The organism is Idiomarina xiamenensis 10-D-4 (assembly GCF_000299895.1).
GTDB lineage: Bacteria > Pseudomonadota > Gammaproteobacteria > Enterobacterales > Alteromonadaceae > Idiomarina > Idiomarina xiamenensis.
Map to the genome: position 1 here is coordinate 1 of NZ_AMRG01000017.1, position 57,671 is coordinate 57,671.

At 50.6% G+C, this 57,671-nt stretch carries 55 protein-coding genes (1 of these 55 running past the window's edge); 34 read left to right on the forward strand and 21 right to left on the reverse strand.

What is annotated here, in order from left to right; translation table 11 throughout:
- Window positions 1–272: 272 nt before the first annotated feature.
- Both A10D4_RS11485 and A10D4_RS11490 read left to right on the forward strand, forming a co-directional pair.
- Window positions 273–812: a cytochrome b gene (locus A10D4_RS11485; RefSeq protein ID WP_008489691.1), complete on the forward strand. Its 540-nt coding sequence runs from the start codon at window positions 273–275 to the stop codon at window positions 810–812.
- A gap of 10 nt (window positions 813–822) precedes the next feature.
- Window positions 823–1,398, forward strand: a complete 576-nt coding sequence (locus A10D4_RS11490) for a YceI family protein (protein WP_008489692.1) — start codon at window positions 823–825, stop codon at window positions 1,396–1,398.
- An 85-nt stretch (window positions 1,399–1,483) separates the two neighbouring features.
- Here the strand turns inward: A10D4_RS11490 and A10D4_RS11495 are convergent, their stop codons facing one another.
- The 5 genes from A10D4_RS11495 to cyaY are packed head-to-tail and all read right to left on the reverse strand — an operon-like array spanning window position 1,484 to window position 5,937.
- Window positions 1,484–2,695, reverse strand: a complete 1,212-nt coding sequence (locus A10D4_RS11495; protein WP_008489693.1) for a heme biosynthesis HemY N-terminal domain-containing protein — start codon at window positions 2,693–2,695, stop codon at window positions 1,484–1,486.
- Window positions 2,692–3,882 carry a uroporphyrinogen-III C-methyltransferase gene (locus A10D4_RS11500; protein WP_008489694.1) on the reverse strand — a complete coding sequence of 397 codons (1,191 nt, stop codon included), beginning with the start codon at window positions 3,880–3,882 and terminating at the stop codon, window positions 2,692–2,694. Before A10D4_RS11500 ends, A10D4_RS11495 begins: the two co-directional genes overlap by 4 nt.
- A gap of 2 nt (window positions 3,883–3,884) precedes the next feature.
- Window positions 3,885–4,622, reverse strand: coding sequence for a uroporphyrinogen-III synthase (locus tag A10D4_RS11505; RefSeq protein ID WP_008489696.1), 738 nt, complete (start codon window positions 4,620–4,622; stop codon window positions 3,885–3,887).
- Window positions 4,623–4,636: 14 nt separating this feature from the next.
- Window positions 4,637–5,608, reverse strand: coding sequence for a hydroxymethylbilane synthase (hemC, locus tag A10D4_RS11510; protein ID WP_008489698.1), 972 nt, complete (start codon window positions 5,606–5,608; stop codon window positions 4,637–4,639).
- Window positions 5,608–5,937, reverse strand: coding sequence for an iron donor protein CyaY (gene cyaY / locus A10D4_RS11515; protein ID WP_008489701.1), 330 nt, complete (start codon window positions 5,935–5,937; stop codon window positions 5,608–5,610). Before cyaY ends, hemC begins: the two co-directional genes overlap by 1 nt.
- A gap of 78 nt (window positions 5,938–6,015) precedes the next feature.
- Here cyaY and lptM point away from each other — a divergent pair, with 78 nt between their 5' ends.
- From lptM to A10D4_RS11550, 8 genes are all read left to right on the forward strand, one after another.
- Window positions 6,016–6,159 carry an LPS translocon maturation chaperone LptM gene (lptM, locus tag A10D4_RS14565; RefSeq protein WP_420196199.1) on the forward strand — a complete coding sequence of 48 codons (144 nt, stop codon included), beginning with the start codon at window positions 6,016–6,018 and terminating at the stop codon, window positions 6,157–6,159.
- Window positions 6,156–7,421 (forward strand): diaminopimelate decarboxylase, encoded by a 1,266-nt coding sequence (gene lysA, locus A10D4_RS11520; protein WP_008489702.1) that lies wholly within the window; start codon window positions 6,156–6,158, stop codon window positions 7,419–7,421. The genes lptM and lysA overlap by 4 nt, the downstream gene beginning before the upstream one ends.
- 36 nt (window positions 7,422–7,457) lie before the next feature.
- Entirely contained in the window at window positions 7,458–8,285 is an 828-nt protein-coding gene (dapF, locus tag A10D4_RS11525) for a diaminopimelate epimerase (RefSeq protein WP_008489703.1), read from the forward strand.
- Window positions 8,282–8,974, forward strand: coding sequence for a DUF484 family protein (locus tag A10D4_RS11530; RefSeq protein WP_008489704.1), 693 nt, complete (start codon window positions 8,282–8,284; stop codon window positions 8,972–8,974). The genes dapF and A10D4_RS11530 overlap by 4 nt, the downstream gene beginning before the upstream one ends.
- 2 nt (window positions 8,975–8,976) lie before the next feature.
- On the forward strand, window positions 8,977–9,885 hold the full coding sequence (gene xerC / locus A10D4_RS11535) for a tyrosine recombinase XerC (RefSeq protein ID WP_008489705.1): 909 nt from the start codon (window positions 8,977–8,979) through the stop codon (window positions 9,883–9,885).
- Window positions 9,886–9,890: 5 nt separating this feature from the next.
- Window positions 9,891–10,613 (forward strand): HAD-IA family hydrolase, encoded by a 723-nt coding sequence (locus tag A10D4_RS11540; protein WP_040502920.1) that lies wholly within the window; start codon window positions 9,891–9,893, stop codon window positions 10,611–10,613.
- Between the two features lie 90 nt (window positions 10,614–10,703).
- Window positions 10,704–12,854: a DNA helicase II gene (gene uvrD / locus A10D4_RS11545; RefSeq protein WP_008489707.1), complete on the forward strand. Its 2,151-nt coding sequence runs from the start codon at window positions 10,704–10,706 to the stop codon at window positions 12,852–12,854.
- A gap of 89 nt (window positions 12,855–12,943) precedes the next feature.
- A complete protein-coding gene (locus tag A10D4_RS11550) occupies window positions 12,944–13,366 on the forward strand; it encodes an OsmC family protein (protein WP_008489709.1) in 423 nt (140 codons plus the stop codon).
- Window positions 13,367–13,449: 83 nt separating this feature from the next.
- Here the strand turns inward: A10D4_RS11550 and A10D4_RS11555 are convergent, their stop codons facing one another.
- Window positions 13,450–14,226: a DNA/RNA non-specific endonuclease gene (locus tag A10D4_RS11555; protein WP_008489710.1), complete on the reverse strand. Its 777-nt coding sequence runs from the start codon at window positions 14,224–14,226 to the stop codon at window positions 13,450–13,452.
- Between the two features lie 199 nt (window positions 14,227–14,425).
- Here A10D4_RS11555 and A10D4_RS14195 point away from each other — a divergent pair, with 199 nt between their 5' ends.
- Together A10D4_RS14195 and A10D4_RS11565 are read left to right on the forward strand one after the other, a co-directional pair.
- Window positions 14,426–14,884: a hypothetical protein gene (locus A10D4_RS14195; RefSeq protein ID WP_008489711.1), complete on the forward strand. Its 459-nt coding sequence runs from the start codon at window positions 14,426–14,428 to the stop codon at window positions 14,882–14,884.
- 2 nt (window positions 14,885–14,886) lie between these two features.
- Complete coding sequence (locus A10D4_RS11565; RefSeq protein WP_008489712.1) at window positions 14,887–16,017, forward strand: PQQ-dependent sugar dehydrogenase; 1,131 nt, start codon at window positions 14,887–14,889, stop codon at window positions 16,015–16,017.
- A gap of 17 nt (window positions 16,018–16,034) precedes the next feature.
- Here the strand turns inward: A10D4_RS11565 and gloA are convergent, their stop codons facing one another.
- Window positions 16,035–16,595 carry a lactoylglutathione lyase gene (gene gloA, locus A10D4_RS11570; RefSeq protein WP_008489713.1) on the reverse strand — a complete coding sequence of 187 codons (561 nt, stop codon included), beginning with the start codon at window positions 16,593–16,595 and terminating at the stop codon, window positions 16,035–16,037.
- A 177-nt stretch (window positions 16,596–16,772) separates the two neighbouring features.
- On the opposite strand from gloA, the gene A10D4_RS11575 reads away from it, so the two are divergent.
- Window positions 16,773–17,573: a S1/P1 nuclease gene (locus tag A10D4_RS11575; protein WP_008489714.1), complete on the forward strand. Its 801-nt coding sequence runs from the start codon at window positions 16,773–16,775 to the stop codon at window positions 17,571–17,573.
- On the opposite strand, the gene rarD is transcribed toward A10D4_RS11575, so the two are convergent.
- Window positions 17,570–18,493, reverse strand: coding sequence for an EamA family transporter RarD (gene rarD / locus A10D4_RS11580; RefSeq protein ID WP_008489715.1), 924 nt, complete (start codon window positions 18,491–18,493; stop codon window positions 17,570–17,572). The genes A10D4_RS11575 and rarD overlap by 4 nt on opposite strands.
- Window positions 18,494–18,523: 30 nt before the next feature.
- Complete coding sequence (locus A10D4_RS11585) at window positions 18,524–18,979, reverse strand: thioesterase family protein (RefSeq protein ID WP_008489716.1); 456 nt, start codon at window positions 18,977–18,979, stop codon at window positions 18,524–18,526.
- A 75-nt stretch (window positions 18,980–19,054) separates the two neighbouring features.
- Here A10D4_RS11585 and recQ point away from each other — a divergent pair, with 75 nt between their 5' ends.
- From recQ to A10D4_RS11600, 3 genes are all read left to right on the forward strand, one after another.
- On the forward strand, window positions 19,055–20,929 hold the full coding sequence (gene recQ, locus A10D4_RS11590; protein WP_008489718.1) for a DNA helicase RecQ: 1,875 nt from the start codon (window positions 19,055–19,057) through the stop codon (window positions 20,927–20,929).
- A 91-nt stretch (window positions 20,930–21,020) separates the two neighbouring features.
- A complete protein-coding gene (locus A10D4_RS11595) occupies window positions 21,021–22,490 on the forward strand; it encodes a sensor domain-containing diguanylate cyclase (RefSeq protein WP_008489719.1) in 1,470 nt (489 codons plus the stop codon).
- Window positions 22,491–22,525: 35 nt separating this feature from the next.
- Window positions 22,526–22,813, forward strand: coding sequence for a DUF3630 family protein (locus A10D4_RS11600; protein WP_008489720.1), 288 nt, complete (start codon window positions 22,526–22,528; stop codon window positions 22,811–22,813).
- On the opposite strand, the gene A10D4_RS11605 is transcribed toward A10D4_RS11600, so the two are convergent.
- On the reverse strand, window positions 22,810–23,430 hold the full coding sequence (locus A10D4_RS11605; RefSeq protein ID WP_008489721.1) for a LysE family translocator: 621 nt from the start codon (window positions 23,428–23,430) through the stop codon (window positions 22,810–22,812). The two genes, A10D4_RS11600 and A10D4_RS11605, sit on opposite strands and share 4 nt — an antisense overlap.
- 68 nt (window positions 23,431–23,498) lie before the next feature.
- On the opposite strand from A10D4_RS11605, the gene A10D4_RS11610 reads away from it, so the two are divergent.
- The 3 genes from A10D4_RS11610 (at window position 23,499) to A10D4_RS11620 (ending at window position 27,096) form a co-directional block, all read left to right on the forward strand.
- A complete protein-coding gene (locus A10D4_RS11610) occupies window positions 23,499–24,653 on the forward strand; it encodes a GNAT family N-acetyltransferase (RefSeq protein ID WP_008489722.1) in 1,155 nt (384 codons plus the stop codon).
- A 99-nt stretch (window positions 24,654–24,752) separates the two neighbouring features.
- Window positions 24,753–25,346, forward strand: a complete 594-nt coding sequence (locus tag A10D4_RS11615; protein ID WP_008489723.1) for a Reeler domain-containing protein — start codon at window positions 24,753–24,755, stop codon at window positions 25,344–25,346.
- A gap of 118 nt (window positions 25,347–25,464) precedes the next feature.
- Complete coding sequence (locus A10D4_RS11620; protein ID WP_008489724.1) at window positions 25,465–27,096, forward strand: methyl-accepting chemotaxis protein; 1,632 nt, start codon at window positions 25,465–25,467, stop codon at window positions 27,094–27,096.
- 28 nt (window positions 27,097–27,124) lie between these two features.
- On the opposite strand, the gene A10D4_RS11625 is transcribed toward A10D4_RS11620, so the two are convergent.
- The 5 genes from A10D4_RS11625 to A10D4_RS11645 all read right to left on the reverse strand — a co-directional run bounded on the left by A10D4_RS11625 (window position 27,125) and on the right by A10D4_RS11645 (window position 34,080).
- Window positions 27,125–28,993: an ABC transporter ATP-binding protein gene (locus A10D4_RS11625; RefSeq protein ID WP_008489725.1), complete on the reverse strand. Its 1,869-nt coding sequence runs from the start codon at window positions 28,991–28,993 to the stop codon at window positions 27,125–27,127.
- 25 nt (window positions 28,994–29,018) lie between these two features.
- Entirely contained in the window at window positions 29,019–30,107 is a 1,089-nt protein-coding gene (locus A10D4_RS11630) for a transporter substrate-binding domain-containing protein (RefSeq protein WP_008489726.1), read from the reverse strand.
- A 134-nt stretch (window positions 30,108–30,241) separates the two neighbouring features.
- Window positions 30,242–31,732 carry a class I adenylate-forming enzyme family protein gene (locus tag A10D4_RS11635; RefSeq protein ID WP_008489727.1) on the reverse strand — a complete coding sequence of 497 codons (1,491 nt, stop codon included), beginning with the start codon at window positions 31,730–31,732 and terminating at the stop codon, window positions 30,242–30,244.
- A 16-nt stretch (window positions 31,733–31,748) separates the two neighbouring features.
- Window positions 31,749–33,437 carry an acyl-CoA dehydrogenase family protein gene (locus tag A10D4_RS11640; protein ID WP_008489729.1) on the reverse strand — a complete coding sequence of 563 codons (1,689 nt, stop codon included), beginning with the start codon at window positions 33,435–33,437 and terminating at the stop codon, window positions 31,749–31,751.
- Entirely contained in the window at window positions 33,430–34,080 is a 651-nt protein-coding gene (locus A10D4_RS11645) for a TetR/AcrR family transcriptional regulator (protein WP_008489731.1), read from the reverse strand. The genes A10D4_RS11640 and A10D4_RS11645 overlap by 8 nt, the downstream gene beginning before the upstream one ends.
- A gap of 238 nt (window positions 34,081–34,318) precedes the next feature.
- On the opposite strand from A10D4_RS11645, the gene A10D4_RS11650 reads away from it, so the two are divergent.
- Window positions 34,319–35,464: an acetyltransferase domain-containing protein gene (locus A10D4_RS11650; RefSeq protein ID WP_008489733.1), complete on the forward strand. Its 1,146-nt coding sequence runs from the start codon at window positions 34,319–34,321 to the stop codon at window positions 35,462–35,464.
- Window positions 35,465–35,469: 5 nt separating this feature from the next.
- On the opposite strand, the gene A10D4_RS11655 is transcribed toward A10D4_RS11650, so the two are convergent.
- Complete coding sequence (locus A10D4_RS11655; RefSeq protein ID WP_008489734.1) at window positions 35,470–36,390, reverse strand: DMT family transporter; 921 nt, start codon at window positions 36,388–36,390, stop codon at window positions 35,470–35,472.
- Between the two features lie 88 nt (window positions 36,391–36,478).
- On the opposite strand from A10D4_RS11655, the gene A10D4_RS11660 reads away from it, so the two are divergent.
- From A10D4_RS11660 to A10D4_RS11695, 9 genes are all read left to right on the forward strand, one after another.
- Window positions 36,479–37,381, forward strand: a complete 903-nt coding sequence (locus tag A10D4_RS11660) for a LysR family transcriptional regulator (RefSeq protein ID WP_008489736.1) — start codon at window positions 36,479–36,481, stop codon at window positions 37,379–37,381.
- A 251-nt stretch (window positions 37,382–37,632) separates the two neighbouring features.
- Window positions 37,633–38,295, forward strand: coding sequence for a hypothetical protein (locus tag A10D4_RS11665; protein ID WP_008489737.1), 663 nt, complete (start codon window positions 37,633–37,635; stop codon window positions 38,293–38,295).
- A gap of 148 nt (window positions 38,296–38,443) precedes the next feature.
- Complete coding sequence (locus A10D4_RS11670) at window positions 38,444–39,592, forward strand: hypothetical protein (protein WP_237738547.1); 1,149 nt, start codon at window positions 38,444–38,446, stop codon at window positions 39,590–39,592.
- Window positions 39,593–39,603: 11 nt separating this feature from the next.
- Entirely contained in the window at window positions 39,604–41,103 is a 1,500-nt protein-coding gene (locus A10D4_RS11675; RefSeq protein ID WP_008489739.1) for a hypothetical protein, read from the forward strand.
- A gap of 2 nt (window positions 41,104–41,105) precedes the next feature.
- Window positions 41,106–43,103, forward strand: coding sequence for an SUMF1/EgtB/PvdO family nonheme iron enzyme (locus tag A10D4_RS11680; RefSeq protein WP_008489740.1), 1,998 nt, complete (start codon window positions 41,106–41,108; stop codon window positions 43,101–43,103).
- Between the two features lie 15 nt (window positions 43,104–43,118).
- Window positions 43,119–43,247: a hypothetical protein gene (locus tag A10D4_RS14480; protein ID WP_272942933.1), complete on the forward strand. Its 129-nt coding sequence runs from the start codon at window positions 43,119–43,121 to the stop codon at window positions 43,245–43,247.
- 9 nt (window positions 43,248–43,256) lie between these two features.
- On the forward strand, window positions 43,257–44,033 hold the full coding sequence (locus A10D4_RS11685; protein WP_008489741.1) for a MotA/TolQ/ExbB proton channel family protein: 777 nt from the start codon (window positions 43,257–43,259) through the stop codon (window positions 44,031–44,033).
- 2 nt (window positions 44,034–44,035) lie between these two features.
- Window positions 44,036–45,106, forward strand: coding sequence for a vWA domain-containing protein (locus A10D4_RS11690; RefSeq protein WP_008489742.1), 1,071 nt, complete (start codon window positions 44,036–44,038; stop codon window positions 45,104–45,106).
- Complete coding sequence (locus A10D4_RS11695) at window positions 45,103–46,056, forward strand: VWA domain-containing protein (RefSeq protein WP_008489743.1); 954 nt, start codon at window positions 45,103–45,105, stop codon at window positions 46,054–46,056. The genes A10D4_RS11690 and A10D4_RS11695 overlap by 4 nt, the downstream gene beginning before the upstream one ends.
- 38 nt (window positions 46,057–46,094) lie before the next feature.
- On the opposite strand, the gene A10D4_RS11700 is transcribed toward A10D4_RS11695, so the two are convergent.
- Entirely contained in the window at window positions 46,095–46,940 is an 846-nt protein-coding gene (locus A10D4_RS11700; RefSeq protein WP_008489745.1) for an endo alpha-1,4 polygalactosaminidase, read from the reverse strand.
- Window positions 46,941–47,127: 187 nt separating this feature from the next.
- Between A10D4_RS11700 and A10D4_RS11705 the strand changes: the two genes are divergently transcribed.
- The gene (locus A10D4_RS11705; RefSeq protein ID WP_008489746.1) at window positions 47,128–49,251 is read left to right on the forward strand and encodes a hypothetical protein; all 2,124 of its coding nucleotides are present in this window, start codon (window positions 47,128–47,130) and stop codon (window positions 49,249–49,251) included.
- Between the two features lie 31 nt (window positions 49,252–49,282).
- Here the strand turns inward: A10D4_RS11705 and A10D4_RS11710 are convergent, their stop codons facing one another.
- Window positions 49,283–50,626, reverse strand: coding sequence for a diguanylate cyclase domain-containing protein (locus tag A10D4_RS11710; RefSeq protein WP_008489747.1), 1,344 nt, complete (start codon window positions 50,624–50,626; stop codon window positions 49,283–49,285).
- A gap of 160 nt (window positions 50,627–50,786) precedes the next feature.
- Complete coding sequence (locus tag A10D4_RS11715; protein ID WP_008489748.1) at window positions 50,787–51,605, reverse strand: hypothetical protein; 819 nt, start codon at window positions 51,603–51,605, stop codon at window positions 50,787–50,789.
- Window positions 51,606–51,810: 205 nt separating this feature from the next.
- Between A10D4_RS11715 and A10D4_RS11720 the strand changes: the two genes are divergently transcribed.
- Entirely contained in the window at window positions 51,811–52,890 is a 1,080-nt protein-coding gene (locus A10D4_RS11720) for a cytochrome-c peroxidase (RefSeq protein WP_008489749.1), read from the forward strand.
- Between the two features lie 41 nt (window positions 52,891–52,931).
- Here A10D4_RS11720 and A10D4_RS11725 read toward each other — a convergent pair whose 3' ends face one another.
- Entirely contained in the window at window positions 52,932–54,074 is a 1,143-nt protein-coding gene (locus tag A10D4_RS11725) for a hypothetical protein (protein ID WP_156812156.1), read from the reverse strand.
- A gap of 336 nt (window positions 54,075–54,410) precedes the next feature.
- Between A10D4_RS11725 and A10D4_RS11730 the strand changes: the two genes are divergently transcribed.
- The 3 genes from A10D4_RS11730 to A10D4_RS11740 all read left to right on the forward strand — a co-directional run bounded on the left by A10D4_RS11730 (window position 54,411) and on the right by A10D4_RS11740 (window position 56,548).
- Window positions 54,411–54,917 carry a mobile mystery protein A gene (locus tag A10D4_RS11730; protein ID WP_237738548.1) on the forward strand — a complete coding sequence of 169 codons (507 nt, stop codon included), beginning with the start codon at window positions 54,411–54,413 and terminating at the stop codon, window positions 54,915–54,917.
- 3 nt (window positions 54,918–54,920) lie between these two features.
- A complete protein-coding gene (locus A10D4_RS11735; protein WP_008489753.1) occupies window positions 54,921–55,529 on the forward strand; it encodes a mobile mystery protein B in 609 nt (202 codons plus the stop codon).
- 131 nt (window positions 55,530–55,660) lie between these two features.
- Window positions 55,661–56,548 carry a hypothetical protein gene (locus A10D4_RS11740; protein WP_051002121.1) on the forward strand — a complete coding sequence of 296 codons (888 nt, stop codon included), beginning with the start codon at window positions 55,661–55,663 and terminating at the stop codon, window positions 56,546–56,548.
- A 344-nt stretch (window positions 56,549–56,892) separates the two neighbouring features.
- Here the strand turns inward: A10D4_RS11740 and A10D4_RS11745 are convergent.
- On the reverse strand, window positions 56,893–57,671 hold part of the coding region annotated (locus A10D4_RS11745) for a hypothetical protein (protein WP_008489756.1) (this coding region is incomplete at its 5' end). The annotated region continues 240 nt past the right edge of the window; 779 of 1,019 annotated nt are visible.

Sequence of the window (57,671 nt, forward strand, 5' to 3'; positions counted from 1 at the left end):
GTGAGAGTAGGTCACCGCCAGACTTCAAATAAGACAGCCCCTGCTGAATACCAGCAGGGGCTTTTTTATGTCCGCGATAGGCATTTTTATGTCTGATGTAAAACTCCCCTCTCCTTTTCTATCGATCTCACTCCTAGATTGACCGACTATTCCTTTTTATATTTCTATTAAATCGAAAGGTATTATCATAAAAAGCGTCTTTATTTCTCATTGATAACAGATACTATCTATTATTAGTGAGTCTCATTTAAACTTAACTTAGAGAATATATTATGTGGCGTAACAGCAACGTCGGCTACGGCTGGTTGAGCGTGGCTATCCATTGGTTGTCGGCATTAGCGGTTATCGGTTTATTTGTGCTTGGCTACTGGATGGTAACCTTAACCTACTACAGTGAATGGTATCGGCTAGCGCCCTGGTGGCATAAATCGATCGGTATTTTGCTATTAGCGTTGACCGTACTACGCCTGCTGTGGCTATTACTTAGTCCAGCACCAACACCGCTAGGTAGTCGTTGGCAAGCACTTGCAGCTAAAGCGGGCCATATTCTGTTGTATGTGCTGTTACTGCTTATTTTGGTCAGTGGTTACCTGATTTCTACTGCCGATGGTCAACCCATCAGTGTGTTTGACTGGTTCCATGTACCCGCGCTTATCACTGGCTTACCGCAGCAAGCCGATATCGCCGGCAGTATTCACTGGTACGCAGCGTTGAGCTTAATTATTTTAGCCGCTGGTCATGCATTGATCGCCGTAAAGCATCATTTTTTTGATAAAGACGACACCCTTAAACGGATGTTAGGCAAACACTAGGAGCGTTACCATGAAAAAGACAGTTATTGCAGGTGTATTAGCTGCCGCAGGCTTACTCTGTACCAGCGCGCAAGCCGCCGATTACGTGATTGATACCGAAGGTCAGCACGCCTTTATTCAATTTAAGATTAATCACTTAGGCTATAGTTGGCTACTGGGTCAATTTAATGATTTCGAAGGCAGCTTCTCTTACGACGAAGATAAGCCAGAGCAAGCCAAGGTTAAAGTGACAGTAAATACCAATAGTTTGGACTCTAACCACGCCGAGCGAGATAAACACTTACGTGGCGGTGACTTTCTCAATGTCGCTAAGTTTCCGCAAGCCACCTTTGTCAGTACCAGCTACCAGCCTGATGGCGATGGTAGTGGCGTACTAAAGGGTGAATTAACCCTACATGGTGTGACTAAAGCTATCGAAATTGATGTTGCCGAAGTCGGTGCTGGACCAGATCCTTGGGGTGGCTATCGTCGAGGCTTTGAAGGCACAACAACCTTAACGCTAAAAGACTTTGGCATTGATTACGATCTCGGTCCAGCGTCTAAAGACGTACAAATGTACCTATCGATCGAAGGCGTTCGCCAATAATCTCTGTCCTTTATATCAGTAAAAGCCCAGCAACATGAATATGTGCTGGGCTTTTTTGCTTGTGTGTTGTGTCTAGCCTGTCGCACTAATGTTTAGGCAATGTTGTCGGTGCCTTTTCGGCAAACTTATCGGCGTAATAACTCATTGCTTTTTGATAAGCACTGAGCGCCAGTTGAGGATCGCCTAAGGCCTCGTATGCTTGACCCAGTTGGCGATAAACTCGGGCACTCGGCGACTTCTCAGCGGCAGATTTTAACGCACGTTGTGCTAACGAATAATCGCCTGATTGTAACGCCATTTGTCCTAGCGCCTGCAAATAAACGCCATCATCAGGGGTTTTGCGTAACCCCTCTTGCACATAGTTGACAATATCATCGTTGCTGACGACTAATAAATCAGCCTTGAGCACCTGATAAAGGCTCATATCGCCGCGCTTTAAGCCGCGATAAATCACCTTAGCAGCAATAACATCTTCGCCTAAGTGATGAAGCGCCTGTGCATACGCCAAACGCACACCGGCATCGCGCCGTTCGCGTTTGTCCAATTGATGCCAAAACGACGCTAACGTCGCGTTGCCTTGCCGACCTTTATTCAAAAATAATTGCAGCAATACCTGATAGCGCAACGGCTGTAACTGATCTTCCGGTAACGCTTTCTCGCGCTCAATGGCAGGCAACAATTCGTATAAATCATGCCAAGCCTCAGTCTCACTCAATACTTGTGGTGCTAATGCCAAAGCGCCGCGATGTTTAGGCGATTCACTTAATAGTGCCAGTAGTTGTTGTCGAGCGGCTTCTGGCTGGCTCTTGCTTAATTGGCTGATCTCGCTAACGCGCAAACTATATTCATTAGGACGCTGGAAATTGGATAATTTATCACGCCAACGTCGGGCGGCCTCGCTATCGCCCTGATGCTGAGCGGCAAAGCCCGCTAACGCAGCAAACTCCGACCGAGCTTTAACTTTATAAGCCTGCGCAAAGCGCTGCTGTGCAGTGTCATAGTCGTTTTCTAATAACGCGGTCAAACCGTCTTGGTAAGCCGTTTGTGCTTTGCGTTGCCGACGTTGTCGTAACCAGCGGCTACCCATTCGGCCACGACGCACCAGCTTACTGATCAACCAATCCAGCAACCATATCAGCACAATAGCAACGGCCACTACAATCGCCGCCCCAACGACGCTGGTCTCGATTTGCCAGCCAGCCATTTCAATCAATACATAGCCGGTATTACCAGCCCATAGCGGACCAATCACCAAGCCGGCGATGATGATCAAGACCACCAGCAGTGCGCGTATCATAGTTCGCCTCCTTGCCCGCTAAGGCGATGTAGCACCGCTGCCGATTGCAGCTCGGCAGGTATATTGGCGACGATGGCTTGTGCCGACAGCCGCGCTAAACGTTGCTGAAAACGCTTGGCTGCTTGGCTAGCGGGCAATAACTGTAATGCTTGCTCGGCTTGCGTTAACGCTTGCCGATAAACTTCTGGCTGTTGTTTTAACAGCGCCAACTGGGCGATTTCGATATGTAACTGTAGGCGCTGTTCAATCACTAAGCGCAAGTCATGGCTCAATATTGGCTGAGTTGGCCGCTCAACGCGTTGGATACGAATAAAGCTGTCTAACACCGCTTGCCAGCTTGTCGCAATGTTATCGCGCCAATCGCTACTGTCATCACTGACTTGGGTTTGCCGTTGTGATGACTGGCGTTGTTCACGAGGCAACTCGGTAACGCTCGCGGAAAGCTGTGCCAGTTGCGCCGACAGTGCATTGATATCGACCGGCTCCAGTGCTTTTAAGGTTGCGATATCCGTTGCCAATGCCCGTCGTGCATTATTCACGCGTGGGCTATCGACGGCGGCTAACTGCTGATCCGCTTGCTGTAATAATTTTAAGCTTTGTTGTACATCGGCATTTAACTGTAACTGACGGTTAGCTTGTTGCACCACATGATTGGCTTCAATAATTCGCCATTGTTCAGTTTGTGCAATATCCAACTGACCAAGTTGCTGGTTTAGTTGATCAATTTGGCGTTGTGTACGTTGCTGCTCTGCCTGCTGCGCTAAACGTTGCTCGGCTAAACCATCCTGCCAACCCTGTTGTTGCTGTTGTAGCGCCTGTGAAAGTTGCTGACGAGTTTGTTCGGTCGCTTGGCGTAACTCACTCAATTGCTGCTGCACGCTCTGTTGGCCGGCTTGCTCGTCGGCCAGCACATTTTGCAAACGCTGTTGTTGCGCTTGCAACGCTTGCTGCTGTTGCTGCGAAGTTTGCCACAATTGCCAACCGAACCAACCGCCAACGGCGAGTATCGCTACCAGCACCAGTAGCAGCACATACCAAGCCTTATTGCTGCTATTCATGTTGTTCGTTGTCGCTTCATCTAATGTCGCTTTCGAAGTCTTTGTTGTGCTGGCTTGCGGCGCTGCCGATTGCTCGGTGCGGCTATTGGCCGAGGTTTGCTCAGGTTGTTGTTGTTCGCTTTCGCTCATAGCTAAGATCCCTTCGTAAGCGCTTGAATAATCGCGCTGTCTGTCGCACTTCCTGTCATGGTGATACGGTCACCGCTGCTAAATGGAATTAAACCGGCAATACGTTCGCCAGGTACGATCCAATGACAACGCTGTAGCCAAGATAAAGCATGTTGCGGTAATGATGCCAGAAAATAACCCAATTGTTCGGCGCTGGTCACCACGATTTGGGTGATCGAGTTCTGCCATGCTTGCAGTAATTGCGCGCCGTCGACGGTCTTTTGGCGACGTTGATACACTTGCCAATAGTGCACCTCTGCGCCGCGCGCGCGCAAGGTATCGGCAATCAGTTCTCGGCCGCCCAACCCCCGCACAATTAACCATTGCTGCTGGTTGACCCATTTTAACTCAGGCAGCGTCAACAGGGTTTCACTATTGTGCTGCTGCCATGGGCAACTCACCGGCTGCTGAATCGCCTTGGCTGCATAGCAAGCAGTCCCCGGGCCCACGGCAAAATATTGCGTGGCTGGCCAATCTTGCGGCCACCATTGGCAAGCGTAATCGACCGCATTACGCGACACAAAAATGATGCCGTGCCAATGTTGCCCTTGATAAACCGGCAGCAGTTCGGCGGCGGCATCGTTAGCGACAATATCGATAAAGCTATAATGATCGCTATAAATACCGCGTTCTAGTAACTGTTGTTGAAGCGTCAGCGCTTGCTCTCGCGGACGAATCAGTAGCACCGATGGCTGCGTCATGAGTGATCATGCTCTCAGTTATTTGCGGAATCTTCTGTCTGCTTTGTGGCATCAGAATCGGCGTACAAAGCGGCTAAAATTTCGCCTGCTCCAGCAGCTAATAATTGCTCTGCCAACGCAATGCCGAGCTTTTCTGCCTGTTCTCGAGGACCACGAATCTCAGCCGTTAATACACGACTACCATCGGGTTCACCGACCAGCCCGCGTAAAAATAGCTGTTCACCCTGTAGCTCAGCATAAGCGCCGATAGGTACCTGACAGCCACCCTCTAAACGACGGTTCATGGCGCGCTCTGCCAATACACAACTACGCGTGTCGGCGCAGGCTAATGGGGCTAACAACTGCTTCATCGCGTCATCGTCGCTACGACACTCGATGCCTAGTGCGCCCTGACCGTTTGCTGGCAGCGAATCTTCCACAGCAATATAGTCGCTAATACGGTCACTCAGCTCGAGTCGGATTAATCCAGCTGCAGCAAGAATAATGGCGTCGAATTCACCTGCATCTAATTTACTCAAGCGAGTCTGCACGTTGCCGCGTAAGTCTTTAATGCGCAAATGTGGAAACCGCGCCTGCAATTGGCATCGACGACGCAGACTACAAGTACCGACCACCGCGCCCTCAGGTAAATCGCGTAATTGCTGGTAATGATTAGACACAAATGCGTCGCGCGGATCTTCACGCTGACAAATGGTATGCAGTTCTAAGCCTGGCGGAAACTCTACCGGCAAGTCTTTCATCGAATGTACGGCAATATCGGCGCGCCCTTCTAACATCGCCACTTCCAGCTCTTTAACAAAAAGCCCTTTGCCGCCAATTAGCGCCAGTGGTGTGTCGAGAATGACGTCACCGCGGGTCGACATCGGTAACAGCTCAACCCGCAACTGAGGATGCAGTTGCTGCAAGCGTGCTTGAATATGTTCGGCTTGCCACATCGCAAGCTTACTCTTGCGGGTGGCGATAGTTACCACTTGCTCAACAGCCATTATGACGCATCCTGAGGCGCTAGACTGACTGCTTGTTCGGCTTGGCGCGTGGCTGATTCTGATAATAGCTGCCACAATTCGGCGCCGGTGCGGTTGTCTATCCATTGCCCGTCACGATATTCAAAATGGTGACCGTTAAACTTGGTCGCGACCCAAATTTGCTGCAACGGTGGTTGTTTGTTGATGACCATTTTGGTGCCATTGATAAAGGTCAACTCGATGATATCGCCACCTGATTCATAATCAATGTCGACACCACAGCTTTCCACCGCTTCCTCAATGTCGATCATTACTTGATCGGCTAAATCATGATACTCGTTGTCTTGCATAACCACTCCCGCTAATGACATTTACGACGTCGGGTGAGAAGATACTCTCAATGTTTCTTTCAGCCCTATAGTTTAGCGATGTTTATCAAGAAAGTAATCCGAACCCTGACAATCAGCCTGTTTCTTTTAGGACTTTATGCGTGCGGTCAAAGTGGGCCCTTACAAATGCCCGATGAGCCTACGCCAAATCAAGCCCCAGCGCCGGAGCAAACTGACTCATGAGCGAGCAAGAAGCTGCCTTCACTCGGCAAGCTGACGGTCAGTTAGCGGTCGATGGCTTGCCGCTTAAAACGTTGGCAGAACGTTACGGCACACCGCTTTATATTTATTCGGATGCCGCCTTAACACGTAATTGGCAGGCTTTTGCTCGGCACTGGCCAGCACCACACCGGCTGTGTTATGCGGTCAAAGCTAACAGTAACCTAGCCATCTTACAGCGTCTGGCACAGTTAGGCGCAGGCTTCGATATTGTTTCTGGGGGTGAGCTAGCGCGCGTGTTGGCGGCTGGTGGAGATGCTGCTCAGGTGGTTTTTTCCGGCGTCGCTAAAAGCGTTACTGAAATCACTCAGGCACTGACTGCCGGTATTGGTTGTTTCAACGTAGAAAGTTTGGCTGAACTTGATCGCATTAATGCGATTGCCGCCGACCTCGGCTGTATCGCTCCGGTGTCGCTGCGTATTAACCCAGACGTCGACGCTCAGACCCATCCCTACATTGCCACCGGCTTAAAAGCCAACAAATTTGGTATTGCCATGGATGACGCCGTCGCCAGCTTCGTCTATGCGGCCAGTTTGGCACATGTAAAGGTGGTCGGCGCCGACTGCCATATTGGCTCACAAATATTGTCGGTTGATCCGTTTTTAGATGCTGCACAGCGGATGCTCGATTTAGTCGCCGAGTTAGCGCGCCGCGATATTCCGTTACAGCATTTGGATATGGGGGGCGGTATGGGTATTCAATATCAGCAAGAAGCGCCCTTTGCATTAGCCGAGTATTTGCAGCGTTTACAGGCTTTAGTCAAGGAACAGCAGCCTCATTTGACACTGATGTTAGAACCCGGCCGTGCCTTGGTGGGTAACAGTGGCGTTTTGGTGACCCAAGTTGAATATCTAAAACGCAGCGCTGATAAATGTTTCGCACTGGTCGATGCCGGTATGAATGACCTAGTACGGCCAGCGCTTTATCAAGCTTGGCATGACATTGTACCGGTGCACGCGAGCACTGAGCCGCAGGCCACATTAGTCGATGTGGTGGGGCCAGTTTGCGAAACCGGAGATTTTTTGGGACATGCGCGTCATTTGGCGGTCAAAGCCGGTGATTATTTAGCGGTAATGAATGCCGGCGCTTACGGTTTTACCATGGCGTCGAACTATAATACCCGACCACGTGCGGCTGAGTTATTAGTGCGTGCTGGTCAGGCGCATGTCATCCGTGAACGGGAAGAGTTACAACAACTCTGGAAAGATGAGCGGCTTCTCCCGTAAACTAGCACCATGATCGATTTGAGATAAGACGCCTGTATGCTACTAAACTTTACTAAAATGCACGGGCTGGGGAATGATTTTGTCGTTATTGATAATGTGACTCAAAATGTTTTTTTAAATGAGGAACAAATTCGACAATTGGCAGACCGCCACCGCGGTATTGGGTTTGACCAACTGTTGTTGGTGGAACCGCCTTATGACCCGGATTTAGATTTTCACTATCGTATTTTTAACGCTGATGGTAGTGAAGTCGCGCAGTGCGGCAATGGTGCGCGCTGCTTTGCACGCTTTGTTCGACTAAAAGGCTTAAGCCATAAACAGCACCTTAAAGTCAGCACTAAAGCGGGCAAAATGACATTGCACCTTGAAAAGGATAACCAAGTCACGGTGGATATGGGCGAGCCTTTATTCAATCCCGCCGACGTGCCTTTTCGGGCTAACAAAACCGAACTTACTTATGTGATTCGAGCTGCCGAGCAAACCTTTTTATGTGGCGTGGTCGGTATGGGCAATCCACACTGCGTGCTGCATGTCGATGATATCGCACAAGCGCCAGTAGCCGAGCACGGGCGCTTGCTAACCCAGCATGAACGTTTTCCTGAAGGGGTTAACGTGGGGTTTATGCAAACGCTTAATCGTCAGCATGTGCATTTGCGAGTATTTGAGCGAGGTGTCGGCGAAACCCAAGCTTGTGGCAGTGGTGCCTGTGCTGCCGTCGTTGTCGGTATTCTACAGGGCAAGTTGGATAATCTGGTGCAGGTTGACCTGCCCGGTGGACGTTTGACCATTCGTTGGCGTGAAGGCCAGCCGGTAAAAATGACCGGACCGGCAGAATGGGTTTTTGATGGACAAATTACGTTATGAACAATGACAGTAACTTAAGCTTAGCGCCGCGCATTGATGACAGTGTGATCCGCGAGTATTTACAAGAGAATCCCGATTTTTTTCAGCGCCATGACGACCTGATCGCACAGCTTAACCTGCCACACCAGCAAAAAGGGGCGGTATCGCTGGTTGAGCGACAACAGCAGAAATTGCGCGAGCGAGTGCGTGAGCTTGAAGAAGAAATTACCGAACTGATGGTGAATGCCAGACGCAACGAAGAGCTGTTTAAGCAATACAGTGAGCTTTATGTCAAATTGCTACATAGCCGTGATTTAGATGAAGTGGCGCAAAGTCTGCGGCAAACCTTTGCGGAAAAATTGGCAATGCCAGCACTATCATTAAAGTTTTTTGACAGCCCGCTAGAACTTGGCGAACAGTATGCCTTTGCCGCCGATACCCATAAGCAATTGCTGAGTAAGCGCTTTACTGACGATAGCATTTATTTAGGCCGCCTGACTCAAAACGAGCAACGTTTGCTGTTTCAGGACGAGGCTATTGCTTCAGTCGCGTTATTATTGTTGGGACGTCAAGGTGAGTTAGGTATGTTAGCCATCGGCAGCCATGATCCTAGTCATTTTGAGCCAGCCATGGACCAGCTGTTGATTTCGCAACTGCAAGCCCTGCTCAGCGTAACCTTGCCCGGCGTACTGGGCGTGCAACGTGATTGATCATGGTACTCGCTGAGTGGTTACAGGCTTATCTTAACCATCTGGCCGGAGAGCGCGGCTTAGCTGAACTGACCCTAAAAAACTATCAGCGCATTTTAAATCAAGGCGTTAACGAACTCGCCGGACAGGCGATTGAACAGCCCACGCAGCTAAGCTTGTCGGTGTTTGAGCGACTGTTAGTGGGTTGGCGCCGGCACGGCTTAGCAGAGAATTCGATTGCGTTATATTTATCGGCCTGGCGCAGTTTTTGTGATTTTTTAGTACAGCGACAACAGCTTACGCACAATCCAGCCGATGCCGTGAAAGCCCCCAAGCGACCACAACGGCTGCCGCGTAACATCGACGTCGATAGTATGACGCAGTTGTTAAAGTTACCCAGCGACGATGATATCGCCATTCGCGATGCCGCCATGCTTGAGCTGACATACGCCAGTGGTTTGCGCTTAGCCGAATTGGTCAGCTTGGATATTGATGCTATTAATCCGCGTCATCAGGAGCTACGGGTGACCGGTAAGGGTAACAAGACCCGTATTGTGCCTTATGGCCGCTACGCGGCGAGTGCGATTCAACGCTGGTTACCGGTACGGCAACGCTGGCTAGCTAATCAGCGCGATGAGGTGGCATTATTTGTCAGTCAACGCCAGCGCCGTATTAGTCCGCGTACGGTGCAACAGCGCTTTAATTATTGGGGTAAGCAACAAGGTTTACAGGGTGACTTACATCCACACAAGTTGCGTCATTCATTCGCTTCGCACATGCTGGAATCTAGCGGTGACCTGCGCGCCGTGCAGGAGTTGCTTGGCCATGCCAATTTAAGCACCACTCAGGTATACACCCACCTAGACTTTCAACATCTAGCCAAAGTTTATGACGGTGCACATCCGCGTGCCCGTAAAAAGGATAATTCGTGAGCCGTATGCAGTTTTATCAACCACCGGCGCCGATTGCCGTTATCAGTTTTGACCTCGACGATACCCTGTACGACAACGTGCCGGTGATGGTGCATGCCGAGCAACAGGTACAACGTTTCATGCACCAGCATTATCCGCAAACACAACAATGGCAGTTGCAACATTGGCAGCAGCTACGACAGCAAATTATGCGTCATGATGTGAAGCTGGCTGGTGATATGACGGCGTTGCGTTTACATACCCTAGAGCGTGGTTTTTATGAATTAGGGGTGAGCGATGCAAAACAAGCCGCGCAGCAAACCCTACAGCAGTTTCTGCGCTACCGTAGTCAAATTGATGTTCCGGCAGAAACTCATGAAGTATTGCAAGCGTTGGCTCAGCACGCGCGTTTAATCGCTATCAGTAATGGCAATGCTAACGTCGAAAAAATTGGTTTAGCGCCATACTTTGACTTGATCTTACAGCCCAGCGCGGAACATCGGGGAAAACCCTTTAACGATATGTTTGTTGCCGCCCAGCAACACTATCCACAATTACCGGCGAACGCATTTTTACACGTCGGTGACCACCCACTGTCAGATATCGAAGGTGCCCGTCGTGCCGGTTGGCAAAGTGCTTGGTATACGGGTGGGCTAGGTCGGCGCCGACATTTACGTGGGTTACCGACGATGGAGTTTGATCAACTGCCAGCCCTGTTACAATTAAAGCCCCTATTGCGTCAACCCTAAGCCAGACAAATGGCTTAATACGTTACTGGTTGCATGTACAGTATGCGGCCAGTAAACTGGGCGCCAAATCAGCAACACAGGTACTTGCGCATGAGCGAACATCCGTTATTGGAGCGATTAAACGAGCATCAACGTGCGGCGGTTGCTGCCGACAACAGCGCTGGCGCGGGTAGCGGCAAAACACGGGTTTTGGTGCATCGTATCGCTTGGCTTATGCAGCAGCGACAAGTATCGCCTTATAGTATTTTAGCGGTCACCTTTACCAACAAGGCGGCGGCAGAAATGCGCGGCCGTATCGAACAGTTAATGGGCAGTTCGGTGCGTGCCATGTGGATAGGTACGTTCCACGGCTTAGCGCATCGCTTGCTACGTGCGCATTATATGGACGTTGGCTTACCGCAAAACTTTCAAATTTTAGACAGCGATGACCAGCAACGTTTGATCAAACGTTTGATCCGTTCCATGAATCTGGATGAAAAGCGATGGCCGGCAAAGCAGGCGCAATGGTATATCAACGGTAAAAAGGACGAGGGTCTCAGGCCTTTGCATATTGATACGTATGACCCCACCGAACGCACCTTAAAAAGTATTTACGAGGCTTATCAAGATAGTTGTGACCGTGCCGGTTTAGTCGACTTTGCTGAGTTATTACTGCGCGCACACGAGTTGCTGCGTGATAACCGCATTGTCCGCGAACATTATCAAAAGCGCTTTCAGCATATTCTGGTCGACGAGTTTCAAGATACCAACGATATTCAATACGCGTGGATACGCTTGTTAGCAGGCCAACACAATCAAGTCTGCATTGTTGGTGATGACGATCAGTCCATTTATGGCTGGCGTGGTGCGCGGGTTGAGAACATTCAGAAGTTCTTAGATGATTTCCCCGGTGCGCAAACTATTCGCCTTGAGCAGAACTATCGCTCGACTGGCAACATCCTTAATGCGGCAAACCAAGTTATCGCCAACAATAGCGACCGTTTGGGTAAAGACTTATGGACCGATGGTGGTGACGGCGAGGCCATCGATATTTATGCGGCGTTTAATGAACAGGACGAAGCGCGCTATATCGTTGGTCGCATCGAAGCCTGGCGAGATCAAGGCAATGCCTTACAAGATTGTGCGATTCTGTATCGCAGTAACGCCCAATCACGGGTGCTTGAAGAAGCCTTATTACACGCTCGCTTGCCCTATCGAATTTACGGCGGTTTGCGCTTTTTCGAACGGCAAGAAATTAAAGATGCACTAGCCTATTTACGGCTGCTTGCCAGCCGTGACGATGACGCAGCGTTAGAACGCGTCATCAATACGCCAACGCGAGGCATTGGTAATCGCACACTAGAGTTGATTCGACAGGCGGCTCGCGAGCGTCAGCTACCGTTATGGCAAAGCGCGCAGCAGTTAGTCAACGAGCAGGTGCTCAGCGGTCGTGCGCGGAATGCGGTGAGTCAGTTTATCGAGTTGATCGAGCAGCTGGCGAGTCATACGCTGGAGTTTAGTCTGGGTCGGCAGTGCGACGAGGTTATCAAGCAAAGTGGCCTGCTTGCCATGTATGAAGCAGAAAAGGGCGAGAAGGCCGAAACGCGCGTCGATAACTTAAAAGAACTGGTCACTGCTTGCGATAACTTCCGCTTAGACGATAGCGAAGAAGACTTATCGCCATTAAATGCGTTTTTGGCTCATGCAGCATTAGAAGCGGGTGATGAGCAAGCCGATGAATATCAAGATGCGGTGCAATTGATGACGCTGCACAGTGCCAAGGGTTTGGAGTTTCCGTTGGTGTTTATGGCCGGGGTCGAAGAAGGCTTATTCCCTTCTCAGCAATCAATGGATGAGCCGGGACGCTTAGAAGAAGAACGTCGATTGTGCTATGTGGGCATGACACGAGCCATGCAGCAGTTAGTCATCACTTACGCTGAGCAGCGCCGTATTTACGGACAAGACTTTTTTCATAAAGTCAGCCGCTTTATCGGTGAAATGCCCCCGGCGTGTCTCAACGAGGTACGTATTCAAAGCAAAGTGCAACAGCCCGGTATGAGCCGTTTTCATAGCGGTGCTAGCCATGAAGCTTTTGTCCAGACCGGCTATCAGTTAGGGCAGCGCGTTCGGCATCCGAAGTTTGGCGAGGGAACGGTGCTCAATTACGAAGGCAGCGGCCCGCAAAGCCGCATTCAAATCAATTTTGATATGGCCGGCAGTAAATGGTTGGTGGTGGCCTACGCGCGTTTAGAACCCTGCTAATCGACCAGACCGGTTGATCGCTGTTGGTGGTTATTACGTAAGCTTTGATTGAGTCTAATCAATTTAACTCAATCATAAGGAGATCACGCATGAAACGTAAAGCGTCAGCAGTTTGGCAAGGTAGCTTAAAACAAGGTAAGGGTCGCATTAGTAGCGACAGTGGCGTGTTAGACAATGCTCAGTATGCGTTCGGCACGCGCTTTGAAGATGGCAAAGGCACCAACCCCGAAGAGCTAATCGCAGCGGCACACGCTGGCTGCTTTTCAATGGCATTATCGATGATGTTAGGTGAAATCGCCGATGTCACGCCTGAGCAAATCGATACCCAAGCCGCAGTCAGTCTAGAAAAAGATGGCGATGGCTTTAAAATTGCTAAAGTGCATTTAACGGTAAAAGTACAAGCCGACATTGATGGCGAAAAATTTCAAGAAATCGCCAACAAAGCGAAAGCCGGTTGTCCGGTTAGTCGCGTATTGAATGCCGATATTAGTATGGATGCCGAGCTGGTATAAAACCGTGATGAATGCGCGGCGGCAAACGTCCCCAACGCCGCGCATCCATTGCTTGGTAACTGCCGCGGTAACGGTCGCTCAGGTTAACAGCCCAACGGCTGGCTAAGACCGCCCAACTGTCCTTTCACTGCACCTTCTTTCCAACTTGGTAACTGTGGCATCAAGGTCAAGCTAGCGCGTTGCTCAACTTGATATACGCTGACTTGGTACTGACAGTAGTTAGCATTGCGTGGTAATGACTGATCCATAATAAATGCCGATGCCTCAATCCAACCATCAACGTTGGTCATCACCACTTTGTAGTAAGCCGATGGAATGGTATGTGAGCGGCTGCTCGATGGTAGGCTGGCAAAATAGTATTCGTACAGCGGACCGGTAACCACATACACATCCTGACCCTCTCGTACCATTTGTCTAACGGCATTTTCTAACTTTACCCAAGCGCCTTGATTGAGCTCAGAACGTTGCGGAGTAATATTGGATAAATAGTTGGTTTCGGACCAATACGGGGTGTTGCTAAAAGACGCCAAGGGTACTTGATGACCACGGTCGGTACCGATAGTGGCGTGAGCATCTTGATAATCGGCGGGAGCGAGCGTGTCGCTGCTGGGTAACGCCGGATCCTGACGCCAATAACGAGAGCGGCTCGGACCGTCAATGGTGCTGGCCGTCACGTGGTAGGCTACCCAATCGGCAAACTTGGTGTCGGCGTTATTACTTAAACTGTAAATGGCGCGATTGACTTGTTGTCCGCTAGCGCCTGTGGGGCAGCCATGCAGGCAGTTGTCGGCGTATGCGTTGACGGAAAATAGACCCAGTAACGTGGCCAGCGATAGATAAATAAAAACATGTAAGCGCATAAGTGCATTCCCTGTTATCGTCGTAGTCAGAGCTAAACGGTGTACGGTCACAACCATGACCAAGCCTCAGGTTAATCCGTTTATATGAATTTTATGTAGTTATTTTGTGACAAAAGTCGTCGGTAGATTACCCTGCTCGATGTCGTTTGTCAGCGAATGCTGGCGGTCAGCGTAAAATAATGAGGAATAACCCATCCGTATGCAGAGTTACAAATCTTGGCGTAGCCACTTAGTCAGCTTGTTGCTGGCGCTGCTGCTAACCGCGCTACTGGGCTCGGTATTGCAGAGTCTGCTGAATTTACGTGCGCTGACGGCGTTAGCGGTCGACATTCCGGTGTCGGATTGGCTCACGACTATCATCTACGATGTATTGCACTTTGCGCCGGTTTTAGCGGCTTTAGTGCTAGCCACCGATTTATTGGCGTTGCCGCTAGCGGCCATATTGCAGCGACGTTGGCCACTGCCGCTACAGGGATGGTGGTGGTTGGCTGGTATTGTCGGGTTAGCGCTGACTTTCCGCTTGGTCGATGCGTTGGCACCAATGCCGACTTTTATTGCCGCCACCCGGGATACTGCCGGCTGGTTATTGATGTCAGCTTGTGGTTCAGTCGGCGCTGGTGTAGCCGGTTGTTATTGGCAGCGACAGCAGGAGTCTTGAGTATGAAAGTGTTGCTGAAAAAGGTTACATCGTTGATGTGGGTCGGGGTTGTTATCGGTAGCTTCTCGCCAGCCTTAGTCCATGCCGATGATGAGCGCACAACGACCGACTATCGGCTGCAGGTGGTGGCTACTGGATTAGCATCGCCTTGGGCACTTGCCGCCTTGCCCGATGGCCGTTTATTGATGACCGAGAAAGCGGGTAAGTTGTGGTTAATAAACGCTGAGGGTCAGCGCCAAGCAATAGATGGTGTACCCAGTACTCAGGTGATTGGTCAAGGTGGCTTGATGGATATTGAGCTAGCGCCTGACTTTGCGCAATCACGGCAATTAGCGTTGAGTTATGTTTGTGGCGAGGCCGATAGCAATGCCACCTGTGTGGCGAAAGCGTTGTTCATCGACGATCAGTTGCAGCAGGTTAAGCAAATTTTACGGGTGTCGCCCAATAAACCCGGAGGGGCACATTTTGGTGCGCGTCTAGCATTTGTCGATAAGGACACCTTGATCGTAACTACCGGTGATGGTTTTGACCAACGCGAGCAAGCGCAACAGCTTGATAGTCAGTTGGGCAAAACCTTGCGTATCGACTTACAAGGCCAGCCACTTATCGACAACCCCTTTTACGCCGAGCCACAGGCCAATGCTGCGATTTTTACCTACGGCCATCGTAACCCTCAAGGCCTCGTCTATGACGCTGAACAGCAGCAATTGATCTTGCACGAACATGGTCCTCGTGGTGGTGATGAAATCAACCTGTTACAAGCGGGTAAAAACTATGGTTGGCCAATCGCCACCGACGGTGTCGATTATAATTTTGCGCGCATTTCACCGTATCGACAGTTGCCCGGCGTCGAGCCTGCCAAGTGGGTATGGACGCCCTCAATTGCGCCTTCAGATATGGCGATTTATCGTGGCCAGCAATTTGTCGATTGGCAGGGTGATTTATTGGTCACCGCACTGGCGGCCAAGGCGCTATACCGTGTTCAGAGGGGGCCGCACGGGTGGTCTCAGGCTGAGGTGTTAATGCAAGCACCGCAACAGCGCTTACGGGCCGTGGTGGTCGATGACAGTGGCAATATTTATGTGGCTAGCGATGGCGAAAACGCGACCTTATGGCGGCTTAGCCCACGCTAAACCGCCAATGTTTATCGCTATGCTGAGGCTAAATGATCTTGCAGCATCGCCGGTTGACGGTCAGCGGTAAAAATTTCGATCCAGTAACCATCGGGATCTTTAATAAAAGCAATACCCTGCATTTTGCCGTCTGCGGGACGCTTTTGAAATTCAACCCCCAGTTCCTCAAAGCGCTGACACGCCGCATCGACATCGGGTACATGAAAGCCGATGTGACCAAAACCGCGTGGCTCGCTGTTACCGTTGTGATAACTGACATCATCGTCATCCTCGTCGCCCCAGTTATGGGTTAGCTCCAACATCGCTGGGCGTTTGAAGGTAGCAACGATACGCGGGTCATGAGCTTGCGGAACTTGCTCGGTTTGGTCGCTGTCGATGGCGGCCAGAAAATACAACGTGAACTTCATTTCTGGAAAGTCGAGACGCTTGACCAAGGTCATACCCATGACGCGGGTGTAAAAGTCTAAGCTACGCGTCGGTGATTTGATGCGTAGCATGGTTTGATTAAATACAAAGCCTTCGGTGGCGGGATCGCGTTGCTCAGCGAGGCCCTCGGCCTGATCAAAGTGGCGACTCATTATAGCTCCTTAACGCGGTGGTCATGATCAAAGGGGACGATAGTGCATTAACTTGGGGTATTGGGTCGACGATTCAACCCAGTCGATAGTGTTTAAGCTAAGAAAAGCCTACACTAGGGGATGCCTTTAGTAAGTACTCGTAGTTGACGAATTCGGTTGTTTAAGGAGTGGTTTCGTATGTTACAACGCCAATTATTGGTGGTCTTGCTACTGACGTTTAGCGCGGTAGCGACAATGCCGGCATGGGCTTATGGCTTTAACGGTCATAAAGCAGTGTGCCAAATTGCTTATGAGTTGCTGGACACTGACACTCAGCAGGCTATCGATGAGGTCATGCAGCAACAAGCGGCCTATCAAAGCTTCGCCGAGGCCTGCACCTGGCCCGATGATATTAAATCTAACCATGATTATGACTGGGCTGGAAGCTGGCATTACATCAACGTAGCACGCACACAGACGCAGGTTTCAATGCAAGATTGTGACGCCGATGGTTGTGTGCTTTCAGCCATTCCGGAAATGCAGGCACGTTTACGTGCAGACCACTCAGATTGGCAAGCATTGTTATTTCTAGCGCACTTCATTGGCGATCTACATCAGCCGCTACATGTCAGTTATGCCAACGACCGCGGTGGTAATCGCGCTGCTATTGAGTTTCGCGGCAAAGCCAGCAACCTGCATTCATTATGGGACTGGCAGTTGTTGCAGGCGCGCGGCATCGACCAGTGGCAGCAGTTTGCTAGCAATCAGCGTCAGCAAATTACCGCCGAACAACGTCAGCAATGGCAGCAAGGAACGCCGTCCGAGTGGGCAACGGAGTCGCTAGTGCTAACTCGCCAAGTTTATGCTGACTATGCTAACAAGCGCCCGGTTGATGACGCTTATGTTGCCGAATACGGTGCTCAACTAGAACAAAAGATGCGTCAGGCCGGTGTGCGCCTGGCACAGCAGCTAACGGTTTTTTACGGCCACTCGCACTAGCTGCTTTGACTAAGCTTTTTCGCCTGACGGCGCTGGCGCTGGTTATGAATCAGTGAGTCAGCGCTGTACAGCGCCAATGCCGACCAGATGATGATAAACGTGATCAACTTACCCATTGCTAACGGCTCGCCATAAACCACCACCGCCAGCACAAACATGATGCTGGGGCCGATATATTGAAAGAACCCCAGCGTTGAGTAGCGAATACGTTGCGCGGCCGCGGTAAAGCACAGCAAAGGCACGGTGGTGACAATACCGGCAGCCATTAATAACACGTTCAGCGTCCAGCTATTAGCGGCCAGATCGCTGCTCGGGGAGTCGGCAAAGCCAAACAGATAAATCAGCATGATAGGCAACAAGATCAAGGTTTCTAGCCATAAACCAGTAATCGAATCGACCGGCAAACGTTTTCGAATGGCGCCATAAATCGCGAAGCTACAGGCTAACGCTAACGCGATCCACGGTACCGAGCCAAACGACACCACCTGAATTAATACCCCGCTGACTGCCATTGCCACTGCCAACCACTGTAACTTGCGCATGCGTTCGGCAAAAAACGCCATGCCAATGGCGATATTGAGCAATGGATTAATGTAATAACCCAAGCTGGCATCTAATATATGGTCGTTATTGACGGCCCAAATGAACAGGAACCAGTTGCCACCCAGCAAAAAGGTTGCCAGCGTTAAACGCAGCATATGCGAGGGGTTTTTTAATACTGGTTTGAGCCGATTAATGCGTTTTAGCCCGACGATCAGCGCCAATACGATAACAAAAGCCCAAATGATCCGATGTGAAAGAATTTCTAAGGCCGGTACTTGCTTGATCAGCTTAAAGTAAACCGGCGCCACTCCCCAGCACGTGTATGCGGCAATCGCAAATAACACGCCCTGACGGGCTCGTTGAGCTTCGTCAGTCATAAATACCTCAGTATGAGTCAGAAGAAACGTTTAACCGACCAGATAAGTACCCGTGCCAAAGGCGATATGGGTGCCGCTGTCGTTGTGTAATTCCATTCGTGCCACCGCTACCTTGTTACCGGAGCGAATAATGGTGGCACTGGCAATAAAGGTCTGGCCACGGCCAGGGCGCAAATAATCCACGCGTAAATCAATGGTACCGCAACGCATTAAGCGTTCCATCAATTCGGTTTCCGAGGGCTGCTCTAAGCGTGCTACCATAGCGGCTATGGCAACCAGTCCACCGGCGGTATCTAAAGCGGTAGCGGTGACTCCACCGTGCAGGATTTGCTGCGGTGCATTACCGACCAAATCGTCGCGCCAATGAAAGCGCAACTCACCGCGCTCCGGGCTGAATTGCGTGATTTCGAATCCGAGCATACGTTGAAAGGGTATGCGGTCGTTCATAAACTCGGAAATTTGTGCAAGCAGCGCGTCCGTTGTCATTAGCTTATGGTGATCACCGATAGGGATGCTTACAATAGAATGTAAGGCCGCTGCTCGTCAACCAAACGGAAGCTTATGTCCAGTTCTCAGGCGTTATTTATTCATGACAGTGCTAGCTCATCGCAGTCGCTAACGTCTGCTACCGAGCTGAGCGAGCTATTAGCCGAGGTGTTTGGTTATCAGCAATTCCGTGATGGTCAACAAGCCGTCATGGACGCGGCGCTACAAGGTCGCGATAGTCTGGTGCTAATGCCCACTGGGGGCGGCAAGTCGCTGTGTTATCAATTACCCGCTATCGCGCAAACGGGCCTTACCTTGGTCATTTCGCCGCTACTGTCATTGATGCAAGATCAAGTCGATGCTTTGAATACCATGGGTATTGCCGCCGCCGCATTGCATTCTGGGCTGGCGCCAGAACAAAGTTTGCAGGTGTTGCGACAGTTACAGCAGGGGCAACTTAAACTGTTGTATGTCAGCCCTGAACGGGCACTGCAAACCAGCTTTATCGAGCGTTTAAGCAGCTTATCGGTAGGTTTATTGGCGGTGGATGAGGCCCATTGTATTTCGCAATGGGGGCACGATTTCCGCCCCGAATATGGACAGCTTGGACAATTGCGTCAGGTGTTACCGAATACGCCAGTGATGGCGCTCACGGCAACCGCTGATGCCGCCACTCAACATGATATTCAGCAACGCTTGGCGTTGCAGCAACCCCTAGTACACCGTAGTAGCTTTGACCGTCCTAATATTCGTTATTTGGTCGAGGAAAAATATAAACCGGTCAAACAGTTACGTGACTACGTGCGCAAGCAACGTGGGGCGGCTGGTATCGTTTATTGCGGTAGCCGTAAGAAAGTTGAGGAATTAGCCGAGCGATTACAACAAGACGGCGTCAGAGCGGCTGCCTATCATGCCGGTCTGCCGCATGAGCTGAAAGAAACGACCTTGCGTAACTTTGTCCGTGACGATGTTGATGTGGTGGTGGCGACGGTGGCATTTGGCATGGGAATTAATAAGCCAAACGTGCGCTTTGTTGTGCACTTTGATGTACCACGAAGTATCGAGGCGTACTATCAAGAAACCGGTCGTGCTGGGCGTGATGGCATTGCTGCAGAAGCGGTATTGTTTTACGAGCAAAGCGATGCCGCTTGGATTCGGCGCATGATCGAAGAACACGATAACGAGGAACGGCGGCGGGTTGAAGTACAAAAATTCAATGCCATGCAAGCCATGGCTGAATCGCAAACGTGTCGGCGTCTGGTGCTGCTTAACTATTTTAACGAATATCGGCATGAGCCCTGCGGCAACTGTGACATTTGTATCGACCCACCAAAGCAGTACGACGGCAGTGTTGATGCACAAAAGGCGTTAAGTTGTGTTTATCGAGTCGGCCAACAGTTTGGTATTCACCACGTGATTGATGTGTTACGGGGCAGCCGTTCGCAACGCTTGCAAGAACTCAAGCATGATCAGCTATCGACTTTTGCTATCGGTAAAGAGCAAAGCCATGAATATTGGTTATCGGTTATTCGGCAATTGATTCATCGCGGTCTACTGATTCAAAACATCCAACGGCATGCGGCCTTGCAATTGACCGAAGAGGCGCGCCCGGTATTACGCGGCGAACAAACCCTGATGCTGGCGCAGCCACGTATCAACTTGGTGGCGAATAAAGCGCGGGTGACCGACCGCGGAGATTACGACAAAGTGTTATTTCGGCGTTTACGGCAGGTGCGTAAATCCATCGCCGATGAGGAACAGGTACCGCCGTTTGTGGTATTCAACGACACTAGCCTTGTCGAAATGGCGCAACAGTTGCCCACCAGCGCCAGTGCTTTATTGGCGATTACCGGGGTCGGGCAGAAAAAACTTGAACGTTACGGGCGTGATTTTTTGGCAGCGATTGAAGATTACTTAGATGCCGACAACGAGCATCAATTAGTGCCATAAAGCAATCACTAAGCACCTGATAACAGTTATATTGACAGGTCGCAGGCAGGTAACTAACGTAAAATTAACAATTACTTGATGGCGAGCTGCGATGGCATGGCATCTCTCAGCGCAACGAACTGACTATCTCATCAAAAACTCGTCGATGGCACTCCTGTGGTTTGACCGCGAACAGCAGCAGTTATCATTGAATAGCAGCGCCGAGCATTGTTTAACATTGGGTTTAACATCGCCTGATAACGTGTCTTTGGCATTATTGCAGCAGCATTGGCAAGCGCTATTGTCGGCACCCACAATCGCCACATTTCTTATGCAGGGCGATGTCGGCGATACACTACCGATCTTGCATATTCAGTCGCAACGTCGTTGCTCACTACAGTTAACCACTCAAGACGCTGGCGGCTGCTTACTGTTGTTGACCGATGCAGACAATGAGCAAAGCGATAAAGCTAATCCTACCCAACAGTTTGACCGGGCGTTATCAGAGATATCCACGCAGCTTATTCGTTGCTCAGCGGAACAGGTCGACCAGCATATTGTAGCGGCGTTAGAGGCTTTTGCGCAGTGTAGCTACAGCGATCGATGCTATGTGTTTTTATTCGATGACGACGGTGAGGTTATCAATAATAGCCACGAGTGGGCAGCGGTTGGGGTGAGCCGTCATGCGCATGAATTAAAAGGCTTGCAGGAATCCGATCTGCCGTGGTTTTTTCAATGTTTGCGTGAACAACAGCAGATGGTACTCAATCACATTGATAGTCTACCGCGCGCAGCGCAAGCCGAGCACGACGAGTTTAAACGAGAACAAATCCGCTCGATACTGTGTGTCGGCATTTTTGCCAGCGACCGCATGATCGGTTTTGTCGGTGCCGACGCGGTGAAGCAGCAGCGTGACTGGACTCATGACGACATTCGCCGCTTACGTTTGGTTGGCAATGTAATTTTTAATACCTTGCAGCGGCATTGGGATCAACAAGCGTTAGATACGGCCCGTGAGCATATGCAAGCGCTTAATCAGCGTTTACAACGGCAGGCGCATCAAGATGGTTTAACCGGCCTGGCCAACCGGCGTGCACTGGATCGTTGTTTGTTATTAGAGCTACGACGTGCGGCGCGACAGCAGCAAGCACTGAGTTTATTGCTTATCGATATCGACTATTTTAAAGCGTATAACGACTATTTTGGTCACTTACATGGTGATCAGGCGTTAAAAACCGTGGCCCGAGTATTACAAGAGCATGCTCAACGCTCGGGAGACATGGTTAGCCGCTATGGCGGAGAGGAATTTGTCATCGTCTTGCCAGCCACCGATCAACAACAAGCCGAGCAGCTAGGGCAACGACTGTTGGCAAACTTACGCGCTGAACAAATTGCTCATCCAGCGTCGCCAACGGCGCAAGTGTTAACCATCAGTATCGGTGCTCATAGCATTACACCCGAGGCTAAGTCGGCGCCGCAACAGTTGGCGACACGATTATTAAAAGCGGCTGATGACGCGCTTTATTACGCAAAAAAGCAAGGTCGTGACCGTTATTGTTGCAGTCGCTCCATAAGCTATTAAGCTATGGCGCCTAGCTTCTCAAATAAAGACCGGTAATGACTAACGACACCTTGCAATTAAGTTGCTTACCCAGCCACGACGATCTGCATTCTTTACAACAATGGGCGGAACGTTTAGCGCATTTATTAGCGGCGGATATTCGCGAATTTGAGCTAGCTGCCGATCAATACTGTTGGCGTTTAAGTATTGCCGAGCAGCATTGGCTATTGTTCTATTCTGCACTTTGCCAATCGGTTTGGTTACAAGCGCTGGAGCCATCGGCAGTATTAACACCGGTTGCTGAACGATTAGGTCAACTGGGCTGGTTAACCGAACCGGACTAAACCGGGGTAAAATAATAGCGCCAGATATCGATGATAACCGGCACCACCGACAGCGCTAGCAGTAACCCCATACTGATGTTAAACAGGCGTTGCCAAAACGGTTGAGTCAGGATGCGTCTGAGCACGCTACCGCCAATTAACCAGGCACCCACGCAAGGGTAAGCCATCAATAAAAATGCCAGCGTGATGGCGCTGACTTCTATCCATAAATCACCGTGCATGGTGGTGAAGGTAGCGACGGCGCCGCTAGCCATGATCCAAGCCTTGCCGTTCACCCACTGGAACAACGCCGCTTGCCAAAAGCTCAGTGGTCGCTGTTCGCCACGCTTAATGGCACTGGGGTGCTGGCGCGCTATGTGCCAAGCTAGCCATAATAAATAGGCGGTACCTAGCACTTTGATGAGCTGGTGTAAGTTCGGGAAATGATCGAATACAACACCAAAACCTACGCCCACTAACAGTACCATGATAGGAAAACCAACACAGATACCGTGTAAGTGCGGTAAGCTAGCGCGAATGCCATAATTCATTCCCGATGACATGATCATGACATTATTGGGGCCGGGTGTAATCGTTGTCGAAAAAGCAAATAATAGTACGCTAAAAAACACGTCCATCGGGGCGTCTCCGATCATCAATTAAAGTGGCAATAGGTGATGCTTAGCATGCCGTATTCAGGTGTTTGATGAAAGCGCTAAATGCACAGTGGATTGATAATATTGCGGCGGTGAGTGAAGACCGTTGGCAATCGTTGCTAAGTAGTGATTATCCATTTATACAACATGCGTTCTTGGCCGCTTTAGAGGCTGGCAATAGTTGCTGTGCTGAGCAAGGCTGGCAGCCCCAACACTTATTGATTTGGCAGCAAGAGCGCTTAGTGGCAGCGGTGCCAGGGTACGAAAAATCGCACTCAATGGGCGAGTATTTCTTTGACTGGGCCATTGCCGAAGCCTATCAGCAGTGTCATTTAGATTATTATCCTAAGTGGGTTGCCGCGATTCCCTTCACCCCAGTAACGGGACCGCGCATACTGACAGCCACCGACATCAACAGCGAGCAAGTAACGACCGCCATTAACCAAGCGATACAGCAGCGTATGCAGGAGCGAGCTTGGTCGAACGCGCAAATTCTGTATCCCAGTCAACAACAAAGTGATCAATGGCGTGATCAGCAACAGTGGTGGCAGCGCTACGATATACAGTTTCTTTGGCACAACCGGGGTTATCGCGATTTTGCTGAGTTTTTGGCGGCTTGTACCTCGCGTAAACGTAAACAAATACGCAAAGAGCGCCGCGCAGTTATCGCACAAGGTATCGACATGCGTTGCTTGCAAGGCTCGCAATTGGACGATGATTTTTGGCAGCGCTTTGAGTATTGCTATCGTTTAACCTATTTAAAACGCTCTGGGCATGGCGGTTATTTAACCGCGGCAACCTGGCAGTTATGGCGTCGCCATATGGCCGACTCGCTGGTGGCGTTTGCCGCCTATCATGATCAACAAATGGTGGCTGCTGCGTTATGTTTCCGCTCGTCCTCAACGCTGTATGGGCGCTATTGGGGCTGCCTCAACGAATTTGATTTTTTACACTTCGAAGCCTGCTATTACGCCGGTATCGATTATTGCATCGCACATGGCTTGCGTGAGTTTGACGCAGGTGCACAGGGCGAGCACAAACTACAACGCGGTTTTGAGCCGGTACTACGTTATGCGAACTATCGTTTTGCTAACACCCCGCTAGCTCCGGCTATAGCGGATTTTTGTCAGCGTGAACAACAACATGTCCTCGACTATCAGCAGCAGGCACAAGCTCAGTTACCGTTCCGCCAAGTGAATAGTTGAATAGATAACAGTTTTGCGGTTTCTTTGCATGATAAGCATTCTTTTATGGCTTGGCTTACTATAGGATGATCAAGCCTATTCAGCTTCAGGTTCGCATACATGTCTCGGTTTCTTCTTATTTGGCTATTGCTGGTTGCTGCGGTTAGTCGTTCAGCGCTAGCCCTACAGGCCGTGTCAGAAGCGTTGCCGATAGATCATGGTAGTCAAGCCGAGCAACGCTTATGCGGGCAATGCCATGTGCCAGCTACCATTCAACGGGCAGAGCAAACCGGTATTCAAATCGAAGGGCTACCGACCCAGTACGAACCAGGCAAACGTTATCAGCTAACCTTAGTGTTGCACGACAAAAGTCGTGATATCGCGGGTTTTCAATTATATAGCGAAGCTATTAGCGAAGAACCGATAGCCGGTTTAAAAACGCGCCTACCCAGCGCCGGTCAATTAGCATCGGTCAGCGACGATACGCAATTGATGACAACCGATAACGGCGAAAGCTACTTAACGCACAGCCGCTTAACCTTAAAAAATGAGACAACGGCTAGCGAAATCCGTTGGTCGTTCACTTGGCATGCGCCTAACAGTCCTGACGAAAAAGTACGCTTTACTGCGATGGCGGTTGCTAGCTCTACCCAACCTCAGGGTATCGGCGATCAAGTATATCGTTTTGAACGCATCGTTTTTACGGCACCTTAATTGACTGCGAATTAATAATTACTACGTAAGTTCATATTTCTACTGTAGAATTTCCCAGAGATACCGATAAAGTCTCGATTTAATCTTTTCCCCCTAGGCTTCTCTGGAGTACCCGTTCATGTTTCGCAGTGTATCGATTGGTTTTCGTGCCAAGTTAGCTTTTGCCTTTATTGCCCTATTGATGATTGGTCTGGGATTGTTTGCGGTTACACAGCAACAACGTATGCAAGCACAAACTGACGAGATTACTGACGTCAGAGCGCAGATGCTCGAAGCCGTTTATGAAGTCGCTCGAGAATTCCTGCGCGTGCGAGTGCACACTTCAAACATCGCTGCGGCGACTAACGCTGCTGACCGCACTCGCTACATTGCACGGCTAGAGAACGCGGATAAGCAATTTACACAAGCGCTCGCACGCTTTGATGATTTTAATTTAAATGCCAATGAGCAGCGCCTAATGCGTGAGTTGCGGACGTTAATTCAAGGCTTTAATAACATTCAACAGCAGGTTATTGAGAAAGCTCAAGCGGGTCAGAACGATGACGCTTTTCGGTTACGTGACAGTCAGTTAATGCCGCAAACCGATAAAGTTACCGATATCATCAATCAGTTATTAAGTTTACAACGCGACGATATTAAAACCGCTGCAACGCTCAGTGCAGACATCGCTAGTACCTCATTATCTGCCACGATTAGTGCGGTGGTGATATCGGTGCTACTGATGTTTTTATTAGCTTGGCTATTAACTCGAAGCATTGTTGAACCTATCGGTCGAGCAGTAGGCGTTGCAAAGCGTATCGCGCAGCGAGATCTATCACTCACTGTTGATGTAGATGGTAATGATGAGGCAACGCAATTACTGGCCGCGTTACGTGACATGCAGCACGGGCTTAGTGATGCCATGAGGCAAATCGGCGAGTCCTCCGATCAATTAGCATCGACCTCGGAAGAGCTTAATTCGGTGACCGAAGATAGTTCGCGTGCGTTGCATGAACAAACCGAGCAATTACAGCTGGCGGCAACCGCTGTCAATGAGTTAACCGCGGCAATAGAAGAAGTGGCTCGTAATGCGCAAACCACTGCTGATTCATCGCAACTGGCGGATGAACGTTCACAGCAAGGCTTGCTACAAATTCAAGAGATGCTAAAAGAGATCGAAGGGTTGGTGGCCGATATGCAGCGCTCGTCGAGCGATATGACGCAGTTAGCAAATCAGGTAAAAAGTATTACATCGGTGCTTGATGTTATTCGTGGCATTGCCGATCAAACCAACTTATTAGCGTTGAATGCCGCTATAGAAGCGGCGCGAGCCGGCGAAAGTGGCCGTGGCTTTGCGGTGGTCGCTGATGAGGTTCGTGCGCTAGCAAAAAGAACACAAGATTCGACTGCTGAAATTGAGGGGATGATCACGGCAGTACAGGGTGCAAGCGACGCCTCGGTTAAAAGTATGCAACGCGGCGAGCAGCGTGCAACCGGTACTTTAGATATGGCACGTGGCGCCGGCGAGGCATTAAGTGAGATCACCGCTGCGGTGAGTGATATCAATGAACTTAACCTGTCGATTGCCAGTGCTTCCGAGGAGCAGTCGAAAGTCGCCAGAGAGGTCGATGGTAATTTAACCCGAGTTAACGATTTATCGGCACAAACGGCGACTGGTGCCAATCAAACAGCAGCATCTAGCGCAGAGCTTGCGCGCTTAGCATCACGTTTAAGCGAAATGGTTGCTCGCTTTAAGTTAGCCAATGGCTAAGTGACAATCCGGCCCGGGCCACCAGCGGTTAAACCGTAGTGGCCTGCTGCTGTTGTTCCTCGGCATCATCTTCGAGTAATAAAAAACCACCCGATTGATGTTGCCATAATTGTGCGTATAGACCGCCTTTGCTAAGCAATTCATCATGACTGCCGTATTCGATGATCTGCCCTTTATCCATGATCACTAGACGGTCCATCGCGGCGATAGTGGACAAACGGTGAGCAATAGCGATAACCGTTTTGCCCTCCATTAAACTGTACAAGTTCTCTTGAATAGCCGCCTCGATTTCCGAATCAAGTGCTGACGTTGCTTCATCCAAAATCAAAATCGGCGCATCTTTCAACATCACTCGCGCAATCGCGATACGCTGGCGTTGTCCGCCGGACAGTTTGACGCCGCGCTCGCCGACATGCGAGTCGTAGCCGGTACGACCATGCGGGTCGGCTAAATCCAAAATAAAGTCATGTGCATGGGCGCGTTTGGCGGCCTCGATAACCATCGCTTCGGTGGCTTCAGGACGGCCGTACTCAATGTTTTCACGCACCGAACGATGCAGCAACGAGGTGTCTTGCGTAACCATGCCGATGTGGGCGCGCAGACTATCTTGTTTAACCTCGGCAATATCTTGGCCGTCAATAAGAATACGTCCACCTTGCAGGTCGTAAAAACGTAGCAGCAGGTTAACCAAGGTCGACTTGCCAGCACCCGAACGACCGACGATACCGACTTTTTCACCTGCCGCGATAGCCAGTTGTAAGTCCTCGATAACGCCACTGTCTTTACCGTAATGAAAACGAATATGGTCGAATACAATGCTGCCATGCTTGACCACTAAATCACGAGCGTCGGCTTTATCCTCCACTTGGCGCTGCGATGATATCGACTTAATACCATCTTGCACGGTGCCGATGCTTTCAAACAGTGTCGATAACTGCCACATCACCATTTGCGACATACCGAACAGGCGTAGCACCAAACCAATGACCACCGCGACGGCGCCTAACGACACACTATCGTTCATCCACAAGCCGATAGCGGTAGCCGCAGAACCAAATAGTAAGGCGCAGTTGAGTGCATACAAAAAGCCATACAGCCAAGTCACCAAACGCATTTGTTTGTGCACGGTTTGTAAAAAGCCGTCCATGCCTTCTTTGGCATAAGCGGCTTCGCGTTGCGCGTGTGAGAACAACTTAACGGTTTGGATGTTGGTGTAGCTGTCGACGATGCGGCCGGTCATGATGGAACGCGCGTCGGCTTGAATTTGCGAGACTTTGCCCAGCCGGGGTACAAAAATCTTCAGCAGAACCACGTAAAGTATCACCCACGCCGCTAACGGCAATGCTAAACGCCAGTCGGCGCTACCAATAATGATGAACATACCGATAAAGTAAACGCCAACGTAGTTGACGATCTCCATCAGTGTGGTGATGCACTGCCGCACCGCTAGCGACGTTTGCATGACCTTGGTGGCTACCCGGCCCGGGAACTCGTCTTGATAGTAGCTCATCGACTGTTTCATCAGATAGCGATGCGCCTGCCAGCGAATACGCATCGGATAGTTACCCAGTAGGGTCTGGTGCAGCAACATTGAGTGTAACCACACCATCAACGGCAAACCAATCAGCACCACTGCCGACATCGCCAGTAAGCGCGTGCCTTGTTGTTGCACAAAGTGCTCTGGATCTTGTTGCGATAACCAGTCGACAATGTTGCCTAAAAAGGCGAACAACCAGACTTCGGTCAGCGCAATACCGGCCATGAATAAGGCGGTCAGTACGATGTATGGGGTACTGCCTTTGGTAAAGTGCCAGCAAAAGCCAAAAAAGCTTTGCGGCGGCTGGGTCGGCTCTTCCGCTGGAAACGGATTTAAGCGATTTTCAAACCATCGAAACATCAGCGGTTACATCCTTATCATTGAATCACTGGTTACTGCCTAAGTAGTTACTGACTGCTTGCTGCCACTCGTTGGTGGCAGTGATATCGAGTAGCGATCGGTTTATTTGCTCGCGTAGCGGGCTATCTTCGGCAACGGCGAAAGCATAATCTTGTTGCATGAAGACATTGGGTAATACTCGTAAGCTAGCGTCGCTGTATTGACGCACTAAATACTTTAACAAGGGCGCGTCATAAACCACCGCATCGACCTCGTTTCGCTGCAAGGCTTGCAGCGCTTGTTGCAGGTCTTGATAGTCGCCGCGATAGCCAATACTGCGGTCGTTTAACCACTCAGCACTATAAGAATCGGGCAAGGTGGCGACACGAAAATTAGCCAAATCTGCCGGTCCTTTGACCGCACTACCGAGTTGATTAACGGTTAACGACGAGGCAATTGACGCCGTAAAACTCGAAATAATGATCACCGAGGTAAACATCCACACCAGCGCGACTGCACGGCCACCGGTAGTTCGTGGCGACTTATCACCATAACCGACGGTGGTCATGGTCACCGCTGCCCACCAAAAGCCAGCGCCGATCCCGCGCCAGCTATTGCGTTGGAATTCATCCTCATTATGGCGTCGTTCGAACAACCACACAAGCCAACCCGATAGCAATAAAATCCCAATCAGCGCGGTCAGTGCGCTAACGAAGTCCCAACTAAAGAAGCGGGTGATCACCAACCACCATGTCGGTTGCTGTTCAGACTTAACCGCAATGCCTAACCCGGCATTAAAAAACGGTTGGGTAAAATCTAACAGCTGTTCGCGCTCGGCGGTCACATAAATTGCGCCGACACCGACATCAAATCGTTGCTCGGCCACGCCCGCTAACACATCTGCTAATGAGGTTTTATGATAGCTGTACTGCCAGCCCTGTTGCTGTGCGATTTGTTCCCATAGTTGAATGCTCAGGCCATGGTAATTACCTTGCGCATCTTGCATAACAAAAGGCGGATTTTCACGCACGGCTACCTGCAACGATTGTGCCTGTACTAGCGGCGCTAATAGTAAGCTAAGCAACAGCGCGACGAAGCAACCTTTAGTTTTTTGAAACAATGCGTTATCAAGCATCCTCGACATCCTTGTGGTGGCTGAAGTGGTAACGAAACGTTTCGAGTATAGCACGTAAAATCAATCACAAAGCCGCGCGCCGAGTGTGGATATCGGCGCCGTGGCAGGTTATTCGGAGGTCAACTTGGCTGGCATTATGATTGGCGTAGTTTGTGCTTCAATACTTTACCGTTAGCATTGCGTGGTAGGTCATCGACGAAGCTATATAAACGTGGGTGTTTGTAGCTCGCGAGGTGTTCGGCTATGTAGGTTTTCAAAGCGTTTTCGGTGTCGCTGGCGTTGGCTTCGGGCACTAACATGATCACCGCTTTAACGCTTTCTCCCCATTCCTCATGAGGTATCCCGATCACGGCGACTTCTTGTACGCTGGGATGGTTACTCAAAACCTCCTCGACTTCGCGCGGATAGACATTTACACCACCGCTGATAATGAGGTCTTTTTTGCGATCTTTTATCCAGTAAAAGCCATCGTCATCCTGCACCGCGATATCACCGGTTTTTAACCAGCCCGCCTCGCTATAGCTGGCGCTAGTGGCCGCAGGATTACGCCAGTACTCACGCATCAGGCCTTCGCCGCGCAGCTCGATTTCGCCAGCCTCACCCGGGGCTACGGCTTGTTGCTGGTCATCGACAAGACGGATCTCGGTATTTAGCGCCGCGCGTTTGCCGATTGAGCCAGCCTTGGTTAAACCGTGCTCTGGAAACAATAACGTACCGGTTGGACCGGCTTCGGTTAACCCATAAACGCAGTAAAACTGATCGCTGGCAAAGGCCTGTTGCACCTGTTTGGCTTGTGCTGGCGACATCGGTCCGCCGCCATAAATCCAGTGACTCATGGAGGACAAATCAGTGGTCGCGATAGCCGGATGTTGCGCGGTTAGCAAATAGGCAACCGGGGCACCAAAAAAGTGTGTAGTGCGATACTTGGCGACATGGGTTAGCAGAATATCGGGACTAAAACTGCTCGCGACGACCTGACAACAACCGACCATGGTGCCTGCCACCAAGCTCAAATGTAACGGCGCCGAATGGGTAAAAGGCATCAAATTCAGCAGACGGCTTTCGGGACGATACTGCATTTCTACGGCAAACATGGTGGCAACGGCAATTAGCGCTTGATGCTGAAACAGCACACCCTTAGGGCGACCAGTGGTGCCAGAGGTATAAATAATGGCGCAGTTATCGCTGCTGCTATGTTGTGCTTCGATAGCCTCGGCGGCATACGCCGCGAGTTGTTGTTGAGGTTGGTTCAGTAACAAACAGGGCACGGTGTCAGTGAGTGCGGCTAACGGCTGTTGCGTGAGCTCGCAACTGATCACACAGCGAGCCTTAGCATCGCCCAAAATATAATCCAATTCGGCGCTGGTCAGTTTAACGTTTATCGGCACCACGATAGCTTGCAGGCGAATGACGGCAAAGTAGGCGATCACAAAGGCGGCACTATTAGGCAGTAACAAGGCGACTCGATCGCCCTTACCGACTTGATAGTCTTGGCGCAGGCAATGTGCCATTTGGTTAACCAAGGTATCCAATTGCTGCCAGTTTAAGTGTGTGTCTTCGCTCAGCAGCGCGTCAGCGTTGGCGTATTTACGGCCATTACGAGCAACATAATCGGCAATATTCATAGCGGCATCCTTAACCTTAAGCGTGATGTGGTGCGGCGCGTGTAATAATGGCGCGACAATCGGCAGAGGTTGTTAGGCTGCCGTAGTTCAAACCGCAATAGGCGCCGACACCGGCTTGTAAGCGGCTACCGACAAAGGCGTCAGCAACGGCGGCAGGAGCATGTTGGATAAGTAGCGCAGCTTGCAACGCTAATGCCATGCTATCGGCCACTTGCCGGGCGCGATATTCCAGTGTCTCGCGGTCGTTAAATTGTTGTTTAAGCCCTCGTACAAAGGCGTCAAAGGTGGCATTGCCAGCAGCGCCTTTCAGCTCATCAAAATAGGCATCGAGTACCGCTGGCTGACGCGCTATGGCACGTAAAATGTCGAGACACTGGACATTACCACTGCCTTCCCAAATAGCATTTACCGGCGCCTCGCGATACAACCGCGGCATAATATGTGTTTCCATCACGCCGCTGCCACCAATGACCTCCATAGCTTCGTAGGCGTGATTTGGCGTACGTTTACAAATCCAGTACTTACCGACAGCGGTGGCGATACGCGCCAGTAAACGCTCGTGCTCGTCGTCTGGGTTATCCATCGCCCGCGCCATGCGCATCATATAAGTCATTGCCGCTTCGCTTTCTAAGGCCAGATCGGCAAGTAAGTTCTGCATCAACGGTTGTTCGCTCAGTTTGGCGCCAAAGGCTTGGCGTTGACTGGCATGATGGATGGCCTGCGCGGTGGCTTGCCGCATACCGGCTGCGGAGCCGATCATGCAGTCGTAGCGGGTGGTGGCGACCATTTCGATAATGGTGCGTACACCACGACCCGGCTCGCCTACACGCCAGGCTAATGCGCCGCGCAGTTCGACTTCGCTGGAAGCATTGGCGACGTTACCCATCTTGTCTTTTAATTGTTGGATTTGTAAGGCATTTTTACTGCCATCGGGGCGCCACCGGGGTACTAGAAAGCAGGTTAAACCCGGCTCGGTTTGCGCCAACACCAAAAAAGCATCACACATCGGTGCCGAGACAAACCACTTATGCCCGACTAATTCATACAGTTCACCACGCGCGTCGCTGCCCACGGGGTAAGCGCGCGTTGTATTTTGTCGCACATCCGAACCGCCTTGTTTTTCGGTCATCGCCATCCCGATAGTCACGCCCTGCTTATCGACATCGGGGCAATTACGCGGGTCGTAGTGATAAGCGGTAATTTTGTCCTGCCAGTAGGCCGCTAACGACGGTTGGTGTTGTAACGCTGGAATAGCAGCAAAGGTCATGGTGATCGGGCAGCCGTGCGCGGCCTCGACTTGGGTTTGCAGGTAGTATTTTGCCGCTCGTGCAACGTGTGCACCGGGTTTGGGTTGTCGCCAAGGACTGCTGTGTAAACCGGCTTCAATCGATGCCTTCATGAGCGTGTGGTAGCTGGGGTGAAAGTCGATTTGGTCAATCCGATGACCATAGCGATCATGAGTTTTCAATTGTGGTTTCTGGGCATTGGCTTGAAAGCCTAAGGCTATGGTGTCCGCCCGCCCGGTGACGGCGCCAAACTCATGAATTTGTGGTTCAGCCCAGCCGGCACCTTCGCGCTTCACTGCGGCTTGTAAGGCCTTATCGGCTTGATAAGGATTATAATTTTCCAATGCTTGTGGCTGGTTTAATACACGATGAGTGCACGCACCATAGCGATCTTGCATGGGGTATATCAGATCAGTCATCAGCGTTCTCCTGAATTAAGCGATGCGTGGTCGCCGTCGAGTATGGCGCGGCGAGTAAGCCGCGTAGACAAAACTGCACAATGTCATCGACCACGGTAGTCGACGGTTGTGGCGTATTGGCTTCGGTGTGTCGACTAACTTGTGCGAGCGGACCAATTAGGGCCTCGGCAATCGCGCCAACAATGGCCGTGCTGCTGAGTTGCGCATTCTGTGCCGGAAGTTGCTGGTTATCGATGCCGCGTTGAATGCTGGTAGCGAACAGTTCAGCATATTGCTGACGAAACTGTAAGCGTTGCTGATCCACAGCCGCTTCCACCGGTTCGGCAATCAGCGCCCAAGCTAATGTCGGCGCACGCAGTGCGCGCTGGGCAAAGACGTTGAGTGCATGAGCAATTTGTGCGGGTGCTGCTGCACTCACGGTCAACGCTTGCGCCACTTGCGCTACCTCAATGCGGGTCGCACGTTTAAAGACCTCGGCAGCCAACTGTTCTTTGGCTGGAAAATAGCGATATAAAGTGCCGGTGGCGACGCCCGCGTGATTGGCTAATTGCTGCATTTGTAAACCGCTAAAACCAGCGCTAGCGACCAGTTGCTGCGCGCAAATCAGCAGATGTTCGCGGGTCGCGGCTTTGCGATCGCGCATTTTATGGGTTTCTCGGTAAGCCACGGGCTGTCGTCACGTTGTTGATTAAGTCACAATAGCTAAAGAATGAATCTAGATTCACTTTTTGTCAAACGAGTTTCTAGGGCAGCGCTACAGAGCCGGTTTGGTGGGGTAAAACCAGCGAATTGATAGCTCTGCGCTGGTGACAAGGGATAATGATTCGGTTAGTATTCGTGATATTATAACGTATCATTATTGCCGGGTTGGAGTCGGGCGCATGAGCACTGAAACGATAGTTAAACGCATCAATAGCATCGACGCCATGCGTGGTTTGGTCATTTTACTGATGCTGTTAGATCACGTGCGGGAGCGGTTTTTTCTGCATATGCAGGTCAGCGATCCGATGCTGATCAGCGAAACCTCCGCTAGTCTGTTTTGGAGTCGTTTTGCGGCGCACTTTTGCGCACCGATATTCATTTTTTTAACCGGCCTATCGGCGTGGCTTTTCGCCCAATCACGGCAGTTCGACTTAACCCAAACACGCCAGTTTTTGTGGCGCCGTGGTCTATTTTTGCTGCTGCTAGAAGTCACCTTGGTGACGTTTTCTTGGATGGGTAGCTATCACACCATTTGGTTGCAGGTCATTTGGGCCATTGGCCTGTGCATGCTGGTGCTGGCAGTTTGCGTCAATTGGCCGCGCTGGCTGCTATTGAGCGTGGGTCTGTTACTCGTAGGTGGACACAATCTGCTGACGCCCATTAATCTGCAGCCTGAGCAATGGGGCTATAGTCTGTGGACGATATTACATGACCGCGGCTGGTTACTGACCGATGCTGCCGTAAACATTAAAGTCAGTTATCCGGTATTGCCTTGGATTGGTGTGATCTTGTTGGGCTACGCCGCTGGACCCTTATATGCGAAACAACAGCCAGCGGCGCAACGTCTGCGTTGGCTATTATGGCTGGGGATCGGCTGTTTACTGGCTTTTGCGCTATTACGCGGCGGCAACCTATACGGCGAAACACTGCCCTGGCAAATGATGGATAGCGTTGCGCAGACGTTGATGTCGGTGTTCAATGTGACCAAATATCCGCCATCGCTTAACTTTTTATTAGTCACCTTAGGCGTTATGTTCATCGCCTTAGCGTTACTAGAAAAATATAACAGCCGGTTAAACAATTACTTATCCATATACGGCGGCGCGCCGATGTTCTTTTATCTTTTGCACCTATACCTGTTGCTGGCGTTATACCAATTAGCGCTCGCCTACTTCGGTGCTAATCAGGGCGATTACTTTGGTGTCGATAGCATGGCGCAGGTGTGGTTGATCAGCGCCTTGTTAGCCTTCGCGTTGTATTGGCCGACACGCAGGTTTGCACAATACAAGCGCGCCAGCCGACAAGCCTGGATCAAGTATCTGTAAGTTGCTTAGGCGGTCGCTCGACGTCGCCGCAAGCGTTGCCACAGCGGTGCCAGCATCAAGCCGCTCAGCACAATGACCATGCCTAACAGTTGGATGGCGGTCAGAGGTTGGCCTAGCAGCAATGCTGTCAGGGCGGAGAATACTGGCACTAAGTTAAAGAATAAAGAGGCCGTTGCCGGACCCAGTACTTTGACGCCGTTAAGCCATAATAAATAACCCAGCACGGTAGCAAAGATACTGACATAAAGTACGCCTGCGGTCGCTGTCCAACTCAAGTTAGCCAAAGCTGCAACGGGATGGCTGGCGCTTTGCGCAAGGCTCATTAACAGCAGCGCGCCACAACCGGCTAGCATACTCAGTAGAGTAAAGGGCAACAGCGCCAACCAACGCGAGATATATTGACTACAGACGGTATAAGCACTCCATGCCAACATACCTAAAATCACTAGCTGGTCGCCGTGATTAAACTGCAATTGCAGTAAACGTTGCAGTTGGCCGTCGGTAATGACTAACAGTACGCCCAGTAGCGCCAGCGCGATGCCGAGGCCTTGTGGCAGGGTGAGCCAGCGTTTTTGGATGATAGCCACTAGCAGGTTAGTTACCAGTGGGCTTAACGCCATGATCAACGCTCCATTGGTGGCGGCGGTTTGCGTTAAACCGGTAAATAAGGCCCAATTAAATGCGCCAATACCGACGACACCGGCAACGATGACTAACGCCCACTGCGCCAGGCTTAAGCGTGTTATGCGCTCACGCCGGTAGAGCATATACAAGGCTAACAGGCTGGCGGCGATAACAAAGCGCCAGATGGCCAGCGATAAGCCGTCCATTTCGTTCAGCACAAACTTAGCAACTGGAAAGGTACTGCCCCAAAAGAACGCGCAGATAAACAGCATCAACACGGTACCGCGTGAACTTTCACTCATATTTTTACCCCGTTTATCGTTAGGGTGCTAGTCTATAAGTTCCAATTAGCGTTTGATATAGGCCTTTGTGGCGCATTAGATTCCAAATATGAAACTTAATTATTCCTTAGATGACATGCATCTGTTCTGGCTGGTGGCGCGCTATGGCAGTTTTCGGCAAGCGGCGCAGCAGGCCGGATTGCCGGCGTCGACGTTGAGCCGTCGAATCAAGCGGCTTGAGCAACAGTTGGCGTTGCGTTTGCTGCACCGCGATGCGCATCGCGTTACCTTGACCGCCTCGGGACAGCAATACTTGCAACGCTGTGGGCCGTTGTTTGGCGAACTGACCGATATTAGCAGTGAACTTTATCACGAAGTACATGGCGCACGTGGCACCATCCGCATCGCCGCGCCGGTGAATAGCACCCAACACTGGCTGGGACGAGCACTGAATCGCTTTTTACAGCGCTACCCCGACATCGACATTCAACTGACCCTGTCGAACAGCAACATTGATATGAACGCGCAATTGATCGATATGGTCTTTCGTGTTGGTGACTTACCGCCCTCGGATTGGATTGCCCGACCCTTACTACAGGTGCCATTTATGCTTTACGCCAGTCAGCAACAGGCAGCCTGGTTACGGTTAACTCACCCGAGTGAATTGGCGCAAGTACCGCTGGTGGTCAGTACTCCCATTACGCATTGGCGTTTGCAACACAAACATACTCAGGCTCACTATTTATGGGTACCCCAGCCCGCAGCTATTCGCTTAGCCGTGAACGACATCAGTGTCGCTAGCCAAGCGGTTGCAGACGGTATCGGTGTCGGCTTTTTACCCTTATCAATGACCACCGCACTGCGTGACAGCGGTGAGCTACAGGCGATTATGAGCGACTGGATCGGACAACCAAGGCTGATCCACATGCTCTATCGTGATCGTGATAACTTACCGCAACGGGTGCGCCTGCTTATCGACTTCATGCTGGCCTATACGCGCGAGCTTGGATAGCTATCGCCTTTGCGACTATGACTTATATGAAAGGCTGACATGATTTGTTACCGATATCTGCGTTGATTAACAGTACTTTTTATCGCTCTTGGTTATGCTATTTCATAAACTAAGCGTATCCAATGTTGCTCACGGCTAACGGATACGGTATTAAAAGATGAGTATTAGTTTTATTACATGTTATTAACAAGGTGCTCATGGCTGCTATTATGTTCGACGTCGAGTGACGCCGAACGGGACCGACGAATGATATGACCAGCAATTTGATGAAAGCGATGGGGCTAACTATCGCATTGGCAAGCGCCGCGCTAACCGTCGCGGGCACTGCTTATGCCCTAAACGGCCTGCAACATCAGCAGAATTCAGGTACTTATGTACCAGGTGCGGCTTATGATTGCAGCGGCATCAGTTTGGATCAGCAAGATCCCACCAGTTTGACGCGTGAGGAGAAAATTGCGCAACTGGAAAAAACCTTACAACACTCTATCGACGATTACGCCACCTGTTTGCAACAGGTACAAGCCGATATGGCTAGCGCCGAACAGCAAAGTGGTCAAGCGGCTGCTGGCCAAACCGGCAATGGGCAAAGCGGTGCTGGTCAAGCGCAAGGCCAACAGCAAGGAGAGCAAGGAGCACAGCAGAGTTCGTCTACACAGACCACCAGCGAGCAACAACATCAGCAACAGCGTTCACAGCAGGGTGAGTCGTCGACCACCGAGCAAGAAGCGCTACCGGCTGCACAACCCGGCAGCCCACCACAGGGCGCTGGAGGGCCACGGCAAGCAGTGCCACCAGCGGATAACGCGTCGGTGTTATGTACTTTACTGTGGCAACAAATTGAACAGGCCAGTGATGCTGCCAGCAAGGAAAAGCTGACCCAGCAGTACCTTGATTACAACTGCGGTAAATCCTAATAAGAGAACGATTATGTCAATCAACAACGTTACCCTATCGAAGCAACCATTACTGTTTTTGTTGTGCGCATTCACACTCCTCTTAAGTGGCTGCGGCGCGACCCCCAAAACACAAAATGGCCCGTTAATGGTGGGTCCCGGCTCAACTATGCAGAGCGAACCGACAAAACGCAGCTATAACTACAACAGCAGCATTTATTTGGACGTCGCGGTACCGGTGTTTAATCCGGGCTTTCCGATTGACGCTGATAGTGGGCATATCGATTACGATGAATTGGGCGAGATGGATATTTGGCCACAATTGCGCCGTGCCGAAGCCAAGCGCTTTGCGATTCAAACCAAACATGCGCTGCAAGATACCAAGGCGTTTGGCTCGGTCAATAACGTACCCAGTACCGATACCACCGCCGATTTATTTGTGCTTGGCACCATCAATCACTCCGATAGCGAAGTTGTGACCATCACGGTGATGGTCATTGATAGCGCGGGCACGATTTTGGGCGAGCGCGAGTTTGAACACACGGTCTCGCAGTATTTTTTCCGCGACCAACAGAATCAGGATAAAAACCCCTACGAACCGGTCTTTAGCCAAATTGGTGATTATGTTTACGATTTGGTCACGCAATTACCCGATACGCAAAAGCAACGTATCAAACAAACCACGTTGGTGCGTTATGCACAGTATTACTCACCTGAGGCCTACGACAGCTACGTCTCACGCCAGTTAAAGCGGTATGACGGACAGCAATATTATCAATATTCGTTGAACGGTTTACCGGCCGAAGATGATCCTATGTTCCAACGTATTCAAAATTTGCGGGCGCAAGATTTACTGTTCGTCGACCGCATGCAAGACCAGTTCGAGGTGTTTGATAAAGAAACCGAAGACGCCTACCGACAGTGGCAAAAAGAAACCCTGCCAGAAGCTGTGCGTGCTCGCGAAGCGCGTGCCGAGCGTAACACCAAAGCGGCATTGGGTATTGGTTTAGGGGTGTTGGCAGCGGTATTGGGCAATAACAGTTCGTCTACCGCTACAGCGGTTGCCAGAACCGCCGGTGCTATTGGTTCGGTGTGGTTGCTAAAAGATGCCTACAAAGCCAACGAGAACCTAAAAGTCGCCCGCACGGTTATCGATGAAATGGGGCAAGGCTTAGATTTGAACTTGAGCCCAACGGTGATGGAGTTTGACGACAAAAGCGTCGAATTAACAGGTACCGCTAGCGAACAGTACGAGCAGTGGAAGGCGCATTTACGTAAAATTTATGCGCTTGAACAAACGCCCGACACGCGATTGTAACGGCGCCACCGATGGCTGAGCACAACCAACCACAAAGCCAGATTGACGCGCTGCTTGCCGAGCAAGCACAGCAGCAGCGTCGACGCTGGCTCATCGCCATAGCGGTGCTGTTGTTGTTATTGGCGTTATTGAGTTTGGGCTGGCTGGCACAGCAAGTGCTGATTAACAGCAGCACCCCGGCTGCTGCGCAGCAGTTGGAGAGTAGCGCTGACGCTAGCGCCGAGAAGCAACCTGAACAAGCCCTTGCAACGCCAGACACCGGGACCGATGAGCAGCAAGCACAACGCCGGCAGCAGTTTATGCAACAGCTGCCGATTTTCGAGCAAGGGTTAGAGGCACAACTGACGCAAGCCCACGTCAAACGTTTTGCCGAATCGGCGGTGACCGCCGCGCTGGCGGCAAAACAGCAGGCTCTGGTGGCATTTGCTAACGGCGATTATGAACAAGCATTGCAGCAGTTAGGCGAGGCTCGTGAGCAAGGCAAAGCCATCTTGGCCAACTGGCAGCAAACATTGCAACAGCGTCTTAGCGAGGCGCAACAAGCATTTGCCAGTGACCAAGTGAGCGCCGCGCAACTGGCGTTGGAGAAAGCGCTGTTACTCGACCCCGACAACCAGCAGGGGCAGCAACTGCAACAACGTATCGCGGTTTACCCCGAGGTTAGCCGTTGGTTAGATCGTTATCGCGTCGCTGAGGTCGAGAATAATCTATCGGCTCAGATCGACGCCCTGACCAAGGTACTGGCATTAGACCCTGCGCGGCAGTCGACTTGGCAGCAAACACTGAGCGACAAGCGCCGCTTACAACAGCAGCAGCAAGCTGATAGTTGGGTGACGAAGGGCGTGGCGGCATTACAAAGCGGTGATTTAACGGCTGCCGAACAGGCTTATCAACAGGCCCGGCAGCAGGCGCCGCAACAAGGCAATGTCCAGCAGTTGGGTAAAGCGCTTGCCAGCGCGCAACACGAGCAACAGTTACAACAACAGCAACAGCGTATCCAACAGTTGATCGGCGCCGACGATTGGCGGCAAGTGCAGCAACTCAGCGCCTCGGCGTTGCAGCAATTTCCTAATAACTCACAGTTACAGCTGTGGTCACAACAGGCGCAACAATTGAACCAAGTGCAACAGCAATTGGACAACTATAACGCTCGTCCACAACGATTAACCGACAGCAATATTCAACAAGCGGCCACCGATTTGTTGGCCACGGCGTTACCGTTAATGCCGCAGTCGGCAAGGCTGCAACAAGCAGCACAGCAGTTGGCGCAACAGATCGATCAACTGCAACAGCCGGTTGCGGTGACGGTGATTTCTGATAATCGCACCGATATTCGCGTGCTCGGCACTGGCGTGGTCGGCACCGTCGATGAAAAAGTGATTCAGCTTAAACCGGGTCGCTACACCTTAGAGGGACGGCGCGACGGCTATCGTAGCAAACGCGTGACGCTAGCATTGGCGCCAGGGCAAGAACAAGCGCGAATTGAACTGATTTGTGACGAAAGGATATGACCGTGAGCGATAGTAAACGCGCAAGTGTTGACGACCATATTAAAGCCAAGCAACTCAAGGGTGCTGGTGTAGTGATTGCCGGCGCGATAGTGACCCTGCTGGTGTTACTTAGCTTTTTTTATTGGTTGGTGTTCGTTAAGGGCTATGCGGTGCAAATTGCACCACAAGAAGCACGTCAACAAGCCAGCGTGCGCGTGCTGAATGGTGCTGGTGTGGTGTCTGAACACAGCCTTTATAGCTTATTTGGCGGTGAGCTGACGGTCGAGATTAGCGCGCCGACTTATATCAGCGAAACGCTGACTATCAACGCCGACAGTCCCAGCACCCTCAGCGTTACACTGCAGCCGCAACCGGCGCTCATCCACGCGCGCTTAGCTGATGACGTCGAGGCCAGTTGGTTTATCGACGAGCAACGCATCGCAGTTGGCAATCATTTGCAGCATGAACTCGCCGCTGGCGACTATGTATTGCGTGTCGATAGCCCTTTTCATCAATCATGGCAACAGTCGTTGTCGCTGGCGCGCGGTGAAGAGGTCGAATTAACGCCAGCATTGACTCTGATAGAAGGACAGCTGAGCGTCAGCAGTCAAGTCACCGACGCCAGCGTTCGGATAGATGGTGGCGAACCACAACCGTTACCGCTGAGCATCAATTTGGCTGGAGGGCGCCATCAATTGCAAGTGACCGCGGCGGGTTATCAAACCATCGATGATAGTATCGAAATCAGCAATAACCAGCCCTCGGTTAGCCGTGCTTATCGACTCCAGCCATTGCAAAGTCAGTTGCAAATTAGTGCGACGCCGGCAGACGGTGTGCTGACCATCGATGGCCGTTCACAGCAACTTGGTAACCTCTCCATTGCCGCCAATCGAGCCCACCAAGTGCGCTATCAGCGCGACGGCTATGCCAGCCAAGAGCAGTCGTTAACGCCGCGTGTCGGTGAGCAACAAAAGCTACATTTTGAGTTAGTGGCCACCTATGGTGACGTGCGAGTACAAAGCAACCTGCCCGGACAGTTGCAGGTGAACGGTCAAGTACAGGGCGAAACACCGCAACAGCTGCGCTTGCAGACCGTCGAGCAACGCTTAACGCTAACTAAGCCCGGTTATCGCACGGTTACGCGGCAGATACAGCCGCGCCAAGATCGTGTCACGCAAGTGCAAATGGAGTTGCTGACCGAGTTTGATGCGCGGCGTGCCGAGGGCCGGCCACTATTTGTGTCGACGCTGGGTATTGAAATGGCACGTTTTCAGCCCAGCGCATACGTGATGGGCTCGCCTGCCAACGAACGCGACCGCAAGCGAGACGAATATCAGCTAAGGGTCGATTTTTCACGACCAATTTGGGTCTCTCGGCATGAAATAACCGAAGCCCAATATCATGCCTTTACCCAGCAAGGCGGTACCAGTTCGTTACCGGTTAGCCAGGTCAGTTGGCTAGAGGCGGTGCAATATTGCAATTGGCTCAGCGAACAAGAGGGCTTGCCGCTGTTTTATCGCATCCAAGGCCAGCAAGTGGTGGGTGTTAATGCCGAGGCGCGCGGCTATCGCTTGTTGACCGAAGCCGAATGGGAGTGGTTAGCCAAACAGGCGGGTCGCTCTGCCGCGACCACGTTCATTTGGGGTAACGGTGAACGTATTCCGAACCATAGCGGTAATTTTGCCGATCAGTCGTTACAGGGTAAACAGACGTTTTTTCTCAAGGATTACAACGATGGTTTCACCGGCAAGGCGCCGGTGGGCAGCTTCAAAGCCGACCGCGTAGGCTTGTTTGATTTGGCCGGTAATGTCAGCGAATGGGTACACGACCGGTATACCACCAACCCACCCGATACCTCGGTGACGCACACCGACTATTTAGGGCCGACAGTGGGTCAGCAACACGTGGTTAAAGGCGCCAATTATGAATCGGGACGCCTTCAAGAGCTGCGTAATGCCGCTAAAATTGTGGGTGACGGTGCGGCCGCCACCATCGGTTTCCGCATTGCTCGTTACGATTAAGCGAGAAGAGGCTCGATGATGCAAAAAAAGTCTAAAAGTAAGCTGTGGTTAGCATTGATACTGGTCGTGATTGCCGCCTCGGCAACCGCCGCAGTGGTGAAAATTAGTCTGGATTCGCCGGTGGCCTTTCCGGTGGACATTTAAGGGACAGCGATGAAAACAGCAAAAGATAATACTCGCATGAACATGCCGCCGGTGGTTAGCCTGCCGGTGTTTTTAGTGATCATCGCGGTCGTGCACTTTTTCTACCAAGGTGTGGTGATACCCAACGCACAAGCGGCCATTGCTGCGCAAGGTGCGGGTGGCACGGTCAGTATTTGGGTCATTTTAAAAGATCTTGAGCAGCAAATCTGTATCAGCATCGGTTTGTTCTGCTTGGTCATCATGGGTTACAAGTATTACCGCATTGTCTTTATCGAAGAGCCGCTATTCACCACCGATTACCTGCAAAGTTACGATAAATCGCAACCGTTAGACGTCGATCAGGCAATTAATGACCTGCAGCAAAGTAGCCACGCCAAAAACAGCTCGGTTGCTACTTGGATCAATTGTCTGCGCCGTTACAAAAACACCAACAACGTACAGCACGCTGCCGACGCCACGCGTGATAGTGTCGATGCGCTGGCAGTGCAATTAGAGGCCGGTAACGCGCTGATCCGTTATTTTATTTGGGCCATTCCCAGCATCGGCTTTATCGGTACCGTACGCGGTATCGGTAGCGCGTTAGCGAAGGCCGAAGAGGCGGTGTCTGGCGACATTTCGGGTATGGTCGATATGCTCGGTGTGGCGTTCAACTCAACCCTGGTGGCGTTGGTGATTTCCATCATTTTGATGTACGTACTACACGTATTGAATAATCGCCAAGACGAAATGGTCATCAAGACCCGTGAAAACTGCGAAACGCATTTGTTGACCCAGTTGCACCGCTAATCATGAGCAAACAGCGTAAAAGCGACGGTTTTAATCTCGCCTTTTTGGACGTCATGGCCTGTGGCTTAGGCGCAGTGCTAATGATACTCATCGTGGTTAAATTTAATGCCAGCACCAGCGTCCCTAGCGATGAAATTGAACGTTTGCAAAGCGACTTGGCAGGCTTGCAACAGCAACAACAAGAAACCCTACAGCAGCTTCAGCAAACCGACGCCAATTTATCTTCAGAAACGGCCTCTGCCGAGCAAATTCAAAGCCGTATCGAGCAACTACAGATCCAGCAACAGGCGGCACAGCGCGCGCTCGATGACCAGTTAGCGGTATTGGCAAACCTAGAGCAGGCGGTGGCGGCTGCTGCGCCAGAGACCGCAGATGATAACTTGTCATTAAGCGGTAGCGGCGAAGAGAGCTATTTACTGGGTTTAAAAGTGGAAGGCAAAGCCATCGGTATTTTGTTGGACTATAGTGCGTCGATGACCGATGAGGGCTTGGTTGACGTGATCAAGCGTAAAATCGGCTCCGCCGCCGATAAGCAACGTGGGCCTAAGTGGCAACGTGCTAAACGCGTCGCGAAATGGTTACTGGCACGTTTACCGCAAAGCTCGCAGGTGGCGCTGGTGGCTTTTAATGAGCAGGCGCAGCCACTGGGTTTACGCGCGGTCAATAGCGCCAAAGTCAGTAGTAGCATGAACGCGTTAAGCGAGGCCATCGACGGCTTAGTGCCGCAACACGGTACCAATTTGCAACAGGCGCTGATGACCATCACCCAAGCCATGCCCGATATGACCGATTTGTACGTGATCACCGATGGGCTCCCCACCTTATTAAGCGACGCGTCGGGCTTACAGACTAACGCCCAGTGTCAGCCGTTGCCGGGTAAAATGAAAACCATCGATGGCGATTGTCGTTTACTGACTTTTTTACACAGTTTTCAAACAGCAGCACCCAAATCGGTACGCACTAACATCATTTTGTTGCCGATGGAGGGTGATCCACAGGCGGCTTCGGCGTATTGGAACTGGGCGGATATCACCGGTGGCTTATTGATCAGTCCGGCACGGAGTTGGCCATGAGTAAACGCACGCCGATAGAAGTGTTTAGCTTATCGTTCTTGGATGTGATTTCGTGTGCATTCGGTGCCGTGGTGATGCTGATTTTGTTGGCAAAAAATGGCGACGAGGGGGACTTTCGCGACGCTAATCAAGTCAGCACTCTGATCCAGTCGATTGCGCAGGCGCAACAGCAAAGTGCCGCTTTGCAGCAAGCCTTTGCCGACAAATTAGAGCAACTACAACAGATGCAGGCTGCCGCTGCTAGTAATGCCGAACAGGCCGAAGCGCTGCAAAGCGCGATTGCGCGTGCAAAAAATAACGTCCAACAACTGACCGATGCCGCCTCGGGCTTAGAACAAACCCTAGTTGAGCGCGAGCGGGCCGCACTCAATGCCGGGCGTGCAGAAACCCGTGATGAAGCGGTGGGCGGTGTACCTGTTGATAGCGATTACGTCGTGTTTATTATTGATACCTCGGGCAGTATGCGACAGTTATGGCCGCAGGTCATGCGTACCATGCAAGAGGTATTAAATAACCATCCCGACGTGAAAGGCTTTCAAGTGATGTCGGATAACGGCGACGTGCTCGGCCAAAACCATGCTGGTGGTTGGCGCAAGGACAGTAAGGCGCAACGCGCCGGTGTATTACAAGGCATGCGCAGTTGGTCGGGCGCGTCCAACAGCTCGCCAGTGGAGGGCATCGAATTAGCCTTAAAAAGTTATCGCCGCTATGCCGGTAACTTGGCGCTATATGTGTTCGGTGACGATTACGCCGGACGCTCCTACGAAGCCGCAGCGACGCATATTACCGCGCTGAATAATGACGGTAACGGTGGCCAAATTGCACGTATTCATGGCATCGGCTTTAAGAAGCGCGGGTTTGACGTTAACCCGCGCAGTGAAGTCGTGAAGTTTTCCACCCTGATGCGCGAAGTTGCCCAGCGCAACAACGGCACCTTTATGGGCCTTTAGTTATGGGCTTTAGTCGGGTTAAAAACCTCGTTACTTGCCTAGTTCTGACAGCTAAAGCGGAAGCTGTTATCCAGATCCAGCGGCAAAATTAGGGTGCTGAATTGCAACGCCAGCGATTGTTGGCATAAGGCCGCGCGCGCCTCGCTATTATTCACGTAAGTTGCGCGGTACTCGGCATTTAACACCGGTTTACCTACGGCAATGAAGGGCTCTAGATAGTCGCACTCGTTGTATTCGAAGCACTGCTCGTTCACGGCAAAGTCAAACTCATCGACTAAATCAACAATTTGTTCCAAGTCGTTTTTTAGGCCGACAGCCAGGCCACGTTGGTGGGCTTCGCTGGCTAAAAAGCGATTGAATGCCAGTTGGTCGGCATAGCTTAAATTGAAACCAGAATTGTTGGTATAACCATCGACGTTATCGGGTTCAACGGCATCGCAGCCCTTTTCTGCCGCTAATGCAATGCGTTGACTCATGATGGCACGAACATTGTCGCTGGTAATATCCAGCCAACGTTCGTCTTCCCAACCAGCCAACGTCGAACCCAATTCGGCCTCGCTAAACTGGCTCGCATCCGTGCGCCACTGTTCATAGGAACCCGCCGAAAAATAGCAAATGACGCGGCGCCCTTGTTGCTGCAACTCGGCAATTTGGCGGGCTGGCGTATCGAATAAATCAATATCGTAGATATCGACTTGATAGTCGCTGTCCAGCTCTCCTTTTAGTTGCCACTGCCAACTACTACCAAGCTCAGGTTGGTATCGGCTGGGCGTTCCCGTGTCGCCGTTGTCGGCATCTGGCGTTGGCGCGGAATCGCCACTATCACTTCCGCAAGCGGTCAATAACAGAACACTAAACGAGGCAATTAACAGCCAGTGACGCATCAGTTTGAATCCTTCCTTAGGGGCTGGCCAGTACCAGCGAATGGGCAAATCATAAAACCATGTCGATGATAGCAGCAACTATTTTTAAGTAATCAATTTCGTCACTTACTCGTATAACCCATGAGCATTACCGTGCTAATTTGGCTATCATCGTTGATAGACTGTTCAATCCTAAGCAAGGACACCTATGAGTAGCGTTTCTCACCAATGGCGATTCTTTCGGGCTGGTGGCTTTGATCAAGTGTTGATCGAAACCGCAGCCGATTTGCAGCATTTACACGAACTCGACCCGAAATTATGGACGGTGCTGAACTGTCCTACCGAGGGCTTGGAGTTTGATAGCCGGACATTGTCGTTAATGGACGACAATAACGACGGTTATGTGCGTGTGCCGGAGGTGCTGGCAAGCGTCAACTGGTGTCGCGAACGCTTAACCGATTTGCAGGTGATGTTTGCCGAACCCGGTTTGCCGCTAGCTAACATAGCCACGCAGGATGAGTTAGGACAGAGCTTATTGGCGTCGGCGCAGCGTGTTTTACGCTATTTAGACAGCGAGCAGTGCGAGCGCTTACAGGTTAACGATTTTAGCGATATGACACGACTATATGCCGCTGAACACTTTAACGGTGACGGCGTGATTGTGGCTGCGTTAACCGATGATGCGGCGTTGCAGACTTTGATCGGCGATATCGTCGGTTGCTTGGGCGGGCGCGCCGATCGTAGCGGTGAAATGGGTATTGATGCGGCGCAACTGGCCGACTTTTTTACGCAAGCGCAAGCCATTGTCGACTGGCACGATGAAAGCCAGCAAGACGACCAGAACCTGATGCCATTGGCCGAGAAAACTGCCGCTGCGGCTGCGGCCTTGAGCCAAGTTGAGGCAAAAATTGACGATTATTTTGTACGCTGTGGCCTAGCTGCCTATGACCCCCGGGCGGCGGAATCGCTAAACCCCGATGCCAGTGTCTATAGTGACATGCGCACGCGCGCTATCGCTCGTGGTGAGGAAGCGCTGGCCGCGTTGCCGATAGCGGCTGTCAACGAGCAGCCCGAGTTGCCGCTGCAAGCGGGTATTAACCCGGCTTGGGCTGGTGCCATGTCGAGCTTTGTTGAGCAAGCGGTGATGTCGTTGTTGGATGACATAAAACCCAGTGACGCGCTCACGTTGAGCCAATGGCAAACCGTCAAGGCTCGATTAAAGCCGTATCAAGAATGGTTGGCGCGGCGCCCTGATAGCCCATTACACGACTTAGGTGTTGCCCGTTTGCGCGATATTTTACAGGCGCAACAGCAGCCCGCTTTACAAGCGCTGATCGAGCGTGACCTAGCGATCACACAATTTGCCGATGACGTACAGGCATTAGAAAAACTGACTCGTTTGCAACGCGATTTAGTTAAATTACTGCGTAACTTTGTCTCACTCAGTGACTTTTATCTGGATCGCGAGGAAGCCATTTTTCAAGCCGGTACCTTATATATCGATCAGCGCAGTTGTGAACTGGTGTTGCGCGTGGATAACTTAAAACAACACCAGCTGATGTCGCCATACAGTGGTTGCTATTTGCTCTATTGCCAATGTTCAAGGCAGGGTGAAAAGCCGCTGCAGATCGTAGCCGCACTTACCGGTGGAGACGTCGATTATTCCATGATGCCGGGTCGTAATGGCGTGTTTTATGACCGCAAAGGACGCGACTGGCATGCGACCGTGACCAAAGTGGTGGCGCAGCCGATCAGTGTACGCCAAGCGTTCTGGACGCCTTACCGGCGAGTCGCCACCTTTGTCGAGACGCAAATGAATAAAATGGCTGCCGAACGCGACAAAGACGTGGCTAAACAAACCAGTAATCAGGTTAGCACTGCCACCACCGCCAGCAAAACCGACAGCGGCAACAGCCAATTTGATATCGCTAAATTCGCCGGGATATTCGCCGCTATTGGTTTGGCGATTGGCGCCATTGGTAGCACACTGGCAGCCATCGCCGCGGGCTTCTTTGCGCTCAATTGGTGGCAAACACCGTTAGCGATAGCGGGCGTGTTACTGTTGATTTCGGGACCGTCGATGGTGATGGCTTGGTTGACCCTGCGGCGCCGAAACTTAGGGCCGTTGTTAGACGCCAATGGCTGGGCTATTAACACCCGCGCCTTGATTAATTCACGCTTTGGTGCGGCCTTAACCGGCTTAGCACGTTTGCCGCACGGCGCCAAACGTCGCCTGCGCGACCCTTATGCTAATAAGCACCGGGTCTGGTGGTTGTTGGGTCTGTTATTATTGTCATTACTGTATACCTTGCATGTTTATAGCGTGTATTAATATTGCCACTTAGGTACATGCAGCTCTGGCATCACTGGTTTTTTTTCGATTTGTCGATATACATCGACTGATCAGCGGCCCTGAGTAAATCTTCTAAGGTGTCGCCGCTAGTTTGATATAACGCTGAGCCAATGCTTAATGATGGGTAAAGGCGAGCATCGTGCCAACGTAGCGCTGATTGACTGGCGTTAGCCTTGATCTTTGCTATGATCGAAGCGACCACTGCGGGTTGCTTTTTGTTGGGTAAAATCACGAGAAATTCATCTCCACCAAGTCGGGTGACAATCGCTGACTTTGGTGTTGAACGAAGTAAAAGTTTACTCACAAATTGTAATAACTTATCGCCCGCGTCATGACCATAGTTATCGTTGACCTCTTTAAAGTCATTGAGATCTATTAATAATAGGCTAAAAGGTTTAACGGCTTTTCGACTGCTTAAGGTATCTTGCAAGACTTTCATGGCGTAACGACGATTAGGCAACTGCGTAAGTTCATCACGCATCGCATACTTATTCGCAAGTTGATATGCACGCCACAGGCTAAAGACCGAGAAGAATAGCAGCAAGGCAAACACAAAAATGATGGCTTTGACAAACAGCAGTGCTTGCTGCTGTTTGCTCGGTATGGCGATGTTGTAATGAATACCGATTAACCATTCGCCGTTGGGAATACTAATCGGTAAGGTAAAATCGGCTTCTTCAAACGTTTGTTCTTGGCCATAAAATATGGCGCCGTTAGCACCGGCTCCATCAACTCCTCGAATGGCAATCTGCGCCTGATTAATGTCCGCAAAACCCGCTAGTGCGAATAATAAGTCATAGTCAATAACGACACTGGCAGTTCCCCAATAATTTTCATTGTTAGGATAATCGGTAAAAATCGGATAGCGCGCAATCAGGCCTGTACCACCTTGCACTAAGGGTAACGGCCCAGCAATAAAAACATCACCTTGCTGCCGAGCTTTTTGCACTGTCCGATACTGCTCTGGCACGTTACGAAAATCCAAGCCGATAGCTTTCTCATTACCCTCTATGGGGTAGTTGTGTGAAATGACATCGTTAGGTGCAATACCTACATTGCGGACTTGATGGGCTTTGCTCAGCAAACGTTGTGCTATGCTTTGCCAATTGGCGATTGCGCGTTGTGGATCAATGGTTAGTACCGTCGCTAAACTATCGGCAAGAAAAATATCACGGTAAAGATTTGCTTCAAGCCGAGATTTTGCTAATGAAATCTCCTGCCTTACCTGTTCTCGTAACTTATCTTCTTGCTCGGTTTGCAGCAATCGAACAACCGTATTAGTGGTTACCAATACCAGCACTAAGTAAATTGGTAAAATGCCACCAAAAATGACGAGGTTTCTTTTTCTTAACACCTTATCCGCCTATGACTGATAATCATGCGTTTAAAACGGCGCAAAAAGCAGCATTATCATCAGATACTCAATTGCCTCACTTGCAGATCATTGTGTCAGTCTGGGTCGACTTTGCAAGTACCTGATTGTTAACGACGTGTACAGCGAAGCGGCTCACCTTTTAACGCGCGGGCTGAGTCGCATAAATGTCGCCGCGCGCCGACAGCACAAAGTGACAGTCCTCAAACAGGCTGAATAAAATCAGTGCAATTAAGTCGTTACCAGACAAATCGAGGTTTTCTTCGATAACCCGCTGTTGATAGTTAAATTGCATATGATGGATAGCGTGGCGCCGACCATTGGGTCGCACCAGCTCGCTACCGGCGGCAAACTCAATGCTTAACTGGCGCTGACCAGCGCCTTTAAAGCGCGCGGCTTCGACCTCTTGCTTATACACCTGATGCAGCGTGTGGCTGTTGCCCGCGGCGTCGCGCACGATAATATCGCTATCGGTAACCTCGCTATCTAGCGCGTCACGCTCGGGTATTTCAAAATGGTGTGGTTGACCATCAAGCTGTTCCATAAAAACAAAATCAGACAGCTCCGGAATGATCACCTGACGGTTAACGATACGTTCGGCTAAGTCGTCCAGCCAACCGAGTTGTAACGGTTGCCGCAGAGTGACGCACTTTACTTGACGTGCCATTTGCACTTGCAGCCACGCATCGCGGCTAATGCCTACGCTGGTGAGTAACACCAAACAACTCAGGTTGTCTGCCTTGACTCGCGCCGCCGCCTGCTCAATATCCGTCGCCTCAATACGGCGCTGCCAATCGGCAAAACTGACGACACCGCGTAACTCATCGCCCTGACTATTGCCGTGCCGAGTACACAGCTCGCCGTTGTTGCTGTTATCCAGCAAGGTGATGGCCGGGTGGCGGCTCAGTTGTTGTTTAAGAACAGCAAATAATGCCGATGTTGACTGGGGAACCGCTGTCATCGTAATCAATCCCTTGGCGATAAATTGAGTGTTGTCACAATGCCAAATAACACTATAGAGATGATGGAAAAGCTGCAAGTTATACCAAACAACTTAACAATATCTTAGCAGGAACCTCTATTTGATAATGATTCTTAATTTCAATAATATATTCGATAATGAGCACCTTTTACTAATTACCTCACTGTCATAGGCTAACAATCTCTTGCTTGCAAAGCTGTTACTCATCACCACGACCACGTTATTGAGCGAGGTCGGCCCATCGTCTGCGGAAACTGACGCAACCGCATTATTGTGGGAACATTATCTGCGACCACAAATTATGTGGCCGGCGTTACCTGACGATGCTATCGCTGATTTAGCTATGCTGCCCGCTGTGCCCGCAGTCGATACCGATGTGCTGGCGTTAGGAACCCGACTGTTTCACGACCCACAATTGTCGTCGACTGGCGATGTTAGTTGTGCGTCATGCCACCAAGCCGCGCATGCGTTTGCAGATCCGCAAGAGGTTTCTAGCGGCAGCCAAGGTGCGATGGGAAAACGCAACGCGCCGGCGTTAGTCAATACGCGATTATGGCGACATTTTTTTTGGGATGGACGTAGCCCAGATTTAGTACATCAAGCAGCGATACCATTGGCCGATCCGGTGGAAATGGCGAACAGCACCGACGCGGTGGTAAATTACGTGGGCAATGCCGAATCATATCGCCAGTTATGGCGGTCGGCTTATGCTGACCAAGCTGTCGAATGGCGGTTAATCGCTGCAGCGATCGCCGAATTTGAGCAACAGCTACAGTCACCACCTAATCGGCTTGACCAATTTCTGCTCGCTATCAAGCAACAACAATGGCAACAAGCTAAAGCAAGCCTGACGGATCAAGAGCTGATGGGGCTAGATATTTTTCGTGGCAAGGCGGGTTGCATCAAATGCCACAATGGTCCGTTACTATCGGACCAGCAGTTTCATAACACCGGGCTACACTATTATGGTCGGTTTTATGAAGATTTGGGGCGCTTTGAGGTTACCGCTAATGCGCACGATATGGGTAAATTCAGAACTCCAAGTTTACGGCAATTGCGAGATACTGCACCCTACATGCACAACGGTTTATTCCCGCATTTGGGCGGTATTGTGAACATGTACAGTCATGGCGGTGCCAGACCACAGCCACGAGAGCCGTTACCGACTCCAATATATTACCCGCAAACCAGCGACTTGCTGGTGCCGTTTCGACTCAGTGAAGAGGAGCGGCGGGCGTTACTGGCGTTTTTGCAAATGCTGTAGCGTGAGGGTACAAGCTTTTTACAACGGATCGGCGTTTAACCTCAGCACAGTACACGAAAGGTGACTAATAGCCTGCCATTGTCGTCATAATAATGTACCTCGCACTGTTGCAACTGCCAGCTATTGTCGGGTTGCTGATGGCTTGGCGGCAGTGGCTGGCCGGCGGCGGGTTTGGGGTAATAGCGTTGACTGCCGATAACGCCTAACTCGGTGGATTGCGAGCGCCGGTAAACCCGATCAAACGCCATTTTCGCGCAGGGTGATAGCTCCAGTGGCGACAAGTTAGGGGTTGCCAACACCGACCAATAGCTACCACCGATATGAGTTTTGCTGGCATCTAGACTAATTGTCAGCGATTGCTGTTCAGGACGGATGTTGAATACTACCCGAGATCCGTGCTGATGGTCTTCGGTCGCTAGCGTATCGGGTACGGGGTAATTAAAAATCACCGACCTCGCTACCCGCTCATTGTCCCAACTGACCGACACACCAACGCCAGCCTTGCTTACCTCAAGACCAAAACCGTTAAATGTTTTTTCGTCAAAGTTAGTCGACAGGCTCAAGTCTTCTTGTAAAAACGCCTCATTTACCGCCGTTCGCAGACGGTTACGGAAGGCTCCCGACAAAGCTGCCGTCACCGCTTGGTACTCGCTGCTCTGCTGACAGCTAAACGGCGCTTGCGCTGTGCTTGTGACGCGGCGATTAGAACTCGCTTGTACTAACCAGTCCTGCTGTTGTTGCGCGCTAGTGAAGCTACGACCAACACGATTGGCTACGCGTTGCAGCGCCGCCCCTAGCGCTTGAGTATAAGCCACACCATTGCGTATTAGTTCCTCAGTGTTAGGCGTAAAGCCATGGTCTACCACCTGCAACTGCATCAATGGCGGATACATACCTTGCTGCGTGTGGCTTAAGCGGAACCCCCATAAGGTATGCGTGCGCTTATCCAGCACCGCCGCGTAATGCGGCTGACTATAGCAACGCTGATTATCAATGCTAATTGGCCGCCCCGGTTCACCGGACACACAACGAAACGTCGGCGCCGCCTGTTGTATTAACAACTGCCGAGCATCGTTGTAGCTACAGCCCGCGCAGGGAAACACCCAAACATGCTCCGCATCTCCGCTTGCATGGACAAAAAGCGGTAGCAAACTTAGCAGTAATAAGCCCAAAAGCGATCGCACGGTGTCCTTAGTGTCATTCCATCACGACTAAAGCCTAGCGCAGATGAGCGCTGTCGGTGGAGTTTGTGACGAATCGAGCGAATGTGGGGATAAGGGGCTGGATGGTGGTTGCGCTAAACGCTACATTTATACAATGACCTAGAGTCGGCGGCACTGCGTGGCGACAGAAATGAGACGGTTACTATTATTTTTTTTGTATTTAAAAGTAAATACAAAAAATAATTAACGTATTCTTATTTAAATACTTTAAAAGATTTATGTATTTAATATTGAATACATAAAATTTGATTTTGTATCAATTTAAGGATACATTTTATCGGGTAAGCATCCAGATAAGTGAGCGCAATCATGTATTCTAACCGCACTAATTCCAAGCACATAGTCAAGCAAACCGTGATGCATCAGTATCGAAATATCGTCAATGCGATGGCGGGAAAGTCTCTGCAAAAAAAACCAAAACAGGGCTGGATAAGAACCGTGCGAACGGCGCTAGGGATGTCAGGTGCGCAACTCGGTGAAAGAACGGGGTTAAGCCGCAACCGAATTTCGGTACTGGAGCGAAAAGAAGCCGACGGTGATATCACCTTGAACCAACTTAGGGATTTAGCCGAGCAGCTTAATTGTGATCTGACCTATGCGTTAGTACCCAGAAAATCGGTTGAAGACATGATTGATGAGCAAGCAACAAGGATTGCCGTCGAAAGCTTAGAAAGCAACACTCAAAATATGTTCTTGGAGGCTCAAGCTCTCGATGAACAAGCAAAAAAGCGACTATTCGAGCAGCTCAAGCAGCAACTTATCGAAGCTGGAGGGCGTGCGCTGTGGAACCATTCCAAGGTATAACATTTGACAAATTTGGTAGATAACCCCGATGGCGCAACGCCGCTAACTCCTGATGATATGCAGAATTTGAGACATCGGCATATCGAAACTCGTGAACAACTCAATGAATTGGAAGCGGCTAATATACTGCAGGGACAACGCTGGGCGGCTCAGCTCAAATCACCAACCCTAGCGCGCATTTTTGACCTCCTGTTTGTGACGGATTTGCACAACGCACTGTTCGGTGAGGTTTGGGTGTGGGCCGGTAGCTTCCGGCTAAGAGAGCTGAATATCGGTGTCGAACCAAAAAACATTGCGATAGATCTTCACAACTTTCTTGAAGATGCAAAGTGCTGGATTGAGTTCCGGCATTATGACAATCTTGAAATTTCCGCCCGAATTCAACACCGCCTCGTTCAAATCCACCCATTCGTCAATGGCAACGGCCGCCACTCGCGCATATTCACCGACATCGTTCGAGTATACCTACTCGATGAAAAGCCGATGAAGTGGGCAAACGCCAAACTCGAAAACATGACCGAAGAACGTGCGGCGTATATCTCAAGTTTAAGAAAAGCCGATCGCGGCGACTTCTCAGAGTTTTTAAACTATCTGCAAAGCTTAGGTAATTGAAATACGCTCGGTGGGTTCATTGGCTTCTGAATAGAGATTTTAGTGTTATTGTGTTGTGCCTTTAAGTCTCTTACTATCAATTAAATCATCGGTAAAGCGCGCACGTATAATCAATAAGTATTAGGCAAAATATGCGTTCTTCGTACCTATCATTAGTCATCGTCGCGGTGCCGTCGCTGGTTGGCAGTTTTATCGTTCTTGCTCTCGCTGCGGTGGGGGGAACAGTCTGGATGACTCATTTGCTGGCTATTTTCCTAGCCTGCTGCCTCGCCTTGGTGGGCCGTTATATCAGCAAATGGGGTAACCGCCAGCTTAGTGCCTTTGTCATCGTTATCTTGACCTTAATCGGGCTGGCGACACCGTTATTAGCCGACTCGGCCGAGCCTAAACGTTGGATGTCCATTGGGTCATTGCGGCTTTATGTCGCGCCGCTGTTATTGCCCTCGTTTATCGCCGCATGTGCGATGTTTTCTGACAAAAATGGCAAGCGTCAAATGCTTTCCCTCACCGCTGTTTTAGGGGCTGCTCTGTTGTTGACGTTGCAGCCAGACGCGTCTCAGGTGCTGGCGTTGCTGGTCGCTGCAATGGTTATTGCTGTGCAGTGTCGGCTTGGTGTCATTCGCTTAGCTATTGTCGCACTTCCGGCTATATGCCTCGCCCTATGGGCATTTTCGTTACCCGACCCGCTCGCACCGGTGCCACATGTAGAAGAAGTATTTGCCTTAGCGCTAGGGCATTCATTATGGACTGGGATCGCGATCATAGTCTGTGCCATCGTGCTTATTGTGGGGCTGTGGATGCTATCTGTTAACGGGCCTCACTGGTTATCCGCCATAGCGGCATACTATGCCGTACTATTTTTATGCTCAACCGTAGGAATTACGCCAGCCCCGCTTATTGGCTATGGCGCAGGACCCATTTTAGGCTTTGGCCTGATGTTAGGGCTGTTGCAGTTGCTAGAGCGTCCAAAGCCGCTTAACAAAACAATGTCACCCATCGCTGATGAGGCAACCGGCTGAAGTGTCTATATCCGCTCTTGGTACTAGGTCGAAGGTCTACAATGAGCGATAAGTATACGCTTGGTTACGTTGTAGTTTAGTTCGATCTTTACTCGTAGCAGTCTTTCAGCTTCATGTTCGGAGCGGAAGTTGAAGTTCGGACCATGGCCAGTAATAGAAAGGCTAAAATATAGAGTAAAGTAACGAAAGCCTTGATTTGTGTGGACTTTGGTTTATTGTCCAACTTTCTCGAAAAAATGAGTTCGATTCTACCTTGTCGTATAGTTCTAACTAGTCGACTGGCACACAGGTACTAAAAAGTCCAGAAAAATAGGGTCACAGCATTTCCAGTGTTTCTTAAAGAGCTAAATCAAAGGCTCATCACCAAAAACTGTTATCCAATATTCTCTCCAGTCATCAGCTAAGGAGAAATTTTTATACTTTATATGAATATCGCGTCGAATAATCAACCATGGTTGCCGTTCAACTTTTCCACTGCGAAGAGCTCTAGAAACATTGGTGGATTCTTTCTCCTCTCCTTCTGGCATGATGTATTCGTTTATTGTTTTAGTGATTTCAATCCCTGAGCTATGTTCGAAACCTTGAGAAAATCTTATTACAATTGCACAAAATATTAAGGGGATATACTCTGAGTTTTCATATTTTAGCGTCAATACTTTCTCTGGGATTAAAGTAAGTATTTCGTCTCTACTGTATTGCCCGTCTGGACTATTTTCAATCAGAAACTCGTCATTGAGGGAGAAAACCATTTGTTCCGGACTTTTACTTTTTCTCTGAGTATTATCGCTTGACGACTTTTTTACTGCAGATATAAATGCAGCAAGTTTAGATTCAACTCTCTCGATGTCAGGAATCGAATAAAAAGCTTGATTCGAAGGCTTTTCCATTGCGTATCTAGTAGATAGATAATGTTTAATTTGCTTTGGAAGAGTAGACTTTTGTATTATGTCTACTCCATCTATGAATACTTGGGCAGTCCCTTTTTCACCCATAAACGAAAATACGCTATTAAAACTCCTCTTCGCTGCCTCATATTCTATAGCCTCGTGGAAAGGAATTGACGGTGCGCTGACAGCGAAATAAACATCTTCTTTTATAATGTAGCCTAACACTGCTACTCCCA

What these genes read in the sequence shown, in the direction of transcription:
- A10D4_RS11670 (WP_237738547.1), top strand. Translation starts at nt 38,444, where the DNA reads ATGCAGAGCGAACCGACAAAACGCAGCTATAACTACAACAGCAGCATT.
- lptM (WP_420196199.1), top strand. Translation starts at nt 6,016, where the DNA reads ATGTTTATCAAGAAAGTAATCCGAACCCTGACAATCAGCCTGTTTCTT.
- A10D4_RS11660 (WP_008489736.1), top strand. Translation starts at nt 36,479, where the DNA reads ATGAAACTTAATTATTCCTTAGATGACATGCATCTGTTCTGGCTGGTG.
- A10D4_RS11700 (WP_008489745.1), bottom strand. Translation starts at nt 46,940, where the DNA reads ATGCGTCACTGGCTGTTAATTGCCTCGTTTAGTGTTCTGTTATTGACC.
- A10D4_RS11595 (WP_008489719.1), top strand. Translation starts at nt 21,021, where the DNA reads ATGGCATGGCATCTCTCAGCGCAACGAACTGACTATCTCATCAAAAAC.
- A10D4_RS11685 (WP_008489741.1), top strand. Translation starts at nt 43,257, where the DNA reads ATGAAAACAGCAAAAGATAATACTCGCATGAACATGCCGCCGGTGGTT.
- A10D4_RS11675 (WP_008489739.1), top strand. Translation starts at nt 39,604, where the DNA reads ATGGCTGAGCACAACCAACCACAAAGCCAGATTGACGCGCTGCTTGCC.
- A10D4_RS11605 (WP_008489721.1), bottom strand. Translation starts at nt 23,430, where the DNA reads ATGGACGTGTTTTTTAGCGTACTATTATTTGCTTTTTCGACAACGATT.
- uvrD (WP_008489707.1), top strand. Translation starts at nt 10,704, where the DNA reads ATGAGCGAACATCCGTTATTGGAGCGATTAAACGAGCATCAACGTGCG.
- rarD (WP_008489715.1), bottom strand. Translation starts at nt 18,493, where the DNA reads ATGACTGACGAAGCTCAACGAGCCCGTCAGGGCGTGTTATTTGCGATT.
- A10D4_RS11705 (WP_008489746.1), top strand. Translation starts at nt 47,128, where the DNA reads ATGAGTAGCGTTTCTCACCAATGGCGATTCTTTCGGGCTGGTGGCTTT.
- A10D4_RS14195 (WP_008489711.1), top strand. Translation starts at nt 14,426, where the DNA reads ATGCAGAGTTACAAATCTTGGCGTAGCCACTTAGTCAGCTTGTTGCTG.
- A10D4_RS11600 (WP_008489720.1), top strand. Translation starts at nt 22,526, where the DNA reads ATGACTAACGACACCTTGCAATTAAGTTGCTTACCCAGCCACGACGAT.
- xerC (WP_008489705.1), top strand. Translation starts at nt 8,977, where the DNA reads ATGGTACTCGCTGAGTGGTTACAGGCTTATCTTAACCATCTGGCCGGA.
- A10D4_RS11565 (WP_008489712.1), top strand. Translation starts at nt 14,887, where the DNA reads ATGAAAGTGTTGCTGAAAAAGGTTACATCGTTGATGTGGGTCGGGGTT.
- A10D4_RS11530 (WP_008489704.1), top strand. Translation starts at nt 8,282, where the DNA reads ATGAACAATGACAGTAACTTAAGCTTAGCGCCGCGCATTGATGACAGT.
- lysA (WP_008489702.1), top strand. Translation starts at nt 6,156, where the DNA reads ATGAGCGAGCAAGAAGCTGCCTTCACTCGGCAAGCTGACGGTCAGTTA.
- A10D4_RS11695 (WP_008489743.1), top strand. Translation starts at nt 45,103, where the DNA reads ATGAGTAAACGCACGCCGATAGAAGTGTTTAGCTTATCGTTCTTGGAT.
- A10D4_RS11540 (WP_040502920.1), top strand. Translation starts at nt 9,891, where the DNA reads ATGCAGTTTTATCAACCACCGGCGCCGATTGCCGTTATCAGTTTTGAC.
- A10D4_RS11615 (WP_008489723.1), top strand. Translation starts at nt 24,753, where the DNA reads ATGTCTCGGTTTCTTCTTATTTGGCTATTGCTGGTTGCTGCGGTTAGT.
- A10D4_RS11650 (WP_008489733.1), top strand. Translation starts at nt 34,319, where the DNA reads ATGAGCACTGAAACGATAGTTAAACGCATCAATAGCATCGACGCCATG.
- A10D4_RS11740 (WP_051002121.1), top strand. Translation starts at nt 55,661, where the DNA reads ATGCGTTCTTCGTACCTATCATTAGTCATCGTCGCGGTGCCGTCGCTG.
- A10D4_RS11655 (WP_008489734.1), bottom strand. Translation starts at nt 36,390, where the DNA reads ATGAGTGAAAGTTCACGCGGTACCGTGTTGATGCTGTTTATCTGCGCG.
- A10D4_RS11620 (WP_008489724.1), top strand. Translation starts at nt 25,465, where the DNA reads ATGTTTCGCAGTGTATCGATTGGTTTTCGTGCCAAGTTAGCTTTTGCC.
- gloA (WP_008489713.1), bottom strand. Translation starts at nt 16,595, where the DNA reads ATGAGTCGCCACTTTGATCAGGCCGAGGGCCTCGCTGAGCAACGCGAT.
- A10D4_RS11505 (WP_008489696.1), bottom strand. Translation starts at nt 4,622, where the DNA reads ATGACGCAGCCATCGGTGCTACTGATTCGTCCGCGAGAGCAAGCGCTG.
- A10D4_RS11490 (WP_008489692.1), top strand. Translation starts at nt 823, where the DNA reads ATGAAAAAGACAGTTATTGCAGGTGTATTAGCTGCCGCAGGCTTACTC.
- A10D4_RS11665 (WP_008489737.1), top strand. Translation starts at nt 37,633, where the DNA reads ATGACCAGCAATTTGATGAAAGCGATGGGGCTAACTATCGCATTGGCA.
- A10D4_RS11500 (WP_008489694.1), bottom strand. Translation starts at nt 3,882, where the DNA reads ATGAGCGAAAGCGAACAACAACAACCTGAGCAAACCTCGGCCAATAGC.
- A10D4_RS11555 (WP_008489710.1), bottom strand. Translation starts at nt 14,226, where the DNA reads ATGCGCTTACATGTTTTTATTTATCTATCGCTGGCCACGTTACTGGGT.
- A10D4_RS11640 (WP_008489729.1), bottom strand. Translation starts at nt 33,437, where the DNA reads ATGACTGATCTGATATACCCCATGCAAGATCGCTATGGTGCGTGCACT.
- dapF (WP_008489703.1), top strand. Translation starts at nt 7,458, where the DNA reads ATGCTACTAAACTTTACTAAAATGCACGGGCTGGGGAATGATTTTGTC.
- A10D4_RS11630 (WP_008489726.1), bottom strand. Translation starts at nt 30,107, where the DNA reads ATGCTTGATAACGCATTGTTTCAAAAAACTAAAGGTTGCTTCGTCGCG.
- A10D4_RS14480 (WP_272942933.1), top strand. Translation starts at nt 43,119, where the DNA reads ATGATGCAAAAAAAGTCTAAAAGTAAGCTGTGGTTAGCATTGATACTG.
- A10D4_RS11635 (WP_008489727.1), bottom strand. Translation starts at nt 31,732, where the DNA reads ATGAATATTGCCGATTATGTTGCTCGTAATGGCCGTAAATACGCCAAC.
- A10D4_RS11550 (WP_008489709.1), top strand. Translation starts at nt 12,944, where the DNA reads ATGAAACGTAAAGCGTCAGCAGTTTGGCAAGGTAGCTTAAAACAAGGT.
- A10D4_RS11585 (WP_008489716.1), bottom strand. Translation starts at nt 18,979, where the DNA reads ATGACAACGGACGCGCTGCTTGCACAAATTTCCGAGTTTATGAACGAC.
- cyaY (WP_008489701.1), bottom strand. Translation starts at nt 5,937, where the DNA reads ATGCAAGACAACGAGTATCATGATTTAGCCGATCAAGTAATGATCGAC.
- A10D4_RS11495 (WP_008489693.1), bottom strand. Translation starts at nt 2,695, where the DNA reads ATGATACGCGCACTGCTGGTGGTCTTGATCATCATCGCCGGCTTGGTG.
- A10D4_RS11715 (WP_008489748.1), bottom strand. Translation starts at nt 51,605, where the DNA reads ATGACAGCGGTTCCCCAGTCAACATCGGCATTATTTGCTGTTCTTAAA.
- A10D4_RS11485 (WP_008489691.1), top strand. Translation starts at nt 273, where the DNA reads ATGTGGCGTAACAGCAACGTCGGCTACGGCTGGTTGAGCGTGGCTATC.
- recQ (WP_008489718.1), top strand. Translation starts at nt 19,055, where the DNA reads ATGTCCAGTTCTCAGGCGTTATTTATTCATGACAGTGCTAGCTCATCG.
- A10D4_RS11610 (WP_008489722.1), top strand. Translation starts at nt 23,499, where the DNA reads ATGAAAGCGCTAAATGCACAGTGGATTGATAATATTGCGGCGGTGAGT.
- A10D4_RS11645 (WP_008489731.1), bottom strand. Translation starts at nt 34,080, where the DNA reads ATGCGCGATCGCAAAGCCGCGACCCGCGAACATCTGCTGATTTGCGCG.
- hemC (WP_008489698.1), bottom strand. Translation starts at nt 5,608, where the DNA reads ATGGCTGTTGAGCAAGTGGTAACTATCGCCACCCGCAAGAGTAAGCTT.
- A10D4_RS11625 (WP_008489725.1), bottom strand. Translation starts at nt 28,993, where the DNA reads ATGTTTCGATGGTTTGAAAATCGCTTAAATCCGTTTCCAGCGGAAGAG.
- A10D4_RS11575 (WP_008489714.1), top strand. Translation starts at nt 16,773, where the DNA reads ATGTTACAACGCCAATTATTGGTGGTCTTGCTACTGACGTTTAGCGCG.
- A10D4_RS11690 (WP_008489742.1), top strand. Translation starts at nt 44,036, where the DNA reads ATGAGCAAACAGCGTAAAAGCGACGGTTTTAATCTCGCCTTTTTGGAC.